Raw genomic sequence first — 57,671 nt, 5'->3', positions numbered from 1 at the left:
TGATCATGGCTTTAGCAGATTCGAACTGGTCGTATTGGGCACGGACCTTATTGATCTCTGTTTCGATTTCCGCGTCGGTTGCGGTATGGCCTTTTTCTTCTGCCAGCATTGCCATTGAGCGGAGGCGGATGATTTGTGTTAATAATTGATTTTGATCTTCAACCAGCTTTTCTTGTGACTCCCAGTATGCTAATGCTTCCTTCAATTGCTCCCCTGTGTATCGCTTCTGGTCTGTTTCACGATTAATGGCAAGCTGAAGATTATTAATAAACTTATAGAAGTCTACATCTTCATCGGTAATCCATTCTCCGTTAATTGAAGCAACACCCTCTGGTTTTTTCACTTCATAACTAATGACTTTTTCAGTTTTTTCTCCATCTTTTCCCAAGTTGAACAGTATTTCATATTTACCTGGCATCGGGAGTTCAACCTTTCCAGAATAAGTGCCAGCTTCCCCTTCTGTTAGTTCGACTTTTGTCATCCCATGGTCCATATTGGCCATAGAAAATTCTGCTGATACGTCCAGCCCAGTTGCACGCTCATCCTTTTCCTTTACTTGAATTTCAAAAGGCATTTCTTTATCTGGCTGTTGGTAGATTGGCTTTGTGATTTCAATATTGTACTCAGGGTCAGCACTGCAGCCTGTAAGTAAAGCAAATAATAGCAGTGCGGTCAACCTCATCGCTTTTTTCATGATTCTATCCCTCCAAGATTATGTGTTTGTAAGAATTCCTCCACCGTATATTTCTCCATTTTTCCATTATTTAAGAACGCCACATGCGTACAAACCTGTTTAATTTCATCGAGATGATGAGAGGAGAGCAGGATGGTTTTATCATGGAGTGACTTTAACACTTCTAATATTTCCTTTCGTCCCATCGGGTCAATCCCGCTTGTAGGCTCATCGAGAATCAGAATACTCGAATCCTGATAAAGGGTGATGGCTAATCCAAGGCGCTGCAGCATGCCTTTTGAATATTTTTTCACCTGTACATCGCGGTCATCCCACAAGCTTACCGATTTAAGGACTTTCTCCATTCTTTCCTGGTCAACTGTCTTGGAAACTGCTTCAGCAAAGAAGGTAATATTCTCTAGACCAGTCAGCATTGGATAGAGCTGAAATTTTTCTGGCAAGTAGGCAATTGCTTTTTTCCATTCATGATTTTTATTTGTGACTTGAACACCGTTTATCGAAATCGAACCCTGCTTCACAGGAAGCAGACCAAGAAGACTGTTGATAAAAGTTGACTTTCCTGCACCATTACGTCCCACAAGTGCACAAATTTCATTTTTATTTATCTCAATATTGATATTCTCCAGGATTATTTTTTTCCCGAAGGATTGATTTAGACCCGATACCGTAATCATTCAAGGCCCTCCTTACGGTGAAAAATAATACCTGCTGCGATAGAAGTAATGATCCAAAATACTAGATTTCCGAGTAAAAAGAATACTGGCTTCGTCCACATAAAGGCTTGGAGCAGCCTTGACATATGACCAAAAGAATAAACACCCATGCCTGTTTCGAGGAACATTCTTACAGACTGTAATGGATTTAAAAAATAGCCGGCAGAAAATACTTTTACATTTTCATAGGTAACGTCTGGCAGCAATGAGAGTAAGAGAAAATCGTGTAAGAAGAAAAAGTAAAACCAGACAAAAATCGTATATCCGATGATCTGCATTCTGGAGCGGCTAAAGCTTCCGATGGCAGCACCCATTTGCAGGAATACAAGTGACATCGCTACAATTGCCAAAATAAAGATGAAATAAGCCTTTATATCAAGTTGGAAATTAAACTTTAATAATAGTAAATAGAGAAAGAACCAGACTAAGATGGGAACAAGTACAACCGTGTAGAGACCTAAGCTTTTTCGTAACAAGAAGCTTGTATAATGATCTTTTTTTGTCAGCAGCATGATTAAAGTCTTTTGTTCCTTTTCTTGAAAGATTGAGAATGCACCAATAAACAAGCAAAGGATCGGGATAAAATAGATAATCGTATCAAACAAATTGATTAAGAGAACATAAAAGCCTTTATCAAATGAAAGGGCCGTGGAACGAAACAGGATACTGACTGAAATCAGAACAATGATACTTAAAGCGAGCCATAAGCCTTTTCCTCTTATGTTTTCCTTCCATTCCTTCCAAATGTAATGCATAGTAAATGTCTCCCTTTTAATAAAATCAAAACTGCGGCCAGCGTTACAGCGGCTATTAGTATGAGATGGTTATTTCTTTTTGCGGCGGTAAGCGGGTGCGGGTCATCAAACATAACCTTTTCGTCCATCAATACCGCATTCATTTTTTCATAGATAGGCAGTGCAGGGCTTTTTAAAAATAAATAGGATAATTCTTGATCTTCAAGTAATTGATATAACGAAGATCGATAGGTTATAGGAAAGTCCCCAATGCCATCTTGGTTTAAATCGGTGAGCGGGAACGAGCTTCCCCAGTCATTTCCTTTGCCATTATGGCTCCAGAAATTGCTTTCATCACCGCCACCAATGGTAACAGCGGGAATAGTATTTTCGGTAATTAAATTTTTTGAAAATATTTGCTCATTAGAACTCGCCCAAAGCTCAATTCCAATTTGATTTTGAGAGATTTTATTGCCTTCAAAACTGTTTCTTGTAGCTTGGTCGATGTACATTCCTCTTTGGTTCATGTAAAACGTATTATTTTTTATCTGATTATCATTGGCTTGCAGCAGCAGTAATCCAAATGATTGGTTTCCATAGTTTACGATAAAATGATTATCTTCCAATACGAGATGGTTGGAATTCATGACCGCAGCGCCGCCCGTATTCATCGTAAAGGTATTTTTCTTAAAAAGATTTTCATCTGAATACATGTAGTGCAGACCGTACCGGGTGTTACTAATATTATTTTGATAGCTTTCATTCTTGTTACCATAGTCGAAAAACATGCCATCGCGCGTACCTTCGATGGTGTTATGTGTTAAAAGATTTTGATTGGAGTAATATATATGAATCCCATTACCCTGTGCGGCAATCTCGCCTTTACCCATGCCTTTGATCTCAACATGGGAGATTTTATTTTCGTGTGCTTGACTTAAATAGATCCCGTGAAAGGAATCGGTAATTTTAACGTTTTCAATGACATTCCCGTTAGTATGAATCTTAATCCCTGCATACTCCTCGGCAGAGTTACGGTCCATGCTGCTATTTGTGACACTAAGCCATTTAATTGTCACGTTAGGAGCTTTAATAGAGATGACGTTTCCAGTACCATCTCCCTTTATCACTGTGTTAATAGTGCCAATTAAGGTGATTGATTTATTGATAACAATATTGCCCTCATATGTTTTATTTTCAAGTTGTAATACTGCTCCTTCTTCCAAGCTGTCGATCATGGCCTGCAAGTTTTCGGCAGCACTATTTTTCTCGGGAAATATAAGAAAAGTAATAGAGAAAATGAATAGAAAAAGCAGTAGTTTTTTCATCTTGTTCGATCCTTCCATAACGGAATCAGTAATAAAATAAAGGCTGCAATCAGGAAATACGAACCGTACCCAAGGATACTTTCAGTGACAAAGTTTGCAACTGTGTTATGCCCTAAAAGCGGCGGAACAAACGGGTCAATTTTTATCGGTGCCGTTGGGCTTAAGTTGGTGCCAAATTTACGAAGGGCACGTGATAGGTCCCAAACACCAAGACTGCCGCCAATGATAAACAAACCAATTAATCCATATAGGACAGATTTCTTTCGCAGGATGGCTGTCAATAGAGTAATTACTGCTAAACCAATCACTAAATGTGATAGATACGCTAATTCTGGGAAATTTTCTTCGCTGAAATTTTCCATTCCAATATAGTGGTTCAACCCGTTAACGATATCAATCTGACCTTCGAGCTTATTGGGATAAACAATAATATTTAACCCTTCTGGATACTGCGGAGCAAAGAAGATCATTTGCCACCAAGGAAACATCAATGAAAGTCCAACTAAGACTGCAGCAAGGGCAATCAGTATCGATGAAAGTAGGGATAGTTTTTTTCCCTTCATGAAAAACAAGTCCTTTCTAAACGGAGAAGGGTACCAATTGAATCAATTGATACCCTTACCATCTTTTTTAATGTCTAGCTCCAACGCCTAGGGGCTCGGGTCATAAGCCAATCCGTCAGAAAGGTTAAAAAGCAACCTTTCCGCCGGCTCGTCTTATGCCTGTCGCCCCTGACCAAGGCGTTTCCGCTTTTCTGCTAGTTCTTAGGTTTAACAAGGAAGTAGCCAGTCATTTCTTGGTGCAGTGCTGAACAGAAGTTAGTACAGTAAAGCGGGAATGTACCTGCTTTGTCTGCAGTAAATTCTAGCGTATTCGTTTGGCCAGGCTGAACTTCCATGTTTAAGTTATAGCTGTTGATGGCAAATCCGTGGGTAATATCCTCATCAAAATCTGTATTCGTTAAGTGGATGAACACCTTATCTCCTTGATTGACTTCAATCACATCCGGACGTTTTGCTTTCGCGTCAAAGATAAACTTCGACCGCATGGCGATACCGTAGACATGAACTTCATTTCCATTGCGGACAATTTTCGCATCCTCTTGCTTGTAGGTCGCAAGCTTGTTGTTTTCATCCTTTGGATAAACTTCAATCGTTTTAATCTTATCTGCCTTAATGATTTGAGCGTAGTGCGGCTCTGGGTTTACAGGTGAAGATTGAATGACCTTCATTTTGCCGCTGATATCGATTAGCTGCATAGACTCAGGATGTGAAGGTCCAACGGATAAATAGCTGTCTTTTGCAATTTTGTTCAAGGCAATCAGCCATTTTCCATCAGGTGAAACCGTGTCACCTTCGGCTGCTACAGAGTGTCCCGGTGAATACTGAACGGGAACACGGTCTAACGTTTCTCCTGTTTTTGGATCCCATTTCACGATTTCCGAAGAAATGAACATGGTTGTGTAAGCCATTCCTTTATCATCAAATTGAGTGTGAAGCGGTCCAAGTGCGTTTTCAGGGTTAACCTCTCTTTCCATGACAGATTCATATTTTAAGATTGGAATACCGTTACGTTCGCCGGAGAAGTCTTGGTTTTTCACAGCTTCAAATGCTTTCTCAAAAGAGAAAACTGTCATCGATGGTGCTAGTTTACCTGAAGCAATAAAGTGTTTTCCATCAGGCGTTACGTCGACACCATGTGGTGATTTCGCAACAGGAACAAGGTAAATACCGCCTTTATGCTTCTCAGGGAAGATCATTTTTTGACCAGTAACTTCGTCATACTGTCCTTCAGCGATCATTTTCTCAAGCTCTTTCCAGTTAAAAAGAACAATGAAGTCACGGTCAGCCTGTGACGCGTTAATTTCTAGATTCGTAGTCGCTTCTTCTGTGTTGTAGGTTGTCATAACGGCCCAATCTGCAGAGCTTTTCTTACCAGCGTCTGATAAATCATAAGACCATGGTGGAAGCGCAACTTGGTAGGCAATGTTTAGTTTTTCTTGGTTTTGATCAAACGTTACGGCTGACATTACACCGCGGTACTGCTGGCTGTATTCGTCTAAAGGCTTGTATTCAGAGCCGATGGGAACCGCGAAACGTGTTGGTAGGAACATGTACTCGGTATTTTCCGTAACGAACGCCGCACAGTGCGGGCCGCTTGTGTTTGGAACATTAATGATGTCTTTAACGGTAAACGTTTCTAAATCCATTGCTGCAGCACGGCTGTTTCCGACATCTGTAGCAAACATATATTTACCGTCATAGTCACCTTTTGTTTCAGAGAATGCAGGATGATGAAGGTCTCCCCATGTGTAGCCGCCCATCATCTTTTTAGAATGTTCGTCAAATCCATAGCCTGTTGCAGAGTCTTGTGAGAATACCGGTACGGTACGGATATGACGCATGGAAGGAACACCATAGATAAACATTTGACCAGAGTGACCACCGGATGCGAATAAGTAGTAATCATCTTTTTCACCGAAAGGAACATAAACTTTCTCTGCGTCACTTTTTGTACTGGATGAAGCAACTTGATTGTTTGTACTAGTAGAAAAATCGGCAAAGGAAATGGTTGCTGCGACAAAACCCGCTAGTAAACCAGAGGCAATTGGAACCCATTTCTTCATCTATAACACCACCTTTTTATTTTTCAGAAGCTTGTTTTAACATATCTAACACTTGCGTGCGTTCTTCATCTGTTAATGGGTTACCGCCGATAACGCCGGACATAACCGCTGATGTTGGCTCTTTTAAGAATTCTTCAATCGGCTTTCCATGCTTTCCTTCAACATCTGTAAAGGCTTTTGAAAGATCAGGTCCTGTTGCTCCACCTTCTAAACCGAGTGCATCCACTGCGTGACAGCCTAGACATCCTTTACTGTTGAGTATATTTGCTTCATCTACGGAAGCCGTTTCCTTTACTGCCTCTGTTTCTTGCTTTTCTGTTGTGATAGTTGCATCTGTTGGTTCTGTTTGAGCGACCTGAGGCTGTTTAGCTGAATCGCCCATGATGACACCAAATACCACGTATCCAAGACCAAAACCAATGACTAAGCTAATCGCAAAGCTAATAATTACCTTATTCATACTTCCCCCTCCTTCTGTCTATTCAACAACTTCATCCTAATCGGATTTTAAGTGTAATTTTGTGATAAACTTCACTGTTTCTCGTTTAAAATTGAACGTTTTGTGAAGGGTATTGATATGTAAGTGTTTTAAAAATTGAACGTTTTGTGAAGATAATCACTTCGAGTTGTGATTTTTTTTAATAGAATGGGAGGAAACATAAATTAGAGAGAGGAGGGGGAGAATGAATCCCTTACATGCTTTAGAAGAACAGCCATTAGGAAGAGTAAGAAAGCTGAAAATCGAGGACTTCTTACGAAAAATCGTCATTTTTAAGGATTTATCTTCAAAATCCCTGCGGCTTATTGCTAATCGTATTCAGACGGTAACCGTTAAAAAAGGAGCCCAGGTGATTTGTGAGGATGAAGTGGCCAAGGGAGTATTTTTTATTCATGCAGGCGCGGTAAAGCTAACGAAACGAGATGAAAGCGGAAATGAGATCATTGTTTGTATGAAGCAAAAGGGTGATGTGTTTGCAGAAGCTTGTTTATTTTCTAAAACCTCTTTGATGTACCCAGCGACAGCTACTATGCTCCAAGATGGCCAGCTTTTCTTTTTAGATAAAATGGAATTAGAGAAGGGGCTTCATGAATATCCAGAGCTAGCTGTCCAAATGATCCAATACATGAGTGATTCGCTGCGCGAGATGACGTCAACCTTAAGGGATGTAGCGCTGTTAGATGTTTATGCGAAAACAGTAAAGACGTTAGAGCGCTTAGGAAATAAATTTAATACCTCTGCCTCAAGGTGGAACATTGAAATCCCCTTGACGATACAAGAATTTGCAACTGTGGTAGGAACGACGAGGGAAAGTGTAAGCCGGGTTTTTTCGAAATTAAAAAAAGAAGGAATCATCGAAATGAAATCACGGAAAATTATCATCCTTGATATGTGCCGGCTCTGTGCATTGATGAATCCTTCCTATTAAGAAAACCCTTCGCCAGTGCGCGAAGGGTTTTCAGTGCTAGTAAGTTTCTTAAGGACAAAACTTGATGAAACCGCAAGAGATTTGTCCTCAATGAGTGCTCTTGAGGACAAAACCTAGATGAGCCAGTAAGAGATTTGTCCTCAATAAGGGCTCTTGGGGACAAAACTTAGATGAGCCAGTAAGAGATTTGTCCTCAATAAGGGCACTTGAGGACAAAACTTAGATAAGCCAGTAAGGGATTTGTCCTCAATAAGGGCTCTTAGGGACAAAACTTAGATAAGCCAGTAAGGGATTTGTCCTTAATAAGGGCTCTTGGGGACAAAACTTAGATGAGCCAGTAAGGGATTTGTTCTTAATAAGGGCTCTTGGGGACAAAACTTAGATGAGCCAGTAAGAGATTTGTCCTCAATAAGGGAACTTGAGGACAAATCTCAGACGAGTCAGATAAGGATTTGTCCTTAATAACGGTTCTTAAGGGAACTCAATTTACTTATCAAATTTGTACGTCCAGAACCGTTCGTTGTTGATCCAGACCATCATTTGCGGGTCTTGGTTTTTCAATTTCTCTGTTACATCGCCAAACATTTGCTCTGTCTGGGAACGATGGGCTTGAATCGCTGCGAGCTTTTTTTCGGCAACAGCGCTAATGTTATGGACAATGTCGGCCTCGCCGAGCTCTTCCACGCAATTATTTGAAAAAGCAACACAGTGCAGTTTAGGTCTTGCAGCAGCAGGTAAAGATTCAACTGCCCTCACAACCGCCGCACCGGTGGCGTCATGGTCAGGGTGAACGGAGTATCCAGGATAAAAAGTAATGATTAAGGATGGATTTACCTCATTAATCAACGACAACATCGCTTTGGCTAGTTTTGCGTCGTCTTCAAACTCAACGGTTTTATCGCGATATCCAAGCATTCGCAAATCCTGAATTCCTAATGCCGCGGCTGCAGCCTTAAGTTCTTCTTTTCTAATTTTAGGGAGATTTTCGCGATTGGTAAAAGGGGGATTCCCCATATTGCGTCCCATTTCTCCCAAGGTTAAGCAGGCATAGGTGACAGGAGTACCGTTTTGTACATGGGTGGCAATGGTTCCTGACACTCCAAAAGCTTCGTCATCCGGATGTGGAAAGACGACTAATACATGACGTTCTTTTTCCATAATAGGCTCCTCCTTTCTTTACTCAAACGGTGTAGCGCTGATTTCGAGAGCGACCGCCAGTTTTCCTTTATTATCATGACCGGCTAGGAGCAAACGGTTTTGCTCATCCACTTCAAAATGAGTAAGACCTTCTGCGTAAATCCAACCAAGATTTATTTTTAAACCAACACGATAGGGATCATTTCCAGTGATTTTCCCAATTTCGTATCGTACTAATGCGTTACGGATATAGGCACCTGCTGAAAAGAAAGTTTGATCATGATGAGATGCATAGGCACCATTGGTTGTTTCCAGGTGAATATATACATCCTGATTCGCGAATGCGTTAATCGCTTCTTGAACCTGACGATAATCCTTGATTGGTTCCATAATTCCTTCTCCTTTCCCTGTGCAAGGTATGTAAATTAATAATGTAACTATCATACTAAAATCACAATGAAAAAGCGAAATCCTTGCCTAAAAAAAAGCCGCTCAATGTGAACGGCTTAACGATTAACAATCTGTGCAGTATTCAGTTTTTGCACCGCGGTAGGCACCATGCCAAGTAGGTCCGACAAATTCATTTAAGCGGAAGCCTTGGCTGATAGCAGCGGAGATGAAGTCCTTTGCCACCTCGACCGCCTCAACAACTGAACGACCTTTAGCAAGCTCTGCAGTAATGGCAGACGAGAATGTGCAGCCTGCTCCATGCGTAAAGTTTGTTTCCACTTTCTCAGATTCAAATATTGTAAAGTCTTTGCCGTCATATAAAAGGTCAATTGACTTTTCCTCTGTTAAAAGCTTGCTGCCGCCTTTAATGACAACATACTTTGCGCCCAAATCGTGTATTTTTACAGCAGCTTCTTTCATCTGCTCTAACGTTTTAACCGGGCCTGTTTGAGCTAATTGACCTGCTTCGAACAGGTTCGGTGTCACAACTAAAGCACGTGGCAATAAGAGTTCGCGCATAGCGTCGGTTGTTTCTGGATTTAATACTTCATCCTCGCCCTTACAAACCATAACAGGGTCGATGACGACGCGCTCTAATTTATGTTCATCGATAACCTTTGCTACTAACTCAATAATCTCAACTGTACCGAGCATCCCTGTTTTCATTGCGTCAATTCCTACAGATAGGACGGTATCAATTTGTGGTTTTAGCGTTTCAACTGAAATAGGAAACACACTGTGGTGCCAATCCTTTGGATCCATCGTAACGATGGTTGTCAGTGCTGTCATCCCATAAACTCCAAGCTCTTGAAATGTTTTGATATCGGCTTGGATTCCAGCACCCCCGCTTGTATCTGAACCAGCAATTGTCATAACCTTTTTGATTGTCATATGTACTCCTCCTAACCAAACGAGTTGGTGATTTTTTCACTTATTCCTATTATAAAACAAACTAGAAAATATAGCAGAATTTTTACAAATGCTCTGATTTTGTCAGAAAAATGACAATTGACCGTATTTACCCTAATTAAATCGTTTTATGTGATAAATCTTACTTCAGAGAAAAAGGACTCATCGTACGATAGTACTAAAGATGCACCTTTTAAATGAAATCGCTTACAAATTTTGGTTTAACAATCAGTATATAGTGCTAACGCAAATGAGTAGGGTGAAAATTCGATAATCTGACACAAAGTCTACCGAGAATCGTCAAAGCCCTGAGATTAAAGCAGCGATATCATTTATAAATTTAAATTGCCTAGCTAATTCACTTTGAACTGCATGTGTTGTGATAAATGTCGCTGAGAACGCTCGGTAACATTATTACAATTGAAACGCCATGCCTGAGAGGAGGGAAAACAATGTACCGCAAAGGATGTCCGGATGAATATCCCATTACCCTAGTGTTAAATGGGTATGAGATTGCCGTATTTCAGCTAACGAAACATGATTTAGAGGATTGGGCTTATGGTTATTTGTTTTCTGAAGGATTTATTCACAGAGCGAGTGAGGTTGGATCCATTAGTATAAATGAAGAAATGGGTACCATCCATGTTTCACTTCTGAATTGCTTTAATGAAGAAGAGTTGTTTACGAAGAAGAAGCACTATACAGCAGGATGTGGCCGAGGAGTGACATTTTTCTCGATGACCGACGTGAAAAATTTTCAAAAAGTGTCTTCTGAACACAGCTATAAACTGAGTTACTTATTAAAAAAACGAAGTGAATTTGCTCAAAATTCACCGTTTTATTTGGAAACTGGCGGAATGCATGGGGCCTGTATCGTTGATGAGGCAGGCAATATCACCATCCGTGAAGACATTGGGCGGCACAATGCAGTCGATAAGATCATTGGCCACACCATACGAATGGGTTTCGTGCCTGAACGGTTAGTTTTATTAACAACCGGAAGGGTTTCATATGAAATGCTCTCCAAAGCAGCGAAATTTGGCTTTCCTGTTATTGGGTCAAGAACGGCAGCCACCAAGCAGGCTGTTCAACTGGCAAAATACTTAAATATAGAGGTAATTGGTTATTTACGAGGGAAAATGGCTAATATTTATACCTCAACTGGCCGAGTTGAAAATGATTTATTGGAAATACCCGCTGTAGAGATGCATTGAAGGGGGGAATCAAAAGGACAAGGTATAGAAACTAGATAAAAAAAAGGGATGTTCTATTCAATACTGGGAAGGAGATAGAAAAATGGTTGAAATCAACTTAAATCGCCGGCAATTCTTAAAGTTGTCTGGTGCTACTGCTGTCACTCTTGCAGTAGTTGAGCTAGGCTTCAATGAGAAAAAAGCTTATGCCAGCACAAAAGAATTTAAAATCGCCAAATCAACTGTTACACCAACCATTTGCTGTTTTTGCGGCGTTGGCTGTGGGATTTTAGTCCATACAAAGGACAACACAGTGGTTTATACGGAAGGGGATCCGGATAACCCAATTAACGAAGGAAAGCTATGCAGCAAGGGTACAACCATCAGACAATTATATACGTCTGAAAAGCGTATTAAAAAACCGCTTTATCGTGCACCAGGCAGTGATAAGTGGGTAGAAAAAGACTGGGAATGGATGTATGAAACCATTGCCAAGCGTACAAAAGAAACACGTGACAAATCTTTTGTTGTAAGTGAAAACGGTATGACAGTGAATAAGACCGAGGCCATTGCGAGCCTTGGCGGAGCAGCTCTTGATAATGAAGAGACGTACCTGCTTTCAAAAATGATGAGAGGGCTTGGTGTAACATATTTAGAGCACCAGGCACGAATATGACATAGTTCTACGGTTGCCGGTCTGGCACCTTCATTTGGTCGTGGAGCAATGACTAACAGTTGGAATGATGTGCAATATACCGATTGTGCATTGATTATGGGCGCAAACCCTGCTGAGAACCACCCAATCAGCTTTAGATGGTTAACTAAAGCAAAAGAGAATGGCGGAAAAATAATAAGCGTTGACCCTCGTTACACAAGAACATCGTCAATGTCAGATATTTATGCACCATTACGCTCTGGAACAGATATTCCGTTTATTGGCGGGATGATTAAATATGCGCTTGATAATAATCTATACCACAAAGAGTATGTTGCTAAATATACAAACGCTAGCTTTATTGTAAAAGAAAGCTTTAAATTTGAAGATGGCTTATTTTCAGGATATAACGCAGACAAGCGCTCCTATGATAAAACACAGTGGGCTTTTGAAAAGGACACTGAAGGAAATCTAGTAAAAGATTTCAGCTTAGAGCATCCAAGGTCTGTTTTCCAATTAATGAAGAAGCATTATTCTCGCTATGATGTTGACACAGTTGTCAAAGTCACGGGAACACCAAAAGAGGACTTATTAAAAGTATATAAAGCGTTCTGTGCTACGGGTCAAGTTGGTAAAGCAGGAACAATCATGTACGCAATGGGAACAACCCAGCATACAGTTGGTACTCAAAACGTTCGTGCGTTTGCAATGATTCAGCTGCTACTTGGTAACATTGGTCTGCCAGGCGGTGGAGTTAACGCAATGCGTGGTGAGTCTAACGTTCAAGGATCAACAGACTTTGGATTGTTATATGGTAACTTGACAGGTTACTTGAATGCACCGACTTCTACAGATCCTTTAAATGCTACTTTAGCTGGACACTTAGAAAAAGAAACACCAAAAACAGGCTATTGGAGTAATAAACCTAAGTTCATTGTCAGCTTATTAAAAGCTTGGTATGGGCCAAATGCAACGGCTGCAAATGAATTCGCTTACCAATACCTGCCAAAGGGCAATAAAAATTATTCGCACATGAACTTGTTTAAAGCAATGTATGATGGCACATTAGAGGGAGCATTCCTATTTGGAACCAATCCGGTAGTCGGCGGTCCGAATGCTGGTAAAGAAAAAGAAGCTCTTTCTAATTTAAAATGGTTAGTAGCCGTTGATCTTTGGGAAACAGAAACTTCCGCTTTCTGGCAAACAGAAGCAGGAAGCAATCCAGCTAAGATTAATACCGAGGTCTTCTTACTGCCAGCATGTTCTTCTTATGAAAAAGAAGGAAGTATATCAAACAGTGCTCGCTGGATGCAGTATCGCTGGCAGGCAATTAAGCCGCTTGGTGAATCAAAGGCAGACTTAGAAATTATCCATGAGCTTGCAACTAGAATTAAAGGTTTATATAAAAATGAATCAGGTCCTAAAGCTGAACCAATCAATGCTCTTTACTGGAATTATGGTGAGGGACACCATCCTGATATCGACTTGGTATGTAAAGAAATTAACGGATACGATGTCAATACAGGAAAACTAATTGCAGGTTTTGGAAATCTAAAGGATGATGGATCAACATGTTCAGGTAACTGGATTTATTGCGGATTCTATCCTGAAGAAGGAAAGAACCGTGCGAAAAACCGTGACAAGAAAGATACGGGAATGAGTTTATATCTAAACTGGTCGTATGCTTGGCCAATGAACCGTCGTATCCTTTATAATCGCGCATCATGTGATCCAAGTGGTGTGCCATATAACAAAGAAAAAGCCGTTGTGTGGTATGACGCGGTACAAGGCAAATGGACTGGAGTGGACGTACCTGACTTTGTGGCGACGCGAAAGCCTGGTGATGCTGGCTTCGAAGATCCATTCATTATGATGAACGATGGTGTTGGCGGTGTATTTGCTCCAACATTAAATGATGGTCCTTTCCCTGAACACTATGAGCCATTTGAAAGCCCAGTACAGAATCCGTTCTCTAGCCAAGAAATTAACCCAGCTATACAAATATTTTATGGTAAATTCAATGAGCGCGGCTTTAAGGCAGATTTCCCGATCGTGGCAACAACCTATCGGGTAAGTGAGCATTGGCAGTCCGGAACGATGACACGTAACCAAGCATGGTTATCAGAACTAGTTCCTTATATGTATATCGAAATGAGCGAAGAGTTAGCAAAAGAAAAAGGCATTAAAAATAAAGACGAAGTCATTGTCAGCTCCGCACGCGGCGAGGTAAAAGCTTATGCAATGGTAACGAAGCGCTTTAAGCCTCATAAGATTAACGGCAAAAACGTTCATCAAATCGGAATGCCTTGGCATTTTGGTTATAAAGGAATCGCAACTGGGGAAACAGCTAATCGCCTGACACCTCATATCGGGGATGCAAATACAACAATTCCTGAATATAAGGCATTCCTCTGTGACGTAAGGAGGGCTTAACAATGGCTACTGAATATGTAAAATTTGTCGACGTAACCAAATGTGATGGCTGTCGTGCTTGTATGGTTGCTTGTAAAAACTGGAATGACCTTCCGGCAGAACCACAAGATTTCCTCGGAAGCGCTCAATCACATACAAAAACAACTGCTGATACTTGGAATGTATTGCAATATATCGAACATGAAAACTCTAAGGGCGGTCTTGACTATCTTTTCCGTCACTCCGCATGCTTCCATTGTACGGACGCGGCTTGTGAAAAGGTCTGCCCGGAAGACGCAATTAGCTACACTGATTTTGGCACAGTTGTTATCGATCATGAAAAATGTGTTGGCTGTGGCTATTGTGTAAATAACTGTCCATTTGAAGTTATTTCCCTTAAGGAATATGTTGATAAAAATGGTGATAAGTACAGAAAGGCTAATAAATGCACCATGTGTACTGATCGTCTTGAAGAAGGCTTACAGCCTGCTTGTGTAACAACTTGTCATACAGGCGCAATGCAGTTTGGCGACAAAACTGCAATGATTCAAAAGGCAGAAGAGCGTGTGAAACAGATTAAAGATCGTTATCCTAACGCAATGGTCTATAATCCACAAGGTGTTGGCGGAACACACACTGTTTATGTACTTGCGGAAAAGCCATCTGTATACGGGTTACCTGAAAACCCTAAAGTTCCAACATCCGCTGTGGTTTGGAAAGATTATGCACAGCCAATTGGTAAAATGATGATCGGTGCTACCACGATGGCTGTTGTAGGGGCTTTCATAACCAACACAATTATTAGTAAGAAGAAGAATGGTAAAAACGAAGACGGAGGTGAGCACCATGAGTAAACCTCAAAAGTCGACAGTAAAGGTAAAACGTTTTTCGAAGGCATTTGTCTGGGCGCATGCAGTTAATGCGATTTCATTTATCGCCCTCTATATCACAGCTTTGCCAATGTACACAGAGTTTTTTGACTGGTTATACCCCGTGCTTGGCGGACCAGAAGGTGCACGTCTCCTTCACAGAATTTTTGCCGTAGCGTTTATTACACCAACGTTTATCTGGGTTATTTTTGACTTTAAAGGCTTTAAGCTTTGGATGAAAGAACTTGTTACTTGGAAGAAACGTGATCTAGAGTTCTTTACAGAGTTTGTTAAGGAGCTATTCGGTTTTAATTTCAAGCACGTAAAGCAAACATTCTTTAACGCTGGTGAGAAGATTAACTCAATCATTCAAATTTTCACAGCAATACTAATCATTGGTTCAGGCTTCCCAATGTGGTTCCCTGAATTCTTCCCAAGAGCGGTTGTTCAATGGGGATATTTATTACACAACGTCGGTTTCGGCCTAGCGATCGCGGTAGTAGTCGGACACGTCTATCTATCTGTTATACACAAAAACTCTAAACCAGGATATACCGGAGTTATCACAGGTGAAGTACCTGCATGGTGGGCTCATGAACACTATACAGAATGGTATGAGGAAGAAGTCAAAAAAGGCAACTTCCCTAAACTAGAAGACCCACATAAACCAACCAGTCCTGACAAGAAAAAGAAAAAAGGGGCGTAAGTTAAATCATCAGCCTGTATGAACGTAAATACTCAAAATGGCTGTCTGTAACAGGGCAGCCATTGATTTATAAAATCAAAAGAGGTGCAACGCAATGAAAAAATCTGTGGTTTCGAAAGAATATCAGAATTTACAGCAGGATATTTTGGCCCTTCAGGAGAATTGGAAAAAGAGTATAAATCCAGAAGCCATCATTCCAAAACTAGATAAAGCAGCAATGTCCGCAGGAGTGCCGGCAGCTGCATTAGCGTCTATTAATTTTGAAATTTCACTATTCCTACAGTGGATAGAGGAGATAAATGTGCTTTTAACCCAAAACAACCCTGAGCTCGAGTCAAAGCTTGCTGAAGTTAGAACACTATTAAACGAAGAAACAGCGATCCGCTGGATTGACGAAGCCTTCTCGTTTAACAGTGTTTATTTTGCAGGCTTCGCTGAGGAAAATGGACTTGAGGAATGGATTCCGCAATTTCTTGCTGAAACAGCACTAAGACCCTATTTACAGGTTACAGCAGAAAAGATCCAGCACGAAATCACTCATGCTGTTCCTGGTGCAGGCTGTCCCGTTTGTGGTGAACCTGCTAGACTTGCTGTTCTTGAAGATGAAGGAAAAAAAGTGATGACGTGTCCTCGCTGCCTTGCTCATTGGAATGCAAAACGAATTGAATGTGCACATTGCGGTAACGATGATCACAAAACCATTCAGTTCTTGACCATTGAAGGCGACGCTTCCTCGCAAATTCAGGTTTGCGAAAAGTGTACAGGATATATTAAAGTGATAGATACAAGACAATATCTCAGCAAGCCGTCACCTGCCATGCTGGACTTAAATACGATTCACCTAGACTTCGTTGCCCAAGAGCAAGGCTATCAAGTAGTGGGCGAAATCAAACAAACAAATTAAGAAGGTGCGCTATTCATGAAAGCTGCGGCTATTATTTTATCAGGTGGAAAATCTAGTAGAATGGGCACGAACAAGGCTCTCCTAAAACTTAATGAAAAAACAACGATAGAAAGAATGGTTGATATTCTTAAAGTCTACTTTGATGACATCATTCTTGTTACCAATGATATGGATTCCTATCAATTCTTAGGGGTAAAAATGGTGTCCGATCACTATCCTGGAAAAGGACCGCTGGCAGGCTTTCATGCCGGCCTAATGGCCTCAGATTATGATGTGAATTTCATTGTAGCGTGTGATATGCCTTTTATTTCAGGAGAACTTGCTTCAAAGCTTGTGAATCAGATTGACCATTATGATGCCTTAGTACCAGTGATTAATGGAAAAATGCAAACCCTTTGTGCAGTTTTTCAAAAGAAGACGGTAAATAAAATTGAAGAATGTATTGAAAATGGACGTCTTCCAATCAAACATCTGCTGGAGCATTTAAACGTCCTTTATGTAACGGAAAAAGATCTAGAAATCTATAGCAGCATTGATATGGAGCGTGTCTTTTTCAATATGAATCACCCGCATGAGTATGAGGATGCAAAAAGGTGGCTCAGAGGCTGACGATACAGGAAGGATGTAAGGCACAGTGCAATTTTTCAAGGTGAAAACAGTCGAAGAAACCTTCGCAATGATTGAAGAGAATATTTCAGCTATAAAAGATACGGAGGAGCGCCCCCTTGAAGAGGCTCTCCATTATATAACCGCTGCGTGCGTCACAGCAAAGGAAAATGTTCCGGGCTTTGACCGTTCAACCGTTGATGGATATGCCGTTAAGGCAAAAGACACTTATGGTTCATCTGACTCCATGCCCGGGTTTTTAACCGTAGTCGGTGAAGTACGAATGGGTGAGAGTGCCGGAATCCATCTAGGACAGGGAGAGGCAGTCTACGTGCCAACCGGCGGGATGATTCCTCCAGGCAGTGACAGCGTTATCATGATTGAACATTGTGAAGACCATGAGGGTCTGTTAAATACCTATAAGTCAGTGGCTCCTGGTGAGAACATTATTCGCGCAGGTGAAGACATCCGCAAAGGGGAAGTTGTTCTTCCAGAAGGGACGATCCTAAGACCTCAGGAGTTAGGCGCAATCGCTTCGCTTGGAATTAGTCATGTTACCGTCTATCGCAAGCTTAAGGTGGGTTATCTATCCTCTGGTGATGAAATTGTTCCCTATCAAACAGAAAAACTTTTAGAAGGACAAATCCGTGATATTAACTATTTGACGATTGCCAGCCTCGCAAAACAATGGAATGTTGAGGTTATTTACGGTGGAATAGTGAAGGATGACTTTCAAGAGTTTCAGCAAAAAGCACAGAACCTTTATGATCAGGTTGATTGTTTAATTCTCTCTGGAGGAAGCTCAGTCGGGGCAAAGGATTATACCACAGATGTGATTCAATCCTTAGGTTCGCCAGGTGTTTTTGTCCATGGTATTTCTATTAAACCAGGAAAACCTACGATTCTTGCAATGGCAAACGGAAAACCAGTGATTGGCTTGCCAGGTCACCCAGCCTCTGCAATGATTATCTTCATGCTTTTTGGCGAAAAGATACTTCGAAAGTTAAAAGGCGAAAAAATCGACAAAAAACCAGATCGGATTTTTGCAAGGATTACTAAAAATATTCCTTCGGCACCGGGCCGCTCTGATTATATTCGTGTTCGTTTGTTTGAAAAAGAAGGAGAATGGTGGGCGGACCCTATCATTGGGAAATCAGGTTTAATTACGACATTAGTAAAAAGCGATGGAATTGTTGAGATTCGTTCAGAAAAAGAGGGTATTTCACAGGGAGATTATGTACCTGTGATTGCAACACGATGAGGGGGATAAAATAGATGGACCAGAAACGCTATAAACGGAAAATATATTTAGAGGACAAACCCCGATCGGAAGCAAAGCGAGAAATTCTCGAGGCATTTTCTCTCCCCCTTGAAATAGAAATGATACCAACCAGTGATGCTCTTGGCCGTGTAACCGCTGAACCGATCTTTGCCAATGTTTCCATGCCTCATTACCATGCATCGGCAATGGATGGAATTGCGGTAATTGCTGAAAAAACGTATACTGCTCACGAGCAAAATCCCCTTCAGCTTAAGCTAGGGATTGATTTTGCGATTGTAGATACAGGAAACGCGATTCCTGCACCATTTAATGCGGTAATCATGATCGAACATGTCGATATGATTGATGAGGAAACGATTGAAATTATTGAACCTGCCACACCTTGGCAGCATATCCGTCCAATTGGAGAGGATATCGTCCAAGAGGAAATGCTTTTCCCGCAAGGACATATCCTAAGACCTGCAGATTTAGGAGTGCTGTTGGCCGGACAGCAGATTCACATTCCAGTTGTAAAGAAGCCGATTGTTACCATTATTCCAACTGGTAACGAGCTGGTCGAAGCAGATAGCGAACTTTCTTCTGGAAAAATTATAGAATTTAACGGAACGGTATTTGCGAATTTTGTAAAAGATTGGGGCGGCGAGCCAAGGCTTCACCGGATTGTGAAGGATGAGCCTGAAAAGATTAGGTCTGTATTGCTCGAAGCTGCGAAAGACTCTGATATTATCGTTATCAATGCCGGATCATCAGCAGGTTCAAAGGATTATACCGTTCATATTATTGGTGAAATTGGCACGGTCTTTACCCATGGTGTAGCTGCAAGACCAGGTAAACCGGTTATTTTGGGAAAAATAAATGAAAAAATTGTCGTAGGTGTTCCTGGATATCCAGTTTCCGCATATTTAGCACTAGAGTGGTTTGTACGCCCGCTAATTTGCAAATATTTGCAGATACCAGAGCCAAAAAGACAAACGGTAAGTGTCAAGCTTGGCCGCCGGATTGTATCAGGTATGGGTGCAGAAGATTTTGTACGAATGAATATCGGCTATGTGAGTGGACAGTTTGTTGCCAACCCGCTGACAAGAGCGGCAGGTGTAACCATGTCCTATGTTCGAGCAGATGGCCTTCTTATCGTTCCAGCCAACGTCAGTGGCTATGAACAGGGTGAGTTTGCTGAGGTGGAGCTTTTGAGACCACTTGAGGAAATTAAAAACGCGATTATGTTTTCTGGAAGCCACGATTTAACGATTGACCTATTATCATCTCAGCTAAAAAGAGTTCGTGCTGAAATGAAAATAGTTTCTTCGCATGTTGGCAGTATGGCTGGTATTATGGCGATTCGAAAAGGAGAGGCCCACGTAGCGGGCATTCATTTGCTTGACCCCAATACAAAGCAATATAATATCTCATATGTTAAGAAAATATTAGCTGGTTTGGATGTTATCCTCTATCCATTTTTAAAAAGAAAGCAAGGATGGATTTTACCGAAGGGAAATCCGCTTCGTATTGGAACGGTCGTAGATATTTTTGAGAAAAAAGCAAACTTCGTCAACCGTCAAAAAGGTGCAGGCACAAGGATTCTTTTAGATATGCTGTTAGAGGAGAACGGTATTTCATCAGAAGAGATTACCGGTTACGACCGGGAAATGTTTTCACACTTAGCGGTAGCGGCGGAGGTTAATGGAGACAGTCATGGAGCTGGACTAGGAATCTATCCAGCGGCAAAAGCTATGAACCTAGACTTTGTTCCTGTAGCAGATGAAGAATATGATTTAGTGATGACGCGGAGCTTTTATGAAAGTGAAAGTGGCAAACTGCTAATCGATATTATTCAATCACCGATCTTTAAACAGCAGGTCGAAAAAATCGGCGGATATGAAGTGGTCAAAAATGCAGAGCCAAAGAAATTGGTCTGAAGAGGTGCACAAAATGAATTATCAAATTTCAAAAGAACCGATTGATATTCAATCTGTCATAGATAAGGTTGTTCAGCGTAATGCTGGAGCGATTACTACTTTTATTGGAACCGTTCGGGAATTAACCAAAGGAAAAAAGACATTATTTTTAATATACGATGCGTACGAAGCGATGGCAGTGAAAAAGTTGGAGCAAATCGGAAGGGAAATTGAAGAGCGCTGGGAAGGTGCACAAGTAGCGATTACCCATCGAGTGGGCAGGCTGGATATAACAGATATCGCCGTGGTCATAGCCGTTTCTACGCCTCACCGTGCCGATGCCTATGATGCGAATCGATATGCCATTGAGCGGATTAAAGAAATCGTCCCGATTTGGAAGAAGGAACATTGGGAAGATGACGAAGAGTGGATGGGCAACCAGCTCGAAACTGTCGCTTACCCTAGTGGCAAGCCTGAGGAGAGTGACTTAAATGAATAAAGTTTTATTTTTTGCTCATTTACGCGACGCGGTCGGTGAAGAGTTTCTTAAGATCGATGCAAGCGGCAAAACTGTTGCTGAATTAAAAGTAGAATTAGTTCGTAATTACAATCTTCCAAAATTAGATAGTGTTATGACAGCTGTTAATGAAGAATTTGCCCAGGATGATGAAGTGATTCAAGATGGTGATGAAGTTGCCTTTATTCCTCCTGTAAGCGGCGGCTGATAAGGTTGTTTGGAAAAGGGGAAAACAGGATGGACGAACGATATTCACGACAGGTCCTCTTTCCAGGGATCGGAAAAGAAGGACAAGATAAAATTAGTAGGAAGCATGTGTTAATGATTGGAGCGGGCGCCCTTGGCTCTGGAAATGCAGAGGTACTTACACGGGCTGGGATTGGCCGGCTTACAATTGTTGACAGAGATTATGTCGAAGCAAGTAACCTTCAGCGTCAACAGCTTTATACTGAAGAGGATGTGATTGAGAAGCTTCCGAAAGCAGCTGCGGCACAAAAGCGCCTTCAGGCTATCAACTCGGACGTAGAAGTGAAGGCAATTATCGGTGATGCTACTCCATCTATGCTGGAGGATCTGGTGAAGGATGTTGATGTGATCATTGATGCGACCGATAATTTTGAAACGCGGATGGCGATTAATGATGTTTCACAAAAGTATAGTATACCCTGGATTTATGGTGCGTGTGTTGGCAGTTATGGGATGAGTTTTTCGATTATTCCAGGGAAAACGCCTTGTTTAAATTGTTTGTTACGGACGATTCCAATGCAGGGATTAACCTGTGATACCGGCGGAATTATCTCACCTGCTGTCCAAATGGTGATTTCTCATCAAAGTGCCGAAGCGCTCAAAATGCTTGTCGAGGATTGGGAGGCCGTTCGAACTTCGTTTGTCAGCTTTGACTTATGGCGGAACCAATATACGAGTTTGAAAATGGGAAAAGCCAAATTCGCAGGCTGTTTATCGTGCGGCGAGGAAAGAACCTATCCTTACCTAGACCAGGAAAACATGACGAAGACGACTGTTTTATGCGGCCGGGATACAGTGCAAATTCGCCCATCCACACAAGGTGAGCTATCGCTTGAAAAACTGGCAGGGCAGCTGAGTACACTCGGGTATACGGTTAAAGGGAATCCGTACCTTCTATCAGTGGAAATGGGTTCTGAGCGAATGGTCATCTTTAACGACGGACGTGCTCTCATACACGGCACAAAAGACTTAACCCATGCCAAATCCATTTATCAAAGAATATTAGGTTAAATAGAAAAGCGGAAGCGCCTTGGGCATACCCGATAGGCATAAGACGAGCGCTGACAGAAGGCGTGCTTTTTGCCTTCCGGAGTGATTGGCTTATGACCCCGAGGGTCTAGGCGATGGAGCTGGACAACAATAAACTCGTACCTTTTGGTGCGGGTTTTTAATATGACATAAACCAACATGTTTCACGTGAAACATGTCGGAATTTCTATTTGGCTGGCGAATTTGGTATGATGATATAAAGAATGGAAAAGAGGAGTTTAAAAATCGTGAATATATCGGTTGAAAAATTATTAAGGAAAATCGAAGAGGAATTAACGCTGGCAAAAAACAGCACGAAGCAAGATAACTTGCGGGAAAAAGTGTACTCTATTAAAATATTATGCGAGCTGATCCTAGATGAAAAGCAAAGACCACAGGAAGCACCACTAAATCCTGTCCCGTCATTTCAGCCTGTAACCGTACAGCCATCCATTCAGCAGCCAGTGACATTAAATCAACCAAAAAAACTAGAAATGGAAGACGAAGCAAACGGCGATTCGCTATTTGATTTTTAATTTGACAAGGGGGAGAGGAAATGAAAACATTTATCATTATAGGAGCAATAAACGCTTTTTTAGCGGTGGCGCTAGGAGCATTTGGTGCTCATGGACTTAAGGATAAGCTAGATCCCTATTATCTAGATATTTGGAAAACAGGAGTCACCTATCAAATGTTCCATGCAACTGCACTATTGGTGATTGGAATTCTGTTAGGTAAAGTGGCGGCGAGTACATTTTTCACTTGGTCAGGCTGGTTATTTCTTATCGGAATTATCTTTTTCAGCGGCAGCCTCTATATTTTAAGCTTAACGAAGGTAGGAGTGCTGGGCGCGATCACACCAATTGGAGGCGTCTGCTTCTTAGCAGGATGGATTTTAATGATCATTGGTACAGTAAAAGATTTATAAAATAGTAAAGGCATTGGACTTGAGTTCCAATGCCTTTACTATTATCTTGGCGGGAAGGTACTTAAACCAGGTGAAGACCCAAAAGGATATTCATATTCAAGTTCTTCATCAAATGTAGCATAATCGAAAGCTACCATTGGGATGAGCGTACGCTGACCTGTTTGTGGATCACTTAGGATGAGGTGGTCACGTCCTGCTGCTTCAATAATTCCAACAAATTTCTTGGCATTCCATTGGTTGTTGCCTTCAAAAGTTGCATAAACAGTTGCTAACTTCCCTTTGTTTAGTCGTAAAATATTTTCGATGTATGATTGTTCAATTGGCAGCATTCCCTGCTGCTGTGAAGCTGCAGGAGTCCCTGCAGGAGCTCCCTGTTGTGGATACTGTGGAAAGCCTTGCTGCTGCTGACCTGGAAAAAATCCTTGCCCTTGCCCTTGGAACTGATTCCCGCCTTGCTGTCTAGCAGGATAAGGCTGATACCCTTGTGGATTATAATATTGATTCATCTTTTTCCCTCCTATAAATGACTAAACGAATGCCCAACAGTCTATTCATACTCCATAAACACTTAAATGGTGACAATCGGGATAATCCCGATTTGAGCGGATTCGGAACTGTAACTTAAGACTCGCTGTTTTATTAGTATGAGGAGGGAAAGGGAAATATGACTTATCAAAATGACAAAAAAAGTTCTCAGCAAAAGCTGAGAACTTTGGTGTTAAACATGTAAGAATCGAGGGACTCTTTCTTCCTCTAATAAGTTGCCGACAAAGAAGGCACCAAATTCACCGAAGCGTGCACTTACTTCATCAAAACGCATTTCATAGACAAGTTTTTTAAATTGAAGAACATCCTCAGCAAACAGCGTTACGCCCCACTCATAATCATCAAAGCCCACAGAACCTGTAATGATTTGCTTTACTTTTCCTGCATATGTACGCCCAATCATTCCGTGGCTCCTCATCATATTGCGGCGATCTTCCATCGGAAGCATATACCAGTTGTCGTTGCCCTGACGGCGCTTGTCCATTGGATAGAAACAAACATGTGCTGTTTTAGGAAGCTTAGGGTATAGACGAGCAAGAATTTGTGGGTTTTGGTATGGGTCCTCACCAGCAGGCAAGTAGTTACTTAATTCAACGACAGACACATAAGAATGAGCTGGAATCGTGAACTCTGCTAATTTAGTTTTATTAAATTCTGTTTCAATTTCATTTAGTTCTTGCATTGTTGGGCGTAGGATCATCATCATGAAATCCGCTTTTTGTCCAACAATTGTATATAAAGCATGACTGCCTTCGTTACGTTCTTGTGTGTGATTCCATTTTTCAACTAGACTTAAAAACTCGTGAATCGCGGACTGGCGTTCATCACTGGAAAGCATTTTCCAAGTTGTCCAATCAACTGTACGGAAATCATGCAAACAATACCAGCCATCAAGCGTTTGAGCTGCTTCACTCATTAAAATCACTCCTAAATAATCATTCTTCTTATTTACAATCTTTACTATAACATAGTTTGACCAAGTCACGCTTGAATAAACCACTAAGGATAATTTTTAGAAAAGAAGTGAATAGTAAATGAGTGTGAAGTTTTTTGAATAAAAAAACATTTGTCATGAAAACGCCACCTAAGTTGAATTTTTCAACAGGTAAAGTATGCTAAAATAGGTAGATTTAATTAAGGAGGATTTAATTGTGGCTGATTTATTTGAAGGTTTAAAACAAAAATTATCTGGTCGTGATATGCGCATTGTTTTTCCTGAGGGCTTGGACGAGCGGATTGTCAGGGCAGCAAGCAGGCTGGCAGAGGAAAAGCGATTAACACCTATTTTAATTGGTAATATCGAGCAGGTTCAGGCTAAGGCCCAGGAGCTTGGCGTTTCCTTAGATGCAGCAGAAATCTATGACCCTGCAAGCTATGCGGCAATGGACGAGCTAGTAGCAGCTTTTGTTGAACGTCGTAAAGGAAAAGCAACCGAAGAGGATGCACGTAAGATTTTATTAGATGAAAATTATTTCGGGACGATGCTGGTTTATTTGAATAAAGCAGACGGTTTAGTGAGCGGTGCAGCACATTCTACAGCTGATACGGTTCGCCCTGCGCTGCAAATTATTAAAACAAAAGCGGGCGTGAAGAAAACGTCTGGTGTTTTCATCATGGTTCGTGAGGATGAAAAATACGTATTTGCTGATTGTGCGATCAATATCGCTCCCGACAGCAATGATTTAGCAGAAATTGCGGTAGAAAGTGCAAAAACTGCCAATATGTTTGATATTGAACCACGAATTGCAATGCTTAGCTTTTCCACAAAGGGTTCTGCAAAGTCACCAGAAACAGAGAGAGTCTCAGGTGCAGTTGAAGAAGCAAAACGTCGTGATCCATCTTTAGTAATTGATGGAGAATTCCAGTTTGATGCCGCTTTTGTTCCATCTGTGGCAAAAAGTAAGGCACCAGATTCACCGCTTCAAGGGGATGCGAATGTGTTTATCTTCCCAAGTCTTGAAGCAGGAAATATCGGCTACAAAATTGCCCAGCGTTTAGGTGGATTCGAAGCGGTTGGACCAATCCTTCAAGGATTAAATAAACCTGTGAACGACCTATCACGCGGCTGTAATGAAGAAGATGTTTATAAGCTAGCGTTAATTACGGCAGCACAAGGAATACAATAGTTTTTTATGCCAGTCCTGGGTTGGGGCTGGCTTTTTATATTAGAGGTTTTTGAGTTTTGTACATTTTTTTGGGGTGGTTATGAACACTTTTTTATGAGTTTTGTACAATTTTGAGAGGCTTTTGTACATTTTTTTAGGAGTTTTGTCCATTTAGACATTATTTGGAAAAAACGAAACTGTTTTAGTAGGATTATTTTTGCTAAAATAAGCTTATTATTCATTTTGAGGAGAAAACCAATATGGAAGGTTTATTACATCAGTCGGAATGGAGAATCATTGATCAGTCCACGGCTGGTAGACATTTTCAAGCATTACAGTCATTCGGCACAGACGATACGCTTTGCGCCTCAGTCGGGTCTGGACAGGCTCCAGCAACAGCTCGAACCTGGGTCCATCACAATACCATCGTTCTCGGGATACAAGATACCAAACTGCCATTCTTAAAAGAAGGAAGGCAATTTCTCAAGAAACAGGGCTATCAGACTATTGTCCGGAACTCGGGCGGTTTAGCGGTGGTACTGGATGAAGGGGTTTTAAATATCTCATTGATTTTACCTGAAAAGGAAAAAGGGATCGATATTAACCGCGGATACGATACGATGTTGAAGCTCGTTCAAAACATGTTTGCCGATTATACCAACGCAATCGAAGCTAGAGAAATTGTTGGCTCCTATTGCCCGGGAAGCTATGACCTAAGTATTGATGGAAAAAAGTTTGCCGGTATTTCGCAGCGCCGCCTCAAAAAAGGGGTAGCTGTTCAAATCTATTTATGTGTTAATGGCAGCGGCAGTGAGCGTGCACAGTTAATTAAGCAATTTTATGAGATCGCGAAAAACGAACAGGCCACAAAATTTACGTATCCGGAGATTGTACCGGAAGTGATGGCTTCTCTTTCTGAATTATTGGAAACACCATTAACGATTTCGGACGTAATGCTGCGCCTATTAACCCAGTTAAAAAAAAATAGCGACAATCTGTACGCCGGGTCATTGACGGGACTAGAACTAGAGCTCCTTCCGGGTTACTACCAAAGAATTATTGACCGTAATGAGAAAATATAAAAAGCCGTAAACCCAAACTGGATTTACGGCCTCTTTTAAGAGGATATTGTCGTCTCCCAAAGTCTTACTCTAGCTCTAGGCGTGCGTCTGGAGCTTTTCGTTTTACTCAGCGACCTTTTCTAGGTTCCCATTGCGGTCCATTTTGAATTTTGTCGCAGGTCTTTCTTCTTCTTCAAATAATACAAGCTTACGAGCGCGGTTCATAATTTTCATGAGTGTCTCGTAATCTTCTTGGATGGTTTCGGTATTTTGCTCGAGACCTTCAATTTTAGCTGCCATTTCTTCATTTTGTTTGCGTAATTCTGCAATTTCACGCTTCAATCTTTCATTCTCACTTTTTAATGCTTCATTTTGCAGATTCGCATGATTAAAGTTTTGTAAGTAATCAATCACGCTATCAAGCGATAAACCTGCTGCAGGTGTTGATTGTCTGTAGGTTTGAACGGGTTGCTTTACATAGACTTCAGGCAAAACAAACGTTTCAGCTGCAACTTCCGCTGTTAAATCTGGCATTTCATAGGTAGTTTCAGTTTCCATAGGCACTTCCACTGGTGCTGATAGTGTTTCAAAGTCATCAGCAGCTGGTACTGGAGGATTGTACAGTAACTTTTTCTTGCCTCCCTGGTCTTTCCCTAACACTCTTTGTCTTTGCTTACGCTGTTTTTTTGCTAATTGCAATGCTTTTTCATAGCGGTGGCGCACAACCGCATTCCATCTGAATCCACAGGCTGCAGAAGTCCTGTTTAGCTTGTCGCCTACCTCTTCAAAAGCGTTCAGCTGTGTACTGCCTTCACGTACATGGCGAAGGACGGTTTCAGCTAACAAAAGATCATTTTCATCTGTCCATGCATCTTGTCGTACTTTCATATCTCTTCAACTCCCTAAATAATAATTACGTTTAACTCAAGATGAGTTTTTAAAAGTTCTAGTCTTATCTTGGACAAGTTTGTCAAGCTTTATACCAAAATGTCTGCAAGGATAATAGTTTTTTTAACTGAAAGAGTTAGAAGGATTACAAAAGAAAAGCAACTTGCAATGGATTGAAAGAAATTGTAATATATCTAAGGAGTTAAACCGAAATTAAATTGGCTAAAATAGTAGGAATAGATAAGAAAGGGTGGAAGTAATGTCAAATGAATTCCGCGTTTGTGATGATTGTCAGGCCGTGAATCTAAAGACATTAATCCCTCGTTTGAAAGAATTGGATCCCGAAGCTGAAATTAAAATTGGCTGCCAATCTTATTGTGGTCCTGGCCGGAAAAAAACATTTGCCTTCGTCAATAACCGCCCGGTTGCTGCCCTAACGGAAGAGGAATTAATGGAAAAGGTTAATAAAAAACTAAAATAATCACCTATGATCTTCACGAGCCTAGGTGATTTTTCTTTTCATGTCATTGTCGAAAAATCGTGCAGAAAATTGCTGGAAATTGGGATATAATAGAAGAAAGTTTAGAGGAAGAGGGAAAGCAATGGTATATTCGGCGGAAAAACTGAGTGAAGAAAAAGTGTTTAAAGATCCTGTTCACCGCTACGTTCATGTACGTGACCGGGTCATCTGGGATTTAGTCGGTACAAAAGAGTTTCAGCGTTTGCGCCGTATCAAACAGCTCGGAACCACCTTTTTAACGTTCCATGGTGCTGAGCACAGCCGCTTTAACCACTCTCTCGGAGTATATGAAATTGTCCGCCGCATTATTGATGATGTATTTGCAGGCAGACCGGAATGGAATGACGATGACCGCCTCCTAACCCTATGTGCTGCACTTCTCCACGATTTGGGGCACGGCCCATTTTCCCATTCGTTTGAAAAAGTGTTCGATTTTGACCATGAGGATTTTACCCAGAACATCGTATTGGGAAATACAGAGGTTAACGCCGTTTTAAAAAAGGTTAGTCCTGATTTCCCTCAGCAAGTTGCTGAAGTGGTTGCGAAAACATCTGCGAAAAAACTAGTGGTCAGCTTGATCTCCAGCCAAATAGACGCCGATCGGATGGATTATTTGCAGCGGGATGCTTATTTTACCGGTGTGAGCTATGGTCAATTTGATATGGAGCGAATTCTTCGTGTCATGAGACCAAAAGAAGATCAAGTGGTGATTAAAAAGAGCGGTATGCATGCGGTTGAAGATTACATTATGAGCCGCTATCAGATGTATTGGCAGGTCTATTTCCATCCTGTATCCCGCAGTGCAGAGGTTATATTGACCAAAATCCTTCACCGTGCCAAGCAGCTGTATGAAAACAATTATTCTTTTAAAAATAATCCCATTCACTTTTATTCTTTTTTTACCGATAGCGTAACGTTAGAAGACTATCTAAAGTTAGATGAATCGATTATTATGTTTTATTTTCAAATATGGCAGGATGAAGATGACTCCATTTTAAGCGATCTTTGCCGACGATTTGTGAATCGAAACTTATTTAAATATGCCGAGTTTGATCCTGCAAAGGAGTATAAGAAGCTCGCTGAACTGACTCGTCTTTTTGAAAAGGCAGGAATTGACCCGGAATATTATTTAGTTGTTGATTCATCATCTGACTTACCTTACGATTTTTATCGTCCGGGCGAAGAAGAGGAACGTTTGCCGATTCATTTACTAATGAAAAATGGGGATTTAAAGGAGCTTTCCCGGGAGTCCGAGATTGTGGACGCCATCTCTGGTAAGAGGAGAACGGACCATAAACTTTATTACCCTGGTGATTTCTTAGCCGACGAATCCACTGAAAAAGAGTTAAAAAAACAAATACGTACCCTATTAGAGATAAACCTGTGAGTAGGAGATGACGAGCGTTGTTAAAAGATCATGCTAAGCTGATGCAGGCTGTTTTAGTATCCGGAGAAATCATCGGGAGAAAAAAGCTGCAGAAGATGATATATATTGCAAAAAAGGTGTCCTTTCCGTTTCATGAGCGGTTTCAGTTTCATTTTTATGGTCCATATTCTGAAGAGCTGACACTAAGGGTCGAAGAGCTGTGCAATATGGGCTTTCTCAATGAAATCAAGGAGAAAAAAGGCGGTTATTTTCAATATCGCTATACCCTGACAGATACAGGCAAAGAGTTTTTGAGCTTAAATGAAGTCGAAATGCCATTTTTACAAGATTGTCTTGAAGACATGAACGAACAGAATGCTAGATTTCTCGAGCTTGTTTCGACGGTTTTATATTTTGATAATCTATCGAAAGAAGAAGTAACCGACAAAGTATTTACGTTAAAAAGCAGTCAGCGCTATACAGAAGAAGAAATCGATCAAGCCTATGCCTATATTGAGGCATTAAAAGGAAAAGCTAAGCTCCATTAGAAATGCGAAAGCGCCTTGCACAGGGGCGACAGGCATAAGACGAGCCGGCGAGAAGGTTGTTCTTTAACCTTCTTGACGGATTGGCTTATGACCCCGAGCCCCTAGGCGCTGCAGCTGAACACTAATGGGCGCTTAGCTTTTTTACTATTTGTCGCTTGCTCTTACACCAGCAACACCGTAATGTTCTTTCTGCATTTCTTCAATAAAAACAACAACCGCTTCTTTTGGAGCGCCCGTCGTTTCACTGACAGCATCCGTTACCTTTGCAACAAGTGCTCTTTTTTGATCGTCAGTACGTCCTGGAAGCATTTTAACCGTCACATATGGCATTATGTATTCCTCCTTTTATCACTTCAAGGATAGTTTAGCAAACATTTTCATTTTATATCCAGTTTAAGGTATACTTATAGGAAAAAAGAGGGGAAATGGGGAAACTAATGTGGAAGAATTTGAAGGATTTCTTGCATATTCATTAAGGGAAATTCCCTATGTCGCGATTACATTAATGATTGCGTTTACGTTTCATGAATTTGCACATGCCTATGTGGCCTATAAGTTTGGAGATCATACAGCACAAAAGCAGGGACGTTTGACGTTGAATCCGCTGAAGCACCTTGATCCATTTGGTACAATTTTAATTTTTATTGCCGGATTCGGCTGGGCTCGTCCGGTGCCAGTTAACCGTTTTTTCTTTAAAAAACCGCGTCTAGCAGGTATATTAGTTTCTGTAGCTGGTCCTCTTAGTAATCTTGTTCTGGCAGCACTTGGTTTTTTTATCGCATTTGGATTAGCCCGGACACAATTAGCTGTAACTCTTCCAGGTATTTTTGAATTTTTTGAGATCTTTAACTGGCTTAATCTGGTGCTGTTTGTCTTTAACTTATTGCCGTTTCCACCATTGGATGGCTATCGAATCGTGGAGGATTTAGCTCCAAACCATATTCGGGCAAAAATGACTCAATACGAACAGTACGGCGTATTGCTCTTTTTAATTCTTGTCATTACTCCTCTTGGTAACTACACGATTGACCCAATTTTCCAATTTATTATTCCCGGGATATGGGAAGGTTTAAATAATTTCTTTTATAATTTGTTTTTTTAACATAGGAGGTTACTGAGTTAATGGAAGAAAATAAGAAAAAACCACTTGGCTTTAATATTATAAAACCCGACCCGACAGATGGACATAAAGGCTTTGGCAAGGGAGCGTTGAGCCTTGATAATGTTTCTCCGGTGATTATTGATGTCGAAGCCGGTGACGCGGTTATTGATGTTGGAGCGATGCATGCGCGCAGTGTGGTTGAAAAAGGAATTAAATTCCTTAAGACCAAGGAAGAGGTTCCCAACGCGAAACCGTACTGGCTGGTATGGGTGACAGTGGATAGGAAGCAAGAGGGTCCTTATTATGCTGGAGTGACTGCCTGTGAAATGACGGTGGATCGTGAAATCCGCCGTGGCTATAAATCACTTCCTGAGCACGTAAACAGGATGGATAAGTCATTGAAGCGTCATATTATCGTCGATCATATGGATGATAAATCGAAAAAAATCCTGTCTGATTTTCTCCATAATCACAATCAAGAAATGTGGAACAACTCAGCGGAAGAGTTAAAAAAAGGCTTAGCTGTCGAATAATAATTTTTTACAATAGCAATTTTTGACGAAAAGTTGTAAAATATATGCAGTGTGTAAACACTGTAAGACTAGGACAGGAAAAAGCTCTGGGGACAATACTCCAGAGCTTTTTCCATTTAATCCAGCTACAGCGCCTAGGCGCCCCAATTAAAAATTTTCTTATACCAAGGGTCCTTTGTTTCCTGTTTCTTTTCTATCGGTTTATCTTTTTTATGGTCTAGATGATCGGTACAGTATTCTGTCGGTTCGGTACCAGCGACAAAATAGGTAAAGCGGCGGACCGGGCAATTCTTTGATGCAAGCTTGCCGTTTTCCGGATTAACGTAAACACCTACAACTCCCTCTTTCGGCGGGGTAAATGCCTTGACTGGCTTACCTTCTAACGATTCCTCCATAAAGTTTACCCAGATCCTTTTGGCGTAGCTTTTTTCAGCGGTAAGGGTAATCGGCTTTCCAACATCATGACCAGCCCAAACTGCCGTAACCAGCTGCGGTGTATAACCAATCATCCAGCTGTCTGTTTCGGTAGAGCCAGATTTACCAGCATATGGCCGTGTGATCTCATCAATTAGGGAGTTACCCGTTACTTTCGCATATCCGTTTAGCTTTTTATCGAACATGCCAGTCATCATATGTGTCATGACAAAGGATTTAGCTGGGTCAAGTACCTTTTCGGGTTCATTGTTACTTTCAAAAATAACATCCCCATTATAATCTTCTACTCTTGTAATAAGTGTCGGGGTTACTTTTTTACCGCCATTGGCAAATAGACTGTAGGCATTTGCCATGTCAATGACCCGAACGCCAGAGGTACCAAGAGCCAGTGATGGAACCTTATCCATTTTTGTTGAGATACCAAACTTTTTAACATTTTTAATGAGTGTTTCAGCGCCCATAAATAAGTGTGTTTTAACAGCATAAATGTTATCAGACACGGCAAGGGCCTGAGCTAGTGTAATCTCTCCATCCGCATACTTATTATTAAAGTTATGCGGCGAGTATTCTGTTTTGCCATCATCCAACTTAAAGGTGGTTAGTTCACTTCTCATCGTAGAGGATGGCGTAAAACCTTGACTAAGCGCTGCGTAGTACAAGATTGGTTTTATCGTCGAGCCTGGTTGTCTAACTGCTTGAACGGCCCGATTAAACGGACTTTGTTCATAATTGCGACCGCCGACCATCGCTTTTACATAACCGTTTTTCGGGTCCATAGCGATGAAACCAATTTGGATTTCAGATTCACTTGCGATGGTTTCTTGAATTTGTTTTTCCGCCTCTTGCTGCTGTTTTAGGTCGAGTGTTGTATAGACTTTTAAACCGCCAAGAGCAATGGTGCGGTCGTCTAGTTTGAGTTGATTTTTTAAAGCATTTTTTACAGCATCTTGAAAATAAGGTGCTGCCTCCACTCGCCTATGTGGATGTTCACCCACAAATGTAAGGGGCGTTTCCTTTGCCTTTTGAGCCGTTTCTTTTTTAATATAGCCATTTTCTGCCATTGCGTTTAAAATAATTCCTTGTCGCTTTGTAGCATTTTCTAATGATTCCAGCGGCGAATAGTAACTCGGACCTTTAGGAACACCAGCTAACATTGCGCTTTCTGACAAGGATAGCTCAGAAGCATTTTTTCCATAATAAAATTGGCTGGCTGCTTGTACGCCATATGCACCATTACCGTAATAAATGGTGTTTAAATAGCCTTCGAGGATTTCTTCTTTCGAATAATACATTTCAATCCGAATTGCATAAAAAGCTTCATGCAATTTCCGTGACCATGTTTTGTCATGCTCAAGGAACAGATTTCGTGCGTATTGCTGGGTGATCGTGCTGGCGCCTTGTACCTTTGCCCCTGCCTTTATATCGGCAAGGATGGCACCAACAATTCGTTTATAGTCGAAGCCACTATGTTCATAAAAGTTTTTATCTTCAATGGAGACGGTGGCATTGATTAAATCTGGTGAGATTTCCTCAAGGGGAACCCAGTATCGCTTTTGACCGCTATTGCTCTCACCGATCAACGTCCCATCACTGGCAAAGAACAGAGTAGATTGCGGGACAGCTAACGGCGGTGCGCCAAGAATTTTGGCATAACCAAGAATCCCTAGAAAAACAAGCATCATGCAGCCGAAGCCTAGCAAACTAATGATAATAAAGGCACGCAAGTATTTTATTGTTTTTCGAAATCCATGATTCGTCATTACTTCCACAGCAATACCCTCCTTCGCCAATATGTAAAAATATCCATAGTTACAGTATTGAAAGAAGTGAGTGTTTTTAAACTAGTAAAAAGAAAATATTTCTAGAAAATTTGATAGATTATGCTAGACTTTTCTTTGTGTTTGTAATTCAATAGTTTGGGTACCATAAAAATGGAATGAATTCATAGTAATGAGGGTGTTACGATAATAAATCGGAGGATGATGAACATGGCAATTTGGTTTACAGAAAAGCAAACTGAAAACTTTGGCATCACCATGAAAATAAATAAAACTTTACATACCGAACAAACTGAATTCCAAAAGCTTGATATGGTGGAAACAGAAGAATGGGGCAATATGCTTCTATTAGATGACATGGTTATGACTTCTGTTAAAGATGAGTTCGTTTATCATGAAATGGTGGCACATGTTCCTTTGTTTACACATCCAAACCCAGAGAACGTTTTAGTCGTCGGCGGCGGCGATGGCGGCGTGATTCGCGAAGTTTTAAAGCACCCAAGTGTTAAAAAGGCAACGCTCGTTGATATCGATGGAAAGGTAATCGAGTATTCTAAAAAGTTTTTACCTGAGATCGCTGGGAAGCTGGATGACCCTCGTGTTGATGTCCGCGTCGATGACGGCTTTATGCATATCGCAAAAAGTCAGAATGAGTATGACGTGATTATGGTTGACTCGACTGAGCCGGTAGGCCCTGCAGTGAACTTATTTACAAAAGGATTCTACGCTGGGATTTCTAATGCCTTAAAAGAAGATGGTATTTTTGTAGCACAGTCCGATAACCCTTGGTTTAAAGCGGATTTGATCCGTAGCGTACAGCGTGATGTTCGCGAAATCTTTCCAATCACCCGTCTATATGTAGCAAACATCCCTACATACCCAAGCGGACTATGGGCGTTCACCATCGGATCCAAACAATACGACCCACTCGAAGTAAGCGAAGACCGCTTCCACGAAATCGAAACCAAATACTACACAAAAGAACTGCACAAAGCAGCATTTGTATTACCTAAGTTTGTGGGGGATTTATTGAAATAATTCGGTGCCTGTCACCGCCCGTGGACACTTTCCACCTGAGGCGGACAGTTAGTGACCGAAATTCATTGTAAAAGGGATTCTTGGTCACTCAGATGGTCTTAAGAGTGACCAAAAATCAAATCAAGATTTGTTAATACATAGAAGTGAGGGAAGTAACATGCGTTTTGATGAGACTTATTCTGGTAATGTGTTTATAAAGAGTCATCCGAGTTTTGAAGAGAGTCAGGTTGTACTTTACGGGATGCCGATGGACTGGACGGTCAGCTATCGTCCGGGGTCACGCTTTGGTCCCGCTCGAATTCGTGAGGTTTCGATTGGTTTAGAAGAATATAGCGCGTACCTAGATCGTGAACTGGAAGATGTGAAATATTTTGATGCCGGTGATATTCCACTTCCTTTTGGAAATGCGCAAAAGAGCTTGGATTTAATTGAGGACTTCGTCGATCAAGTTCTAGCGGCTGGAAAGTTTCCATTTGGTATGGGTGGCGAGCACTTAGTGTCTTGGCCAGTTATGAAGGCAGTTTATAAGAAATACCCTGATTTAGCGATCATTCATATGGACGCCCATACAGATCTTAGAGAAAACTATGAAGGTGAACCATTATCCCACTCCACGCCGATCCGCAAAATTGCGGAACATATCGGACCGAAAAATGTCTATTCCTTTGGGATTCGTTCCGGGATGAGGGAAGAATTCCAATGGGCGAAAGAAAACGGCATGCATATTTCAAAATTTGAAGTGCATCAGCCGTTAAAAGAGATACTTCCTGAGCTTGCTGGACGTCCTGTTTATGTAACGATTGATATCGATGTTTTGGACCCTGCGCATGCGCCTGGAACTGGTACAGTTGACGCTGGCGGAATTACATCAAAAGAGCTGCTTGCTTCTATTCATGAAATTGCCCGCTCTGGTGTAAATGTAGTTGGCTGTGACCTTGTTGAAGTGGCTCCAATTTACGACCCATCTGAGCAAACAGCAAACACTGCGAGTAAACTGATCCGTGAAATGCTTCTTGGCTGGGTGAAATAATTTGATATCAGTGCCTGTCCCAACCACGGGGCAGGCATGTTTTGAATTGTGGCTTTTATACAGGTATAATAGGAAAAGTGTGTTAACTAGAAATTTCAATGGACCTGCATAAGGTTCATTTTTAAAAAGGGTGTGCGTTTCATTGTCAATTCCTGAGGTACCTGTAAAAATTAACGTGAAAACCACAATTGATCACGATGAGACTTTTGAATTGATGGTATTTGGTACATACTTTGAAAAAGGAAATTGTGCTTATCTTCGTTATGAGGAAACGGTGGAAGAGGGAAGTGTCCGGACAATTGTGAAGATGGCACATAACGATGCCCTTATTTTACGCGGTGGTGCAATAAAAATGCGTTTGCCGTTTGAATTGAATCGTAAGTTAAATGGCAGTTATGAAATGCCATTTGGACAGTTTGCAACCGTGACAAAGGCAAAAAGAATAGATTATTCCTATGAAAATGGTAAAGGTCACTTTGGTGTGGTTTATGATTTTTCAATGGAAGGTGCTCCCACAAGTACATATCAGTTAGAAATAGCGTTTCAGGAGGAGAAGAAATGAACATAGTTGAACAGGTTCAAAGTCGTTTAAAAGAAGAAATTAGGGCTGCGGTGGTGAAGGCGAATCTTGCTACGGAAGAGCAGATTCCAGATGTGATTTTGGAGGTTCCAAAGGAGAAGGCGCACGGCGATTATTCAACCAACATGGCAATGCAGCTTGCTCGTGTAGCTAAGAAAGCGCCCCGAATGATTGCGGAAGCACTGATTGAAAATTTCGACCGCTCAAAGGCTTCCATTGAAAAAATTGAACTAGCGGGTCCAGGGTTCATCAATTTTTATATGAATAATGCGTACTTAACGGATTTAATTCCGACGGTTATAGAAGCTGGGGAAAAGTATGGAGAGACTACAGTTGGCGGGAATCAGAAGGTTCAAGTCGAGTTTGTTTCAGCCAACCCAACAGGAGACCTGCACCTTGGCCATGCACGTGGTGCTGCAGTTGGTGACTCGCTTTGCAATATTCTAGCAAAAGCTGGCTATGATGTTTCCCGTGAATACTATATTAATGACGCAGGTAATCAGATTAATAATCTGGCATTGTCTGTTGAGGCACGTTATTTTCAGGCACTTGGTCAAGAAAAGCCAATGCCGGAGGATGGCTACCATGGTGCCGATATCATTGGGATTGGGAAGTCGCTGGCGGAAGAGTTTGGCGATAAGTATGTGAATGTCGACGAGCAGGAGCGTTTTGAGTTCTTCCGTGAATACGGCTTGAAATACGAAATGGCGAAATTGCAAAAGGACTTAGAGGATTTCCGTGTTAAGTTTGATGTATGGTACTCAGAAACGTCTCTTTATAAAAATGGAAAAATTGATGAGGCATTAAAAGTGCTTCGTGAGCGCGGCTATATTTATGAAGAAGAGGGTGCAACATGGCTGCGTTCAACAGATTTCGGTGACGATAAAGACCGCGTGCTCATTAAGCAGGATGGTTCGTATACGTATTTGACACCAGACATCGCTTACCATAAGGACAAGCTAGACCGCGGCTTTGAAAAGCTGATCAATATTTGGGGTGCGGACCACCACGGATATATTCCGCGGATGAAGGCAGCAATTCAGTCCCTTGGCTATGCTGCAGATGCCCTCGAGGTCGAAATCATTCAACTTGTTCACCTTTATAAAAACGGCGAGAAGATGAAAATGAGTAAGCGTACCGGTAAGGCTGTAACCATGCGTGATTTGGTCGATGAGGTCGGCCTCGACGCCACTCGTTACTTCTTTGCAATGAGAAGTTCGGATACACATATGGACTTTGATTTGGATTTAGCTGTGTCAGAGTCAAATGAAAATCCTGTGTATTATGCACAATACGCTCATGCAAGAATTTGCAGCATTCTCCGCTCAGGCGAAGAGCAGGGGATTAAAGTTGATAAAAATGCTGACTTCTCCTTAATCGGTGCCGAAAAAGAAATTGAGTTATTGAAAAAGCTTGGAGAGTTCCCGCAGGCTGTAGGTGAGGCGGCATTGAAGCGAGTGCCACACCGTGTTACAAACTATATCATGGAACTAGCGTCAACCTTCCATAGCTTCTACAACGCAGAAAAAGTGCTCGACAGCGAGCAGCCGGAGCGCACTAAGGCGCGCCTCGCGTTAATTAAAACCGTTCAAATCACACTGCGCAATGCCCTTGCATTAATCGGTGTATCAGCACCTGAAAAAATGTAATGTTAAAGTGGCTCCTTTAGGGGGCCATTTTTGTTTTTACTGTCCGCCTGAGGTGGACACTGTCCACGAGCGGTGCCTGTCACCGAAAGGTCCTTTCGGTGACAGGCACCAAACTTAAAATTTTACCTTTATCAAGAATAATAACCTGTATATGGTAAATATTATAAAGGTACTTTTTAGATGAGGAGTGGCCCTGATGAATGTGGGAAGAGCGAAGGAAATTGCTGAGTCGATGGATATGATTAATGTTACGTATGAGGGAACGCCTGTGATTATTCAGCATGTGGATGATAATACGAAGATGGCGCGGGTTTATTCGAAGTCGGATCCGGAAAATGAAATAGAAGTTCCTGTTTTGAATCTAATCGAAGAGTAAAGAGTCTCCTGTGAAGGGAGACTCTTTTTCATCTATTTTTTGAATTAGATTACTGTCTAGCTCCAGAGCACAAGCGCCCTAGCGGCTGAACAGGGCACTTCCTCTTTCTTATTAAACACCTTGTGAATGCTTATGGTTTGGCAATTTGCTTTCGGGGTCGTTATTGCCATGCTTTTGATTTTTCTTTTGCTTCTTTTCATTCTCTGCTAATTTTTGAACGAATTGACTGGTGCTTTCCATCGACGATCCCTCCTTATGTGAATCTGTTGTTACTTTAACCATTCCCGCATGAAAAAATGCTGGGAGTTATTTCACCTCAATGGTGGCCCCGCTGATTCGTTTAAAGCCTCGAACCTTGCTAATATCCTCGACTAATTTCAATGTTGCCTGATCTTTCGCCTTCGCCTCAATCATGAAATCCACATCTTGTCCGATTTCCTTTAGCATTTTTATAAATGGCATAATAAATTCAAGGTCAACAAAATCTGCGTGTGACCTAAATTCTTTTTCGCCCTTTGGCGAGGAAATATGGATTTTTGGTAATAAGTCAACATGACCCCAAGTTTTAAAAATCCTCGGCAGTAATTCCTCCAGCGGCGGCTCGCAAAGGTTCGCCATGTGGTGATGATAATCAAACACAAAGGGGATGGTTTCTTTTTCGCAGGCAATTAAGGTTTCCTCTGAATTATAAGTTTTGTCATCATTCTCCAAGGTCATCGCACGTTTAATATGCGCCGGAAGCTTTTTTAGATTCTCATGAAAGCGGACGATCGTTTCTACCTTATCACCATAGGCTCCGCCGATATGAATATTCATCATGCCTCGATCCTCTACACCCATAGCTTCAAACATTCGATAATGATACTCCATATCGATCACCGCATTATCGGTTATTTTTGGCTGCGGAGAGGTAAATAACGTGTATTGATTCGGATGAAAGCTAACGCGCAAATGATTCTTTTTGATCAGCTGACCAATTTCCTTCCACTGTCTCTTAAAGGGTGTAACAAAATCCCATAGGACGTCTGGATGGGTAGCTAACGGTACAATCGAACTCGAAAGCCGGTACAATTCAATTTCATGGGCGAGATTGAAATAGAACATCCGGAGAGTGTGGGCTAAATTAAGTCTTGTCAGCTCAAGTAATTTAGTTTTACGCTCTTTTTCAGATAACTGCTGGTAGCGTGTAAACGTAAGTGTCTTCGATGGAGAAGCATCCCACAAGGTAATAGCTGTTGAAACATAGCCGAAACGAATCTTCATCGCAATCACTCCTTACTATAAAAAGAATGAAATAGCCCCGGCAATGACTTCCTTTACGGATCTGTAAAAATTTTTTTTATTGAGGTCCTCCAGCTTCACGGGTTTTGAATCAAGAACATCCTTATGGAGGACATCCCTAAACCGATTCACAAAGGCAGGGTCAAAAAAATAACAATTAATTTCTTTGTTTAAAAACAAACTTCTTTTATCAAAATTTGCCGTACCGATATCACAAAGATCATCGTCGATGATGATTGATTTTGCATGGTAAAAACCATTCTTATACTGAAAAGCCTGTGCTCCTGCTTCCAACATCAAACGTAAATATCGGTATGAAGCTTCTTGTACAAGCATATGATCCGTTATAAAAGGCACAACGATGGTAATCTTAATGCCGCGCTTTGCCGCACGAAGCAGTTCCTGAATGAGTTTTTTGCTTGGAATAAAATACGGAGTACCAATGGTAATCGACTTTTTTGCGTTTTGAATTAAGTAGAAATACTTATCTTCAAGGCGACCTGCCTCTGTCGGAACCAATTGATGTGGTATCGTCCCTTTGGGCTGCTCAGGAGCATAACGAGAATCTACAATCACATGATCAGAAGCGTACTCATTCCAATCAACAAAAAACTCACGCTGCAGGTACGGCACACTTTCACCAGTAATCTTTAAATGGTAATCACGCCAGGGACTCAGCTTCGGATCTTGATCGATATATTCTTTACCAACATTAAAGCCGCCAAGATAACCAATTTTGCCATCAATAATGGAAATCTTACGGTGGTTTCGCACCTGGGAGGAATAGAAAAGGAATGGAAGCCGTAATCGATTGCTAAAGGCAAATTGAACACCTGCATCACGCAATTCTTTTATTACCGGCTTTTTCACCTGATAACTGCCAACCCGGTCGACCAGCAGTCTAACTTCGACGCCTTCCTTTGCTTTTGCTTTTAAAATATCAAAAAACTGTTGGCCGAATTCATCATCCCTTACGATATAAAAAAGGATGTGTATATGCTTACGGGCCATTTTTAATTCATAAAAGTAATCAGCAAAGAGTCCTTTTCCATGTGGAAAAATATCGAAATCTCCATGCAGAATCGGCGTTTCCCGTTTACTGAAAAGTGAACGATGCTTTTTTCTTCCTAAGGTAAGATCGAGGTAAAACCATACAATGATAAGAAGTATAAGAGCGATGACAATGGATGGTAAATTCATTCAGTATCGTTCCTCCAATCATTTCTTTTAGGTTTGCCAAACAGAGTCTATAGTATGAATTTCAATAAATGTCGAAATGATTTTAGCTAAAAAACATTTGACTGAATGCTCATTCATTATATAATGGTGATAATAGAAGTCAGAAAATTTTATTGTTTTGAAATTTTCTACTAAAAACAAACAATTGGGATTAAGAAAAAACAAAGGGGGCGTATTGAATGAATGGGCTTTTATGGGTGAACCTCATTGCATTCCTTGCTGTAACCGCTTACGCAGTCTGTCTGTTCGTTTACGTGGTTAAAACGAGGATTGAATTCATTAAGCTGGGGAAAAAGGTTGAGTTTGACAACAAAGTCAAAGAACGAATGCAAAAAATCTGGGTCAACGTTTTTGGTCAGAAGAAGTTATTAAAGGACAAAAAAAGCGGCATCATGCACGTGATGTTCTTTTATGGCTTTATTCTTGTCCAATTTGGTGCGATTGATTTCATTTGGAAGGGATTAGTACCAGGCTCTCATTTACCGCTGGGGCCGCTGTATGCGGGGTTTACCTTTTTCCAGGAAATCGTGACATTGATGATTCTAGTTGCGGTTATTTGGGCTTTTTACCGCCGTTATGTGGAAAAGCTAGTCCGCTTGAAGCGGAATTTTAAATCCGGACTTGTGTTGATTTTTATCGGCGGTTTAATGCTGTCAGTTCTAGTAGGAAATGGTATGGGTATTATCTGGCACGGCCACGAGGCCACTTGGACAGAGCCAATTGCATCGTTAATTGCGCTTATTTTTTCAGGTATTGGTGAAACCGCTTCAATTGTCATTTTTTATGTGGCATGGTGGGTGCACTTATTATTCCTATTAACTTTCCTTGTGTATGTGCCGCAGTCCAAACACGCACACTTAATTGCCGGACCGGCAAATGTATATTTTAACCGTTTAGAAAAACCAGGTAAGTTGAAGAAGGTTGATTTTGAGGACGAGTCACAAGAATCTTTCGGTGTTGGAAAAATTGAGGATTTTACTCAGCATCAAATGATCGATTTTTACGCTTGTGTAGAATGTGGACGCTGTACCAATATGTGTCCAGCAACAGGTACAGGAAAAATGCTGTCACCAATGGACTTAATTGTGAAAATGCGTGATCATCTAACGAATCATGGTGCGGCCGTGACATCTAAACAGCCGTGGGTGCCAACCTTTGCGTTTGGCAACACACGGGGTAACCAAATCGCACTTGCTGCAAGTGGCCAAGGTGCACAAGAATCAGCAGCAACACTTGCATATAATCCAAGCTTGATTGGTGATGTCATTACCGAAGAGGAAATCTGGGCTTGTACGACTTGCCGTAACTGTGAGGATCAATGTCCAGTTATGAACGAACACGTGGATAAAATTATTGACCTTCGCCGTTATCTTGTTTTAACAGAAGGAAAGTTAGACGCAGATGCTCAGCGCGCAATGACAAACATCGAACGTCAAGGCAATCCGTGGGGCTTAAACCGTAAAGAGCGTGAAAGCTGGCGTGAAGTTCGCGAGGATGTTGAAATCCCTACTGTAAAAGAAATGAACAAAAAAGGCGAAGAGTTCGAATACTTATTCTGGGTTGGTTCAATGGGATCCTACGATAACCGCAGCCAGAAAATTGCTCTTTCTTTTGCAAAGCTTTTAAATGAAGCAGGCGTCAAGTTTGCGATTTTAGGAAACAAAGAGAAAAACTCTGGTGACACACCGCGCCGTCTCGGCAATGAGTTCTTGTTCCAGGAGCTTGCGACAAAGAATATTGAAGAATTTGAAAAGGCTGAAGTTAAGAAAATCGTTACGATTGACCCGCATGCCTACAATATTTTCAAAAATGAATACCCTGACTTTGGTTTAGAGGCAGAGGTTTATCATCATACAGAGGTACTTTATCAGTTAGTTCGTGATGGAAAGCTTGTACCTAAACATGCTGTCAATGAAAAAATTACCTTCCATGACTCTTGTTACTTAGGTCGTTACAATGATGTGTACGATCCACCGCGCGAGATTCTAAAGTCTATCCCAGGTGTGCAGCTGGTGGAAATGGAACGAAACAGAGAAACGGGAATGTGCTGTGGTGCTGGCGGCGGCTTAATGTGGATGGAGGAAGAAACTGGACACCGCATTAACGTAGCGAGAACCGAGCAGGCACTTGCTGTAAATCCATCTGTTATCAGTTCTGGATGTCCTTACTGTTTAACCATGCTATCTGACGGAACAAAGGCAAAAGAGGTAGAAGAAAAGATTTCAACCTATGATGTGGCAGAACTACTTGAAAAGGCAGTTTGTGGGGAAGTAGCTTAATATTCCGAGCAGAAGTTGTTTTAAGATACCTGAATTCATAAAATCTTAGGAATTTTGTGTAAAATATTTCAACTTCTGCTCTTTTTTATGTAAAATAGATAACGGGTAATAAAACGCTTACATTTTGGATTTTTTTTAAACAGAAATCGAGCGAGCGTTCAGTCAATTAAAGGATTAAAGAATAGGGAGAGTGCTTTGAATGGGGAAAACAGTTATTTTGAGCGGGGTTAGAACACCATTTGGAAAATTTGGCGGAGCGCTAAGCAGTTTGACTGCTTCACAGTTGGGCGGTATTGCGGTAAAAGAAGCAATCGCTCGTGCTGGAGTAAATCCTGAGCATGTGCAGGAAGTGATTTTAGGTACAGTTTTACAAGGCGGTCAGGGACAAATTCCTTCACGCCAGGCAGCAAGGGAGGCTGGACTTTCTTGGGAAGTCAAAACAGAAACAATCAATAAAGTTTGCGCTTCGGGAATGCGAAGTGTCACGTTAGCCGATCAGATCATCCGTGCTGGCGATGAAGAGTTAATTGTTGCAGGCGGCATGGAATCTATGAGTAATGCTCCATATATTTTACCAAAGGCACGCTGGGGCTTGAAAATGGGCGATTCATCGGTGAAGGATTTAATGATTCATGACGGCTTAAGCTGCAGCTTCACAGGGGTTCATATGGGTACCTACGGAAATTCAACCGCAAAAGAAATGGAAATCAGCCGCGAAGCGCAGGATGAGTGGGCATTAAGAAGTCATGAGCGGGCGATTGCCGCAATGGAAGGCGGAATTTTTGCAGAAGAAATCGTGCCTGTCACTGTCCCGCAGCGTAAGGGTGCGCCGGTTGTCATCGAGCATGATGAATCACCACGAAAAGACACCTCTATCGAAAGACTTTCAAAATTAGCACCTGTTTTTAATTCAGACGGAACCATCACAGCAGGGAATGCACCTGGAATTAATGACGGTGCGGCGGCCCTCGTTTTAATGAGTGAAGAAAGAGCCTTACGCGAAGGCAAAAAGCCCGAAGCTGTTATCCTAGGTCATGCAGCGGTAGCGGTTGAAGCAAAGGACTTCCCTCAAACACCAGGACTTGTCATCAACAGCTTATTGAAAAAGACCGGAAAAACAGTAGAAGAAATTGACTTATTTGAAATCAATGAAGCCTTTGCGGCTGTTGTGTTAGCAAGTGAAAAAATTGCCGGTCTTGATCCAGAAAAGATCAATGTCAATGGCGGTGCAGTTGCATTAGGTCATCCAATCGGTGCTAGTGGTGCCCGGATTATTATCACGTTAATGCATGAATTGAAACGCCGTGGAGGCGGAATTGGGATCGCAGCAATTTGCAGCGGCGGCGGTCAGGGTGATGCGGTGATGATTGAGGTTCCAAGAGGGTAATTAGTTTCCAGATAATGTCTAATTGTACAAAATAGGAGAAAAAGTGTTCAAAGCTCCAAGAAAAATGTACAAAAACATAGAAAATTTGTACAAAACATCGAAAAAAATGTACAAAACGCAAATAATCTAAAAACCCACTAGGGATTATTTTTAAAAAAAGGGCAATTGGAGGGGAAGTTATGAAGGTTGAAAAGGTAATGGTAATCGGAGCTGGTCAAATGGGGTCCGGGATTGCTCAGGTTTGTGCTCAGGCAGGCTACACGGTGTATCTGAATGATTTAAAGCCGGAATTCGTGGAGCGCGGATTAGGTGTAATCGGCAAAAATTTATCGCGCAATGTAGATAAAGGCCGAATGACAGAGGAGCAAAAACAAGAGGTTCTTAAATCTATTACAGCTTCGACCGATCTGAATGATGCCCGTGCGGTCGACCTCGTGATTGAAGCAGCGGTTGAAAATATGGAAATCAAAACGAAAATCTTCGCGCAGTTAGATGAAATTGCGCCAGCACATGCGATTTTGGCTAGCAATACTTCATCCCTGCCCATCACAGAAATTGCGGCAGCGACGAAACGTCCGGAACAGGTAATTGGTATGCATTTTATGAATCCAGTTCCAGTTATGAAGTTAGTGGAAATCATTCGCGGCTTAGCAACTGCAGATGAGGTTTACCAAGTGATTGAGGATATGACCAAAACGCTCGGCAAGGTTCCCGTTGAAGTAAATGACTTCCCTGGATTTGTTTCCAACCGAATTCTCATGCCGATGATTAATGAAGCGATTTATACGCTGTATGAAGGTGTGGCCACGAAAGAAGCCATTGATGAAGTCATGAAGCTGGGGATGAACCACCCGATGGGACCGCTGACGTTAGCTGATTTTATCGGACTTGATACCTGCCTTTATATTATGGAGACCCTGCATGAAGGCTTTGGAGATACAAAATACCGTCCATGCCCGCTGTTGCGTAAGTATGTGAAAGCTGGCTGGCTTGGAAAGAAATCTGGTCGAGGCTTCTACACATACGAATAGTTGGGAGTGTTACTATGAATCTTAGATTCTCAGAAGAGCAGGAAATGATGCGCAAAATGGTTCGCGATTTTGCTGAAAAGGAAATTGCCCCGTTTGTGGAGCGGATGGAAAATGGCGAATTTCCCCGTGAAATTCTTCGTAAAATGGGTGAACTTGGTTTGATGGGGATTCCCGTTCCTGAAATATACGGCGGTGCAGAGATGGATTTTGTCTCTTATATCATCGCAATTAACGAGATTTCCCGGGTCAGCGCGACCGTAGGCGTCATCCTTTCTGTTCATACATCGGTTGGAACGAATCCAATCTTGTATTTTGGCTCCGATGAACAAAAGCAACGTTTTTTGCCTAAATTGGCTTCAGGAGAGTATTTGGCGGCGTTTTGCTTAACGGAGGCGGGGTCAGGATCGGATGCCAAAAGTATGAAATCTCGTGCGGTAAAAAAGGATGACCATTATCTGATCAACGGCTCGAAGATGTTTATCACCAATGGCGGCGAAGCGGATGTTTATATCGTATTTGCTTCCACCAATCCTGAATTAGGCAGCAAAGGAATTTCGGCGTTTATTGTGGAAAAAAATTCACCTGGCCTTGTGATTGGCAAGGATGAACATAAGATGGGACTTCATGGCTCAAGAACGGTACAGCTTACTTTTGAAGATATGATTGTACCTGCTTCGAACCTTTTAGGTCAGGAAGGCGAAGGGTTTAAAATAGCGATGGCTAACCTGGATGTCGGACGAATCGGGATCGCCGCACAGGCGTTAGGGATTGCAGAAGCAGCACTTGATGCGGCGGTAGAGTATGCAAAAGAACGTCAACAATTTGGAAAGCCCATTGCGGCGCAGCAAGGAATTGGTTTTAAATTGGCCGATATGGCGACGAATGTAGAAGCGGCTAGGCTGTTACTCTATCGTGCAGCGGATTTACGTGGTCAGGGATTGAAGTGCGGATTGGAAGCGTCGATTGCAAAGTTATTTGCGTCAAAAACAGCTGTTGAGACTGCCACCGAAGCAATTCAAGTGTTTGGCGGATATGGCTATACAGAGGACTATCCCGTCGAGCGTTACTTTCGGGATGCAAAGGTGACCGAGATTTATGAGGGAACCAGTGAGATACAGCGGATTGTGATTAGTAAATATCTATAATTTGTAGATAAGGTACGATTTGTGTAGATATACTTGAGATTTGTGTAGATATCGCGTTGGATTGTGTAGATATATTTGGGATTTGTGTAGATATCGGACTGGATTGTGTAGATAACCAAGCTAATTGTAGGAACTGTACGGTTTTTGAAGAAGCTGTATGGTTCTTTGTAGAAACTGTACGGTTCTGGAGAGTAGTTACCCTAAGGAGGACATATAAAATGAATTTTCGCTTATCGGAAGAGCATGAAATGATTCGGAAAATGGTGCGCGATTTTGCTAGAAATGAAGTGGCTCCAACAGCGGCTGAGCGTGATGAGGAAGAGCGTTTTGACCGTGAGATTTTTGACAAAATGGCGGAGCTTGGCTTAACGGGGATTCCTTGGCCGGAGAAGTACGGCGGAATCGGCAGCGATTACCTTGCGTATTGTATTGCAGTTGAAGAGCTCTCACGAGTTTGCGCGTCAACAGGCGTGACATTATCCGCACACACTTCATTAGCAGGCTGGCCGATCTATAAATTCGGTTCCGAAGAACAAAAACAACAATATCTTCGACCGATGGCAGAAGGCTCCAAAATTGGGGCATACGGGTTAACAGAACCAGGCAGCGGTTCAGACGCGGGCGGAATGAGAACAACTGCAAGACGTGAAGGCGACCATTACGTCCTCAATGGTTCGAAAATTTTCATCACGAATGGTGGAGTAGCTGATATTTACGTGGTTTTCGCCTTAACAGATCCATCCAGCAAACAAAAAGGAACCACAGCATTCATCGTTGAAAGTGACACACCAGGATTCTCAGTAGGGAAAAAAGAAAAGAAACTCGGCATTCGTTCGTCACCAACAACGGAAATTATTTTTGAAGATTGTAAGGTGCCTGTCACCAACCGATTAGGTGAAGAGGGCGAAGGCTTCAAAATTGCGATGATGACGCTTGATGGCGGCCGTAACGGGATCGCTGCCCAGGCGGTTGGAATTGCCCAGGGTGCGCTTGACGCTGCCGTCGATTATTCAAAAGAGCGCCAGCAGTTTGGAAAACCAATTGCGGCGAACCAAGGAATTGCTTTCAAGCTTGCCGATATGGCGACAAACATTGAAGCAGCAAGACTATTAACCTATCAAGCTGCATGGCTGGAGTCGCAGGGTCTGCCGTACGGCAAGGAATCTGCGATGTCAAAATTATTTGCGGGCGATACAGCGATGAAGGTGACGACAGAAGCGGTACAGGTATTTGGCGGGTATGGTTATACCAAGGATTATCCTGTAGAGAGATTCATGCGTGACGCAAAAATCACACAGATTTACGAGGGAACACAAGAAATCCAGCGCCTTGTTATCTCGAGAATGATTACTAAGTAAATAGAAAAGCGGAAGCGCCTTGCCCAGGGGGTGAGTCTAGGCGAGCTCGCGAGAAGGTTGTTCTTTAACCTTCTTGACGGATTGACTTAGACCTGAGAGCCCCTAGGCGCTGGAGCTAGCAAGAGGTGGTAGCGGGGATGAAAAAGCGGGAAGTACAGGCTTCAGTGAAAGATGAACGCCTTGTACAAAGAAGACGGGATCAGATGATCAAAGGGGCGGTTTCACTTTTTAAAGAAAAAGGGTTCCACCGGACGACGACAAGGGAAATTGCGAAGGCTGCAGGTTTTAGCATTGGGACCTTATATGAATATATTCGGACGAAGGAAGATGTCCTTTACTTGGTTTGTGATAGTATTTATGACCATGTAAGCGAGCGGCTTCAGGAGGACCTTGAGCATAAACAGGGCACACTGGAGAGTCTGAAGCATGGGATTGCCAATTATTTTCGGGTTATTGATGAAATGCAGGAGGAGATCTTGGTCATGTATCAAGAGACCAAATCACTTAACAAGGAAGCCCTTCCATATGTGTTGAAAAAGGAAATTGAAATGGCAGATATGTTCGAAAAACTGATAACGTTATGCGTGGAAAATGGGGAATTGAACTTAACTGAAAAACAAATCAAAATCCTTTCTCACACGATTATCGTTGAAGGACAAATGTGGAGCTTCCGACGTTGGACGCTGCAGAAATTATTTACCTTAGAAGAATACATTGAAATGCAAACCGAGTATTTATTTTCAGGGATAAACGGGGTAAGTCAGGCACTGCAAAAAGGGATAATCACCAAGTGAATTTTTTAGAAACAAAGGGGGAGACAAATGAGTAAGACGGAGGTTTATCAGCCGAAGCATCATATTCGTTTTGTTACGGCGTCTAGTTTGTTTGATGGGCACGACGCTTCGATTAATATTATGAGAAGAATTCTGCAGGCGAGCGGGGCCGAGGTCATCCATCTTGGCCATAACCGTTCGGTTGAAGAGGTCGTTAACGCGGCGATTCAAGAGGATGCACAGGGGATTGCAATTTCTTCTTATCAGGGCGGTCATGTGGAATATTTTAAATATATGTACGATTTGCTAAAGGAAAAAGGCGCGCCGAACATCCGTATTTACGGCGGTGGCGGCGGTGTTATTATCCCACGTGAGATTAAGGAGCTTCATGATTATGGGATTGCCTGGATATTCTCACCTGAGGATGGCCGGACGATGGGACTTCAGGGAATGATTAACCGAATGCTGGAGGAATGCGATTTCCCTACGGTTACCGCCGATCATACCGAGCATATTGAAAAACTGCCGAGTGGCGATGTTAATGCAATTTCAAAATTGATTACCCTTGCCGAGCTTCATGTGGACAGCAACCGGGAAGCCGCAGCTGCAGCGGAAAGCCTCCTTGAAAAGGTAAAAACGTTGACAAAAGAGATTCCTGTGATCGGAATCACGGGTACAGGTGGTGCGGGTAAAAGTTCATTAACCGATGAATTGATTCGTCGTTTTATCAATGAATTGCCTGATAAAAAAGTCGCGATTCTATCAGTCGACCCGACGAAGCAGAAAACAGGCGGTGCTCTTTTAGGCGACCGGATTCGGATGAATGCTATCTTCAATCCAAATGTTTATATGCGAAGCCTGGCGACTCGTTCATCAAAATCGGAACTATCGCTTGCGATTAAAGATGCCGTTTCGGTAGTGAAGGCAGCCGGCTTTGACCTTGTGATTGTCGAAACGAGCGGTATCGGCCAGGGCGATGCAGAGATTACGGAAATCTGTGATGTCTCCCTGTACATCATGACCAGTGAATTTGGCGCACCTTCACAGCTTGAAAAAATTGATATGATTGACTTTGCTGACCTCATTGTCATTAATAAATTTGAGCGCAAGGGCTCTGAGGATGCACTTCGGCAGGTGCAAAAGCAATATCAGCGCAGTCACATGTTGTTTGAAAAAGACACAAGTGAAATGCCTGTATATGGTACAATTGCGAGCCAATTTAATGATCTAGGCACCAATGCACTTTTTGCAGCGTTAATTGAAAAAGTAAATGAAAAAATGGGTACGAATTGGGTTACATCTTTTACAAAAAATGCATTAGTCGAAAAGCAAAATGTGATTATTCCAACCGACCGTCGCTATTATCTCCGGGAAATATCGGATACAGTGCGCCGCTATCATCAAAAGGCTGAAGAGCAGGCAAATATTGCCCGGAAATTATTTCAGCTTGAAGGTGCAATTGCTGCCGTCAAAGAAACAGATGCAGACGCTGAAGTTCTTGCTTCCTTAGAGGCTATTAAACAGGCAACAGAAGAGAAATTAACACCAGAGTCGAAAAAGATACTCGACGGCTGGGAGAAAACAAAGGCGGCATATAAAGCTGATCAATTTGTAACGAGAATTCGTGACAAAGAAATCATTACTGTCTTAAAAACAAAGAGCCTTTCGGGCATCGATATTCCGAAGGTGGTTTTACCGCGATATAAAGATTACGGTGAAATCCTCCGCTGGGTGTATCGCGAGAATGTCCCAGGTTCCTATCCGTTTACAGCAGGGGTGTTCCCGTTTAAACGTGAGGGAGAAGATCCGAAACGTCAGTTCGCCGGAGAAGGAACGCCGGAGAGAACGAATCGCCGCTTCCACTATCTTTCAAAAGATGATACAGCGAAACGTCTGAGTACGGCATTTGACTCGGTGACATTGTATGGAGAGGACCCGGATTATCGTCCGGACATTTTTGGAAAGATCGGCGAGAGCGGTGTGAATGTTTGTACGCTGGATGATATGAAAAAGCTTTATGATGGCTTTGACCTCTGTCACCCATCAACATCGGTATCGATGACGATTAATGGGCCTGCGCCGATTATTTTAGCGATGTTCATGAATACGGCGATTGATCAGCAGGTGAAGAAAAAAGAGACTGAGCTCGGCCGTGTGCTGACAGTTGAGGAATTTGCCCAAGTGAAGGCTTATACGTTAAAAACTGTCCGTGGTACAGTGCAGGCAGATATTTTAAAAGAAGACCAAGGACAAAACACATGTATTTTTTCAACTGAGTTTGCCTTACGAATGATGGGCGATATTCAACAATATTTTATCGACCAGCAGGTGCGTAACTATTATTCTGTTTCAATTTCTGGCTATCATATAGCTGAGGCGGGGGCGAATCCCATTTCGCAGCTGGCGTTTACGCTATCAAACGGCTTTACCTATGTCGAGTATTATTTAAGCCGAGGGATGAAAATTGATGATTTTGCACCAAACTTATCGTTCTTCTTTTCCAATGGCTTGGATCCGGAATATACGGTAATAGGGCGGGTGGCGCGTCGTATTTGGGCAACGGTAATGCGTGATAAATATGGTGCCGCTGAGCGCAGTCAAAAGCTGAAGTACCATGTTCAAACATCAGGCCGTTCGCTGCACGCGCAAGAGATTGACTTTAATGATATTCGTACGACGTTGCAGGCATTGATGGCGTTACACGATAACTGTAACTCTCTTCATACCAATGCGTATGACGAGGCAATTACAACACCAACAGAAGAATCCGTTCGCCGTGCGATGGCGATTCAAATGATTATTACAAAAGAACACGGCTTAACAAAAAATGAAAATCCACTTCAGGGTTCCTTTATTGTTGAAGAGCTTACGGACCTTGTAGAGGAAGCTGTGCTTCAAGAATTTGAACGCTTAAACGACCGCGGCGGTGTTCTCGGTTCCATGGAAACGCAGTATCAACGCGGAAAAATTCAAGACGAATCGATGTACTATGAAATGAAAAAGCATACAGGCGAGCTGCCGATTATCGGCGTGAACACGTATCTAAATCCAAATCCTCCTTCAGAAGAAGACATCGACAGCATGGAGCTGGCACGCGCGTCCTATGAGGAAAAAGAATTACAAATTACCAATTTACGTGCCTTCCAGCATGCACATGAACAAGAAACCTCAAAAGCTCTAGAGCGCTTAAAGGCAGCAGCAGTAAACAACGAAAACATTTTCGCCGCACTAATGGAAACCGTAAAAGTAGCCAGCCTCGGCCAAATCACAAAAGCACTATACGAAGTCGGCGGCCAATATAGAAGAAATATGTAAGTTATTACAATGGCTTAATAAGCAGCAGCTTGTAAGCCATTGTTTTTTATGTAAAAATTAATTTTTCTACAAGTACTAATATTGCCTATTTTTCTTATATAATAGATGAGCAAACATCAATGATTCCCGGGGCAGGTGTTGACCATGAAGATAAACTATACGTTTTTGTTTTTAATCATTTCGGCATGGCCATTATACTATCTCTATCAACACCAATTAGGTGCAATTTCCTTTCTAGTATTAGCTATCTTCTTCTTTTTAAAGGCTATGAAAGAGTTGAAAATGATAAAAAAAGAGGAAAAACCTGATGATAACCAGCCTAAACGGGAAAAAATCAAGTAAAACAGTAGATAGAACTAGCATAAACGGGAGAATATTGTTTATAATGAAGAATATGTCAAAAATAGAAAAGCGTAAGCGCCTTGCCCAGGGGCGTGAGTCTAGACGAGCCGGCGAGAAGGTTGTTCTTTAACCTTCTTGACGGATTGGCTTAGACCTGAGAGCCCCTAGGCGCTGCAGCTAGACATAAGCACTCTGGTGCTAATATTTTTGCCCGTTATCACTCATTTTAGAGAGTGTTAAATAGAGAAAGGAAGTGCCGATATTGAGTTTACAAGGTTACTCAAAAGAGCAATTAAAAGAGTTATCCCTCATTGAGATGGCGTATGAATTTCTAAAAGGCAGCAAACAGCCGATTTCCTTCCACGATTTAATTAAAGAAATTGCTGCAGCTACAGAAATCACAGAGGATCAAATTAGATCGAGAATTGCACAATTCTATACAGACATAAATATTGATGGCCGTTTTCTTTCACTAGGTGACAACCGCTGGGGTCTTCGCGTATGGTATCCAATCGATACACAGGAAGAAGAAGTGGTTACCGTTATTAAGCCTAAGAAGAAAAAGGCGAAAAAGGTTGTCGATGAAGACGATCTTGAAGACTTCGATGATATTGACGAGGATTACGATGAACTCGATGACTTTGTCGATGAAGATGATCTCCTTGACGACGATGAGGACGATTTACTTGATGACCTCGACGATGTCGATGATTTAGACGATGATGATGAAGTAATCGATGATGACGATGAATTCGATCTTGATGAAGAAGAAGAACTAGACGAGGTCCTTGATGAAGAGGAAGAAGATTTAGATGAAGTAGAGGATGAAGACGACGACCTATTATAGGCTTGACTTTTTATCTCTTGGCTTGTACAATCTTTTTTGGGCTCCTTTAACAAGGAACGGATCATAATTTGCTTATAGAGCGCTCCCTTACATTGCGTAAGCGGAGTGCTTTTTTATTTTGTCAGTCGATGATACATAGCTCTTTCGGCATTGACCGAGACTTCTTTAAAAATTTTTATAAAAGAAGCCTTAAACAGCAAGAAGATTGCACAAACTGAAATAGAGGAGGATTTTTTTATGACGAAGTATATATTTGTAACTGGCGGTGTTGTTTCATCGTTAGGAAAAGGAATTACCGCAGCCTCATTAGGCCGTTTGTTGAAAAATCGTGGACTGAACGTCACGATTCAAAAATTTGACCCTTATATCAACGTGGACCCAGGAACGATGAGTCCGTACCAGCACGGTGAAGTATTTGTAACCGGTGATGGCGCAGAAACGGATCTAGACTTAGGTCACTATGAACGCTTTATCGATATTAACTTAAATAAGTACAGCAACGTAACAACTGGGAAAATCTATTCTACTGTGTTACGTAAGGAACGCCGCGGCGATTATTTAGGCGGAACGGTTCAGGTTATCCCGCACATTACCAATGAAATTAAAGAACGTGTTTTCCGTGCCGGCAACGAAACAAATGCAGATGTTGTCATCACTGAAATTGGCGGAACAGTAGGGGATATTGAGTCACTTCCATTCCTAGAAGCAATCCGTCAAATCAAGAGCGATATCGGAAGCTCTAATGTAATGTACATTCACTGTACCTTAATTCCTTATATTAAAGCGGCAGGCGAAATGAAGACCAAGCCAACACAACATAGTGTAAAAGAGCTTCGCAGTCTGGGGATTCAGCCAAATATCATCGTTGTTCGTACGGAAATGCCGGTTTCGCAGGATATGAAGGATAAAATTGCTTTGTTCTGTGATATCGATGCGAAAGCAGTTATTGAATGCCGTGACGCAGATACGCTTTATTCCATTCCATTAGCTCTTCAAGAGCAGCACATGGATCAAATTGTTTGTGACCACTTGAAGCTTACAACACCAGAACCAGAAATGACCGAATGGAAAGCGTTAGTTGATAAGGTTCTTAACCTTTCAAGTAAAACGCGTATCGGTCTAGTTGGTAAATATGTTGAACTTCAGGATGCCTATATTTCTGTTGTTGAAGCGATGAAGCATGCAGGCTATGCGTTTGATGCCGATGTGGAAATTAAGTGGATTAATGCGGAACATGTAACAGCTGAAAATGTTGCAGAACTTTTGGCTGACGTGGACGGAGTCCTTGTTCCAGGCGGCTTCGGTGACCGTGGAATTGAAGGGAAGATTCAAGCAACACGCTATGCCCGTGAAACGAAAAAGCCTTTCCTTGGTATTTGCCTAGGAATGCAGCTGGCGACGATTGAATATGCACGCCACGTTCTTGGCTACTCAGATGCGCATTCTGCAGAGTTCGTACCGGATACCAAGCACCCAATTATTGATTTACTTCCTGAGCAAAAGGATGTTGAAGATCTAGGCGGAACATTAAGACTTGGTCTTTATCCTTGCCGTGTGGTGGAGGGTACAAAGGCGTTCGCTGCTTATGAAGATGAAGTGGTGTATGAGCGTCACCGCCACCGGTATGAGTTTAACAATCATTATCGTCAAGAAATGGAAGAAGCAGGCTTTGTTTTCTCTGGTACAAGCCCAGACGGACGCCTTGTGGAGATTATTGAGCTTCAAGACCACCCATGGTTTGTTGCGTCACAGTTCCATCCGGAATTTGTTTCAAGACCAACACGTCCACAGCCGCTTTTCCGTGACTTTATTAAAGCTTCTTTGCAAAAATAAGATAGATGGGCCAGTTCTCTTTGTGGGGGACTGGCTTTTTTTATAGGGTTGCGTTTCCATATATTGTCTAAATGTACAAAACGTATTAAAAAGTGTACAAAACATCTAGATAAATGTACAAAACTCCTCAAAAAGTGTACAAAACCATCCTAAAAATGTACAAAACAAAAAACGACCTCATCAAGGTCGTCAAAAAATCATTCATATTCCGCTAAAATCTCATCAATGGTAAATTTCAAGCCATAATAAACATACAAAGCTGCCATCGAAGACGGATATCCATACCGATTGCCGAAATCATCGGGCAACAAACCCTTTTTAAGCTGTAAATTAATATAAACATCAGCTAACTCCTCAAGTTTACCTTCCTCCGAAATCGATGTCGATACAGCTACAAACGGGATCTCTTTTTCAACAAGCTTATCAGCCAATTCCACAGCTTCTTGGTCATCGGAATGACGTGTAAACAAAAGAACTCTGTCAGCACTAGTTGCAGACTCTACATTTGTTAAAGCACCTTTCAATGGTTCTGCACCCTCTAAAGCTTCAAATTCAACACCTTTCATTTCCTTGAAGCCAACAACATATATATTCTGACCCTGGGCGAGCAGGCGGGCACCGTCCTCAAAGGAAAACTCTTCTTTTTCTTCCAATCTTTTAAACAATCCGGTCAATTGGGTCGTAAACATTTTTAACAAGCAAAACCCCTCCTTCACAAAGATATTATAGCCTTTTCAAAATAAAAGACAATTACCATAAAATACCTTGAACAAAATAGAGGATTTTTAGCAAGAATGTCGAAGATTAACTAGTGGAAGAAATAGGCATCATTTATAGATAAAATTAGGGTGGAAGAGGTGGAGTTATGAAAGAGAAAATTTTAATTGTTGACGACCAATTTGGGATCCGCATTTTATTAAATGAGGTGTTCTCAAAGGAAGGGTATCAAACCTTTCAGGCAGCAAATGGAATACAGGCACTTGATATTGTTACGAAGCATGACCCAGATCTCGTCCTCTTGGATATGAAAATACCTGGTATGGATGGTATTGAGATTTTAAAAAGAATGAAAGTAATCGACCCGGATATTCGCGTTATTATTATGACCGCTTACGGTGAACTTGATATGATTCAAGAGGCGAGAAACTTAGGAGCGATTACCCATTTTGCGAAGCCATTTGATATTGATGATATTCGTGCAGCGGTAAGAAAACACATTCCTCAAAAAACAAATTAGGCATTTTATTGAAAAAAATAAATGTCGAAAACTGTTGCCGCTTTCATTGTGAACGTTTATAAAAATGCGTTTCTTTAATGGAATTTTACGAATCTGTTTGGTATGATAACTATGAACTTTTACTGGTCACATTATCCTTCTCGAGTATACATAATCAGTAAAATGGTAGGAAATCCTTAATAGGAAAGCCTAAATTCGAGGAGATATAAACAATACCAAGGAGGAAATAAAATGCCTTTAGTTTCAATGAAAGAAATGCTCATCAAAGCAAAAGAGGAAGGCTATGCAGTTGGGCAGTTCAACTTAAATAACCTTGAGTTTACCCAAGCTATTTTACAAGCAGCTGAAGCTGAAAAATCACCAGTTATTCTTGGTGTATCTGAAGGGGCAGCTCGTTATATGGGCGGCTTTAAAACAGTTGTAAAAATGGTAGAAGGTTTATTAGAAGATTACAAAATTACCGTTCCTGTTGCGATTCACTTGGACCACGGTTCAAGCTTTGAAAAGTGTAAGGAAGCAATCGATGCAGGCTTCACTTCTGTTATGATTGACGCTTCTCACCATCCATTTGAAGAAAACGTAGCAACTACATCAAAAGTGGTTGAGTACGCTCATTCAAAAGGTGTTTCTGTTGAAGCTGAATTAGGTACTGTTGGTGGACAAGAAGACGATGTTGTTGCGGAAGGCGTTATTTACGCAGATCCTAAAGAGTGTGAAGAGCTTGTTAAGCGCACTGGTATCGACTGCCTTGCTCCGGCATTAGGTTCTGTACACGGTCCTTACAAAGGTGAA

At 41.7% G+C, this 57,671-nt stretch carries 57 protein-coding genes (2 of these 57 only partly in view); 38 read left to right on the top strand and 19 right to left on the bottom strand.

Translation table 11 applies throughout. The features are described 5' to 3' along the window. The 7 genes from F4694_RS13860 to F4694_RS13830 form a co-directional block, all read right to left on the bottom strand. Positions 1-694: the 5' portion of a FixH family protein gene (locus tag F4694_RS13860; RefSeq protein ID WP_179598823.1), read on the bottom strand. The gene continues 209 nt to the left of window position 1, outside the view; 694 of the gene's 903 nt are visible here — the first part of the coding sequence; its start codon is at positions 692-694; its stop codon lies off the left edge, out of view. Further along, positions 691-1,368 carry an ABC transporter ATP-binding protein gene (locus tag F4694_RS13855; RefSeq protein WP_179598821.1) on the bottom strand — a complete coding sequence of 226 codons (678 nt, stop codon included), beginning with the start codon at positions 1,366-1,368 and terminating at the stop codon, positions 691-693. The genes F4694_RS13860 and F4694_RS13855 overlap by 4 nt, the downstream gene beginning before the upstream one ends. Continuing rightward, positions 1,365-2,162, bottom strand: a complete 798-nt coding sequence (locus tag F4694_RS13850) for an ABC transporter permease (protein ID WP_179598819.1) — start codon at positions 2,160-2,162, stop codon at positions 1,365-1,367. Before F4694_RS13850 ends, F4694_RS13855 begins: the two co-directional genes overlap by 4 nt. Then, the gene (gene nosD / locus F4694_RS13845) at positions 2,126-3,466 is read right to left on the bottom strand and encodes a nitrous oxide reductase family maturation protein NosD (RefSeq protein WP_179598817.1); all 1,341 of its coding nucleotides are present in this window, start codon (positions 3,464-3,466) and stop codon (positions 2,126-2,128) included. Before nosD ends, F4694_RS13850 begins: the two co-directional genes overlap by 37 nt. After that, positions 3,463-4,029 (bottom strand): hypothetical protein, encoded by a 567-nt coding sequence (locus tag F4694_RS13840; protein ID WP_179598815.1) that lies wholly within the window; start codon positions 4,027-4,029, stop codon positions 3,463-3,465. Before F4694_RS13840 ends, nosD begins: the two co-directional genes overlap by 4 nt. 194 nt (positions 4,030-4,223) lie before the next feature. Beyond that, positions 4,224-6,092 (bottom strand): Sec-dependent nitrous-oxide reductase, encoded by a 1,869-nt coding sequence (gene nosZ / locus F4694_RS13835; protein WP_179598813.1) that lies wholly within the window; start codon positions 6,090-6,092, stop codon positions 4,224-4,226. A 16-nt stretch (positions 6,093-6,108) separates the two neighbouring features. After that, positions 6,109-6,552 (bottom strand): cytochrome C, encoded by a 444-nt coding sequence (locus tag F4694_RS13830; protein WP_179598811.1) that lies wholly within the window; start codon positions 6,550-6,552, stop codon positions 6,109-6,111. 223 nt (positions 6,553-6,775) lie between these two features. Here F4694_RS13830 and F4694_RS13825 point away from each other — a divergent pair, with 223 nt between their 5' ends. Further along, positions 6,776-7,519 (top strand): Crp/Fnr family transcriptional regulator, encoded by a 744-nt coding sequence (locus F4694_RS13825; RefSeq protein ID WP_179598809.1) that lies wholly within the window; start codon positions 6,776-6,778, stop codon positions 7,517-7,519. 486 nt (positions 7,520-8,005) lie between these two features. Here F4694_RS13825 and bshB2 read toward each other — a convergent pair whose 3' ends face one another. From bshB2 to pdxK, 3 genes are all read right to left on the bottom strand, one after another. After that, the gene (gene bshB2, locus F4694_RS13820) at positions 8,006-8,677 is read right to left on the bottom strand and encodes a bacillithiol biosynthesis deacetylase BshB2 (protein WP_179598807.1); all 672 of its coding nucleotides are present in this window, start codon (positions 8,675-8,677) and stop codon (positions 8,006-8,008) included. Between the two features lie 18 nt (positions 8,678-8,695). Further along, complete coding sequence (locus F4694_RS13815) at positions 8,696-9,046, bottom strand: YojF family protein (protein ID WP_179598805.1); 351 nt, start codon at positions 9,044-9,046, stop codon at positions 8,696-8,698. A 123-nt stretch (positions 9,047-9,169) separates the two neighbouring features. Continuing rightward, positions 9,170-9,997, bottom strand: a complete 828-nt coding sequence (pdxK, locus tag F4694_RS13810) for a pyridoxine/pyridoxal/pyridoxamine kinase (RefSeq protein WP_179598803.1) — start codon at positions 9,995-9,997, stop codon at positions 9,170-9,172. 470 nt (positions 9,998-10,467) lie between these two features. Between pdxK and fdhD the strand changes: the two genes are divergently transcribed. The 13 genes from fdhD to F4694_RS13745 all read left to right on the top strand — a co-directional run bounded on the left by fdhD (position 10,468) and on the right by F4694_RS13745 (position 23,257). Next, on the top strand, positions 10,468-11,229 hold the full coding sequence (gene fdhD, locus F4694_RS13805; protein ID WP_179598801.1) for a formate dehydrogenase accessory sulfurtransferase FdhD: 762 nt from the start codon (positions 10,468-10,470) through the stop codon (positions 11,227-11,229). A 91-nt stretch (positions 11,230-11,320) separates the two neighbouring features. Further along, positions 11,321-14,296, top strand: a complete 2,976-nt coding sequence (gene fdnG / locus F4694_RS13800; protein ID WP_179599064.1) for a formate dehydrogenase-N subunit alpha — start codon at positions 11,321-11,323, stop codon at positions 14,294-14,296. 2 nt (positions 14,297-14,298) lie between these two features. Further along, positions 14,299-15,129 (top strand): 4Fe-4S dicluster domain-containing protein, encoded by an 831-nt coding sequence (locus tag F4694_RS13795; RefSeq protein WP_179598799.1) that lies wholly within the window; start codon positions 14,299-14,301, stop codon positions 15,127-15,129. Then, positions 15,122-15,850 (top strand): formate dehydrogenase subunit gamma, encoded by a 729-nt coding sequence (locus F4694_RS13790; RefSeq protein WP_179598797.1) that lies wholly within the window; start codon positions 15,122-15,124, stop codon positions 15,848-15,850. The genes F4694_RS13795 and F4694_RS13790 overlap by 8 nt, the downstream gene beginning before the upstream one ends. Positions 15,851-15,944: 94 nt before the next feature. Further along, positions 15,945-16,754 (top strand): formate dehydrogenase accessory protein FdhE, encoded by an 810-nt coding sequence (locus tag F4694_RS13785; protein ID WP_179598796.1) that lies wholly within the window; start codon positions 15,945-15,947, stop codon positions 16,752-16,754. 15 nt (positions 16,755-16,769) lie between these two features. Continuing rightward, positions 16,770-17,363: a molybdenum cofactor guanylyltransferase gene (gene mobA / locus F4694_RS13780; RefSeq protein ID WP_179598794.1), complete on the top strand. Its 594-nt coding sequence runs from the start codon at positions 16,770-16,772 to the stop codon at positions 17,361-17,363. A gap of 25 nt (positions 17,364-17,388) precedes the next feature. Next, positions 17,389-18,621 (top strand): molybdopterin molybdotransferase MoeA, encoded by a 1,233-nt coding sequence (locus F4694_RS13775; protein WP_179598792.1) that lies wholly within the window; start codon positions 17,389-17,391, stop codon positions 18,619-18,621. Between the two features lie 14 nt (positions 18,622-18,635). Then, the gene (locus tag F4694_RS13770; RefSeq protein WP_179598790.1) at positions 18,636-20,558 is read left to right on the top strand and encodes a molybdopterin biosynthesis protein; all 1,923 of its coding nucleotides are present in this window, start codon (positions 18,636-18,638) and stop codon (positions 20,556-20,558) included. Between the two features lie 13 nt (positions 20,559-20,571). Beyond that, complete coding sequence (locus tag F4694_RS13765; protein ID WP_179598788.1) at positions 20,572-21,036, top strand: molybdenum cofactor biosynthesis protein MoaE; 465 nt, start codon at positions 20,572-20,574, stop codon at positions 21,034-21,036. Continuing rightward, on the top strand, positions 21,029-21,262 hold the full coding sequence (gene moaD / locus F4694_RS13760) for a molybdopterin converting factor subunit 1 (RefSeq protein WP_179598786.1): 234 nt from the start codon (positions 21,029-21,031) through the stop codon (positions 21,260-21,262). The genes F4694_RS13765 and moaD overlap by 8 nt, the downstream gene beginning before the upstream one ends. Before the next feature lie 29 nt (positions 21,263-21,291). Beyond that, positions 21,292-22,311: a thiazole biosynthesis adenylyltransferase ThiF gene (locus F4694_RS13755; protein WP_179598784.1), complete on the top strand. Its 1,020-nt coding sequence runs from the start codon at positions 21,292-21,294 to the stop codon at positions 22,309-22,311. Between the two features lie 266 nt (positions 22,312-22,577). Then, positions 22,578-22,865, top strand: a complete 288-nt coding sequence (locus F4694_RS13750; protein WP_179598782.1) for a YwdI family protein — start codon at positions 22,578-22,580, stop codon at positions 22,863-22,865. A gap of 20 nt (positions 22,866-22,885) precedes the next feature. Then, on the top strand, positions 22,886-23,257 hold the full coding sequence (locus F4694_RS13745) for a DUF423 domain-containing protein (RefSeq protein ID WP_179598780.1): 372 nt from the start codon (positions 22,886-22,888) through the stop codon (positions 23,255-23,257). A 41-nt stretch (positions 23,258-23,298) separates the two neighbouring features. Here the strand turns inward: F4694_RS13745 and gerQ are convergent, their stop codons facing one another. Both gerQ and hemQ read right to left on the bottom strand, forming a co-directional pair. After that, positions 23,299-23,763, bottom strand: coding sequence for a spore coat protein GerQ (gerQ, locus tag F4694_RS13740; protein ID WP_179598778.1), 465 nt, complete (start codon positions 23,761-23,763; stop codon positions 23,299-23,301). Positions 23,764-23,975: 212 nt separating this feature from the next. After that, positions 23,976-24,719, bottom strand: a complete 744-nt coding sequence (gene hemQ, locus F4694_RS13735; RefSeq protein WP_179598776.1) for a hydrogen peroxide-dependent heme synthase — start codon at positions 24,717-24,719, stop codon at positions 23,976-23,978. A 235-nt stretch (positions 24,720-24,954) separates the two neighbouring features. Here hemQ and pta point away from each other — a divergent pair, with 235 nt between their 5' ends. Continuing rightward, a complete protein-coding gene (gene pta / locus F4694_RS13730) occupies positions 24,955-25,929 on the top strand; it encodes a phosphate acetyltransferase (RefSeq protein WP_179598774.1) in 975 nt (324 codons plus the stop codon). A gap of 239 nt (positions 25,930-26,168) precedes the next feature. Further along, positions 26,169-26,990 (top strand): lipoate--protein ligase family protein, encoded by an 822-nt coding sequence (locus F4694_RS13725; RefSeq protein ID WP_179598772.1) that lies wholly within the window; start codon positions 26,169-26,171, stop codon positions 26,988-26,990. A gap of 102 nt (positions 26,991-27,092) precedes the next feature. Here F4694_RS13725 and F4694_RS13720 read toward each other — a convergent pair whose 3' ends face one another. Beyond that, the gene (locus F4694_RS13720) at positions 27,093-27,857 is read right to left on the bottom strand and encodes an RsfA family transcriptional regulator (RefSeq protein WP_179598770.1); all 765 of its coding nucleotides are present in this window, start codon (positions 27,855-27,857) and stop codon (positions 27,093-27,095) included. A 259-nt stretch (positions 27,858-28,116) separates the two neighbouring features. Between F4694_RS13720 and F4694_RS13715 the strand changes: the two genes are divergently transcribed. The 3 genes from F4694_RS13715 to F4694_RS13705 all read left to right on the top strand — a co-directional run bounded on the left by F4694_RS13715 (position 28,117) and on the right by F4694_RS13705 (position 30,291). Continuing rightward, complete coding sequence (locus tag F4694_RS13715) at positions 28,117-28,338, top strand: YuzB family protein (protein ID WP_179598768.1); 222 nt, start codon at positions 28,117-28,119, stop codon at positions 28,336-28,338. A 121-nt stretch (positions 28,339-28,459) separates the two neighbouring features. Next, on the top strand, positions 28,460-29,764 hold the full coding sequence (locus F4694_RS13710; protein WP_179598766.1) for an HD domain-containing protein: 1,305 nt from the start codon (positions 28,460-28,462) through the stop codon (positions 29,762-29,764). A gap of 17 nt (positions 29,765-29,781) precedes the next feature. Further along, positions 29,782-30,291: a YwgA family protein gene (locus tag F4694_RS13705; protein ID WP_179598764.1), complete on the top strand. Its 510-nt coding sequence runs from the start codon at positions 29,782-29,784 to the stop codon at positions 30,289-30,291. Between the two features lie 144 nt (positions 30,292-30,435). On the opposite strand, the gene F4694_RS13700 is transcribed toward F4694_RS13705, so the two are convergent. Then, positions 30,436-30,621, bottom strand: coding sequence for a 2-hydroxymuconate tautomerase (locus tag F4694_RS13700; protein ID WP_179598761.1), 186 nt, complete (start codon positions 30,619-30,621; stop codon positions 30,436-30,438). Positions 30,622-30,796: 175 nt separating this feature from the next. Between F4694_RS13700 and F4694_RS13695 the strand changes: the two genes are divergently transcribed. Then, positions 30,797-31,393, top strand: coding sequence for a site-2 protease family protein (locus tag F4694_RS13695; RefSeq protein WP_179599062.1), 597 nt, complete (start codon positions 30,797-30,799; stop codon positions 31,391-31,393). A 20-nt stretch (positions 31,394-31,413) separates the two neighbouring features. Continuing rightward, positions 31,414-31,926 (top strand): YwhD family protein, encoded by a 513-nt coding sequence (locus F4694_RS13690; protein ID WP_179598759.1) that lies wholly within the window; start codon positions 31,414-31,416, stop codon positions 31,924-31,926. Positions 31,927-32,060: 134 nt separating this feature from the next. Here the strand turns inward: F4694_RS13690 and F4694_RS13685 are convergent, their stop codons facing one another. Next, positions 32,061-34,130, bottom strand: a complete 2,070-nt coding sequence (locus F4694_RS13685; protein ID WP_179598757.1) for a transglycosylase domain-containing protein — start codon at positions 34,128-34,130, stop codon at positions 32,061-32,063. A 219-nt stretch (positions 34,131-34,349) separates the two neighbouring features. Here F4694_RS13685 and speE point away from each other — a divergent pair, with 219 nt between their 5' ends. The 5 genes from speE (at position 34,350) to F4694_RS13660 (ending at position 38,812) form a co-directional block, all read left to right on the top strand. Further along, positions 34,350-35,177: a spermidine synthase gene (gene speE / locus F4694_RS13680; RefSeq protein ID WP_179598756.1), complete on the top strand. Its 828-nt coding sequence runs from the start codon at positions 34,350-34,352 to the stop codon at positions 35,175-35,177. 157 nt (positions 35,178-35,334) lie between these two features. After that, complete coding sequence (gene speB / locus F4694_RS13675) at positions 35,335-36,207, top strand: agmatinase (RefSeq protein ID WP_179598754.1); 873 nt, start codon at positions 35,335-35,337, stop codon at positions 36,205-36,207. A gap of 142 nt (positions 36,208-36,349) precedes the next feature. Further along, the gene (locus F4694_RS13670; RefSeq protein WP_257029234.1) at positions 36,350-36,769 is read left to right on the top strand and encodes a YwiB family protein; all 420 of its coding nucleotides are present in this window, start codon (positions 36,350-36,352) and stop codon (positions 36,767-36,769) included. Further along, the gene (gene argS, locus F4694_RS13665) at positions 36,766-38,436 is read left to right on the top strand and encodes an arginine--tRNA ligase (protein WP_179598752.1); all 1,671 of its coding nucleotides are present in this window, start codon (positions 36,766-36,768) and stop codon (positions 38,434-38,436) included. The genes F4694_RS13670 and argS overlap by 4 nt, the downstream gene beginning before the upstream one ends. Positions 38,437-38,632: 196 nt before the next feature. Then, a complete protein-coding gene (locus F4694_RS13660) occupies positions 38,633-38,812 on the top strand; it encodes an H-type small acid-soluble spore protein (RefSeq protein WP_179598750.1) in 180 nt (59 codons plus the stop codon). A 111-nt stretch (positions 38,813-38,923) separates the two neighbouring features. Here the strand turns inward: F4694_RS13660 and F4694_RS13655 are convergent, their stop codons facing one another. The 3 genes from F4694_RS13655 to cls all read right to left on the bottom strand — a co-directional run bounded on the left by F4694_RS13655 (position 38,924) and on the right by cls (position 41,293). Beyond that, positions 38,924-39,052, bottom strand: a complete 129-nt coding sequence (locus tag F4694_RS13655; RefSeq protein ID WP_082799618.1) for a DUF4023 family protein — start codon at positions 39,050-39,052, stop codon at positions 38,924-38,926. Between the two features lie 66 nt (positions 39,053-39,118). Next, positions 39,119-40,075 carry a UV DNA damage repair endonuclease UvsE gene (uvsE, locus tag F4694_RS13650; protein WP_179598748.1) on the bottom strand — a complete coding sequence of 319 codons (957 nt, stop codon included), beginning with the start codon at positions 40,073-40,075 and terminating at the stop codon, positions 39,119-39,121. Between the two features lie 15 nt (positions 40,076-40,090). Further along, the gene (gene cls, locus F4694_RS13645; RefSeq protein WP_179598746.1) at positions 40,091-41,293 is read right to left on the bottom strand and encodes a cardiolipin synthase; all 1,203 of its coding nucleotides are present in this window, start codon (positions 41,291-41,293) and stop codon (positions 40,091-40,093) included. 218 nt (positions 41,294-41,511) lie between these two features. On the opposite strand from cls, the gene F4694_RS13640 reads away from it, so the two are divergent. The 10 genes from F4694_RS13640 to F4694_RS13595 all read left to right on the top strand — a co-directional run bounded on the left by F4694_RS13640 (position 41,512) and on the right by F4694_RS13595 (position 55,642). Next, the gene (locus F4694_RS13640; RefSeq protein ID WP_179598744.1) at positions 41,512-43,611 is read left to right on the top strand and encodes a (Fe-S)-binding protein; all 2,100 of its coding nucleotides are present in this window, start codon (positions 41,512-41,514) and stop codon (positions 43,609-43,611) included. Between the two features lie 199 nt (positions 43,612-43,810). After that, positions 43,811-44,998, top strand: a complete 1,188-nt coding sequence (locus F4694_RS13635; RefSeq protein WP_179598742.1) for an acetyl-CoA C-acetyltransferase — start codon at positions 43,811-43,813, stop codon at positions 44,996-44,998. 179 nt (positions 44,999-45,177) lie between these two features. Then, entirely contained in the window at positions 45,178-46,029 is an 852-nt protein-coding gene (locus F4694_RS13630) for a 3-hydroxybutyryl-CoA dehydrogenase (protein ID WP_179598740.1), read from the top strand. Positions 46,030-46,043: 14 nt separating this feature from the next. Next, entirely contained in the window at positions 46,044-47,174 is a 1,131-nt protein-coding gene (locus F4694_RS13625) for an acyl-CoA dehydrogenase (protein ID WP_179598738.1), read from the top strand. Between the two features lie 218 nt (positions 47,175-47,392). Then, the gene (locus F4694_RS13620) at positions 47,393-48,532 is read left to right on the top strand and encodes an acyl-CoA dehydrogenase (RefSeq protein ID WP_179598736.1); all 1,140 of its coding nucleotides are present in this window, start codon (positions 47,393-47,395) and stop codon (positions 48,530-48,532) included. Positions 48,533-48,669: 137 nt separating this feature from the next. After that, a complete protein-coding gene (locus F4694_RS13615; protein ID WP_179598734.1) occupies positions 48,670-49,326 on the top strand; it encodes a TetR/AcrR family transcriptional regulator in 657 nt (218 codons plus the stop codon). 27 nt (positions 49,327-49,353) lie between these two features. After that, positions 49,354-52,620: a fused isobutyryl-CoA mutase/GTPase IcmF gene (gene icmF / locus F4694_RS13610; protein ID WP_179598732.1), complete on the top strand. Its 3,267-nt coding sequence runs from the start codon at positions 49,354-49,356 to the stop codon at positions 52,618-52,620. A 144-nt stretch (positions 52,621-52,764) separates the two neighbouring features. After that, entirely contained in the window at positions 52,765-52,962 is a 198-nt protein-coding gene (locus F4694_RS13605) for a hypothetical protein (RefSeq protein ID WP_179598730.1), read from the top strand. Positions 52,963-53,224: 262 nt separating this feature from the next. Continuing rightward, complete coding sequence (gene rpoE, locus F4694_RS13600) at positions 53,225-53,809, top strand: DNA-directed RNA polymerase subunit delta (RefSeq protein ID WP_179598728.1); 585 nt, start codon at positions 53,225-53,227, stop codon at positions 53,807-53,809. A gap of 237 nt (positions 53,810-54,046) precedes the next feature. Then, positions 54,047-55,642: a CTP synthase gene (locus tag F4694_RS13595; RefSeq protein ID WP_179598726.1), complete on the top strand. Its 1,596-nt coding sequence runs from the start codon at positions 54,047-54,049 to the stop codon at positions 55,640-55,642. 197 nt (positions 55,643-55,839) lie between these two features. On the opposite strand, the gene F4694_RS13590 is transcribed toward F4694_RS13595, so the two are convergent. Continuing rightward, positions 55,840-56,340: a DUF2529 domain-containing protein gene (locus F4694_RS13590; protein WP_179598724.1), complete on the bottom strand. Its 501-nt coding sequence runs from the start codon at positions 56,338-56,340 to the stop codon at positions 55,840-55,842. 167 nt (positions 56,341-56,507) lie between these two features. On the opposite strand from F4694_RS13590, the gene F4694_RS13585 reads away from it, so the two are divergent. Both F4694_RS13585 and F4694_RS13580 read left to right on the top strand, forming a co-directional pair. Then, positions 56,508-56,879, top strand: coding sequence for a response regulator (locus F4694_RS13585; protein WP_179598722.1), 372 nt, complete (start codon positions 56,508-56,510; stop codon positions 56,877-56,879). 231 nt (positions 56,880-57,110) lie between these two features. Continuing rightward, on the top strand, positions 57,111-57,671 hold the 5' portion of the coding sequence (locus tag F4694_RS13580) for a class II fructose-bisphosphate aldolase (protein WP_179598720.1). The gene runs 297 nt beyond the window's last position; 561 of the gene's 858 nt are visible here — the first part of the coding sequence; it begins with the start codon at positions 57,111-57,113; its stop codon lies off the right edge, out of view.

Origin of the sequence: Neobacillus driksii (assembly GCF_013409995.1) — a bacterium.
GTDB lineage: Bacteria > Bacillota > Bacilli > Bacillales > Cytobacillaceae > Neobacillus > Neobacillus driksii.
The sequence above is the reverse complement of the archived record's forward strand: the minus strand, read 5'-3'. Positions and strand labels throughout refer to the sequence as shown.

Bases quoted from the DNA above. Each gene is read 5' to 3' on its own strand.
- F4694_RS13855 (WP_179598821.1), bottom strand. From the start codon at position 1,368: ATGATTACGGTATCGGGTCTAAATCAATCCTTCGGGAAAAAAATAATC.
- F4694_RS13850 (WP_179598819.1), bottom strand. From the start codon at position 2,162: ATGCATTACATTTGGAAGGAATGGAAGGAAAACATAAGAGGAAAAGGC.
- nosD (WP_179598817.1), bottom strand. From the start codon at position 3,466: ATGAAAAAACTACTGCTTTTTCTATTCATTTTCTCTATTACTTTTCTT.
- F4694_RS13840 (WP_179598815.1), bottom strand. From the start codon at position 4,029: ATGAAGGGAAAAAAACTATCCCTACTTTCATCGATACTGATTGCCCTT.
- nosZ (WP_179598813.1), bottom strand. From the start codon at position 6,092: ATGAAGAAATGGGTTCCAATTGCCTCTGGTTTACTAGCGGGTTTTGTC.
- F4694_RS13830 (WP_179598811.1), bottom strand. From the start codon at position 6,552: ATGAATAAGGTAATTATTAGCTTTGCGATTAGCTTAGTCATTGGTTTT.
- F4694_RS13825 (WP_179598809.1), top strand. From the start codon at position 6,776: ATGAATCCCTTACATGCTTTAGAAGAACAGCCATTAGGAAGAGTAAGA.
- bshB2 (WP_179598807.1), bottom strand. From the start codon at position 8,677: ATGGAAAAAGAACGTCATGTATTAGTCGTCTTTCCACATCCGGATGAC.
- F4694_RS13815 (WP_179598805.1), bottom strand. From the start codon at position 9,046: ATGGAACCAATCAAGGATTATCGTCAGGTTCAAGAAGCGATTAACGCA.
- pdxK (WP_179598803.1), bottom strand. From the start codon at position 9,997: ATGACAATCAAAAAGGTTATGACAATTGCTGGTTCAGATACAAGCGGG.
- fdhD (WP_179598801.1), top strand. From the start codon at position 10,468: ATGTACCGCAAAGGATGTCCGGATGAATATCCCATTACCCTAGTGTTA.
- F4694_RS13795 (WP_179598799.1), top strand. From the start codon at position 14,299: ATGGCTACTGAATATGTAAAATTTGTCGACGTAACCAAATGTGATGGC.
- F4694_RS13790 (WP_179598797.1), top strand. From the start codon at position 15,122: ATGAGTAAACCTCAAAAGTCGACAGTAAAGGTAAAACGTTTTTCGAAG.
- F4694_RS13785 (WP_179598796.1), top strand. From the start codon at position 15,945: ATGAAAAAATCTGTGGTTTCGAAAGAATATCAGAATTTACAGCAGGAT.
- mobA (WP_179598794.1), top strand. From the start codon at position 16,770: ATGAAAGCTGCGGCTATTATTTTATCAGGTGGAAAATCTAGTAGAATG.
- F4694_RS13770 (WP_179598790.1), top strand. From the start codon at position 18,636: ATGGACCAGAAACGCTATAAACGGAAAATATATTTAGAGGACAAACCC.
- F4694_RS13765 (WP_179598788.1), top strand. From the start codon at position 20,572: ATGAATTATCAAATTTCAAAAGAACCGATTGATATTCAATCTGTCATA.
- moaD (WP_179598786.1), top strand. From the start codon at position 21,029: ATGAATAAAGTTTTATTTTTTGCTCATTTACGCGACGCGGTCGGTGAA.
- F4694_RS13755 (WP_179598784.1), top strand. From the start codon at position 21,292: ATGGACGAACGATATTCACGACAGGTCCTCTTTCCAGGGATCGGAAAA.
- F4694_RS13745 (WP_179598780.1), top strand. From the start codon at position 22,886: ATGAAAACATTTATCATTATAGGAGCAATAAACGCTTTTTTAGCGGTG.
- gerQ (WP_179598778.1), bottom strand. From the start codon at position 23,763: ATGAATCAATATTATAATCCACAAGGGTATCAGCCTTATCCTGCTAGA.
- hemQ (WP_179598776.1), bottom strand. From the start codon at position 24,719: ATGAGTGAAGCAGCTCAAACGCTTGATGGCTGGTATTGTTTGCATGAT.
- F4694_RS13725 (WP_179598772.1), top strand. From the start codon at position 26,169: ATGGAAGGTTTATTACATCAGTCGGAATGGAGAATCATTGATCAGTCC.
- F4694_RS13720 (WP_179598770.1), bottom strand. From the start codon at position 27,857: ATGAAAGTACGACAAGATGCATGGACAGATGAAAATGATCTTTTGTTA.
- F4694_RS13715 (WP_179598768.1), top strand. From the start codon at position 28,117: ATGTCAAATGAATTCCGCGTTTGTGATGATTGTCAGGCCGTGAATCTA.
- F4694_RS13710 (WP_179598766.1), top strand. From the start codon at position 28,460: ATGGTATATTCGGCGGAAAAACTGAGTGAAGAAAAAGTGTTTAAAGAT.
- F4694_RS13700 (WP_179598761.1), bottom strand. From the start codon at position 30,621: ATGCCATATGTGACGGTTAAAATGCTTCCAGGACGTACTGACGATCAA.
- F4694_RS13695 (WP_179599062.1), top strand. From the start codon at position 30,797: ATGATTGCGTTTACGTTTCATGAATTTGCACATGCCTATGTGGCCTAT.
- F4694_RS13690 (WP_179598759.1), top strand. From the start codon at position 31,414: ATGGAAGAAAATAAGAAAAAACCACTTGGCTTTAATATTATAAAACCC.
- speE (WP_179598756.1), top strand. From the start codon at position 34,350: ATGGCAATTTGGTTTACAGAAAAGCAAACTGAAAACTTTGGCATCACC.
- speB (WP_179598754.1), top strand. From the start codon at position 35,335: ATGCGTTTTGATGAGACTTATTCTGGTAATGTGTTTATAAAGAGTCAT.
- argS (WP_179598752.1), top strand. From the start codon at position 36,766: ATGAACATAGTTGAACAGGTTCAAAGTCGTTTAAAAGAAGAAATTAGG.
- F4694_RS13660 (WP_179598750.1), top strand. From the start codon at position 38,633: ATGAATGTGGGAAGAGCGAAGGAAATTGCTGAGTCGATGGATATGATT.
- F4694_RS13655 (WP_082799618.1), bottom strand. From the start codon at position 39,052: ATGGAAAGCACCAGTCAATTCGTTCAAAAATTAGCAGAGAATGAAAAG.
- uvsE (WP_179598748.1), bottom strand. From the start codon at position 40,075: ATGAAGATTCGTTTCGGCTATGTTTCAACAGCTATTACCTTGTGGGAT.
- cls (WP_179598746.1), bottom strand. From the start codon at position 41,293: ATGAATTTACCATCCATTGTCATCGCTCTTATACTTCTTATCATTGTA.
- F4694_RS13640 (WP_179598744.1), top strand. From the start codon at position 41,512: ATGAATGGGCTTTTATGGGTGAACCTCATTGCATTCCTTGCTGTAACC.
- F4694_RS13635 (WP_179598742.1), top strand. From the start codon at position 43,811: ATGGGGAAAACAGTTATTTTGAGCGGGGTTAGAACACCATTTGGAAAA.
- F4694_RS13630 (WP_179598740.1), top strand. From the start codon at position 45,178: ATGAAGGTTGAAAAGGTAATGGTAATCGGAGCTGGTCAAATGGGGTCC.
- F4694_RS13625 (WP_179598738.1), top strand. From the start codon at position 46,044: ATGAATCTTAGATTCTCAGAAGAGCAGGAAATGATGCGCAAAATGGTT.
- F4694_RS13620 (WP_179598736.1), top strand. From the start codon at position 47,393: ATGAATTTTCGCTTATCGGAAGAGCATGAAATGATTCGGAAAATGGTG.
- F4694_RS13615 (WP_179598734.1), top strand. From the start codon at position 48,670: ATGAAAAAGCGGGAAGTACAGGCTTCAGTGAAAGATGAACGCCTTGTA.
- icmF (WP_179598732.1), top strand. From the start codon at position 49,354: ATGAGTAAGACGGAGGTTTATCAGCCGAAGCATCATATTCGTTTTGTT.
- F4694_RS13605 (WP_179598730.1), top strand. From the start codon at position 52,765: ATGAAGATAAACTATACGTTTTTGTTTTTAATCATTTCGGCATGGCCA.
- F4694_RS13595 (WP_179598726.1), top strand. From the start codon at position 54,047: ATGACGAAGTATATATTTGTAACTGGCGGTGTTGTTTCATCGTTAGGA.
- F4694_RS13585 (WP_179598722.1), top strand. From the start codon at position 56,508: ATGAAAGAGAAAATTTTAATTGTTGACGACCAATTTGGGATCCGCATT.